General features: G+C 70.8%; 56 protein-coding genes (2 of these 56 cut by a window edge). 30 read left to right on the plus strand and 26 right to left on the minus strand.

Going from position 1 to position 55,405, the window contains the following annotated elements:
* From ASC77_RS15070 to ASC77_RS15080, 3 genes are all read left to right on the plus strand, one after another.
* Positions 1-294: the 3' end of an MDR family MFS transporter gene (locus ASC77_RS15070; protein WP_056154583.1), read on the plus strand. The gene continues 1,755 nt to the left of window position 1, outside the view; the window shows 294 of its 2,049 coding nt (coding positions 1,756-2,049); its start codon lies beyond the left edge, outside the window; its stop codon occupies positions 292-294.
* 245 nt (positions 295-539) lie between these two features.
* Entirely contained in the window at positions 540-740 is a 201-nt protein-coding gene (locus ASC77_RS15075; protein ID WP_056154587.1) for a hypothetical protein, read from the plus strand.
* The gene (locus tag ASC77_RS15080; RefSeq protein ID WP_056154590.1) at positions 737-1,765 is read left to right on the plus strand and encodes a hypothetical protein; all 1,029 of its coding nucleotides are present in this window, start codon (positions 737-739) and stop codon (positions 1,763-1,765) included. Before ASC77_RS15075 ends, ASC77_RS15080 begins: the two co-directional genes overlap by 4 nt.
* Positions 1,766-1,787: 22 nt before the next feature.
* On the opposite strand, the gene mftF is transcribed toward ASC77_RS15080, so the two are convergent.
* The 7 genes from mftF to mftA all read right to left on the minus strand — a co-directional run bounded on the left by mftF (position 1,788) and on the right by mftA (position 7,401).
* Complete coding sequence (gene mftF, locus ASC77_RS15085; protein ID WP_056154593.1) at positions 1,788-3,173, minus strand: mycofactocin biosynthesis glycosyltransferase MftF; 1,386 nt, start codon at positions 3,171-3,173, stop codon at positions 1,788-1,790.
* Entirely contained in the window at positions 3,170-3,904 is a 735-nt protein-coding gene (locus tag ASC77_RS15090) for a mycofactocin-coupled SDR family oxidoreductase (protein WP_056154597.1), read from the minus strand. Before ASC77_RS15090 ends, mftF begins: the two co-directional genes overlap by 4 nt.
* The gene (gene mftE, locus ASC77_RS15095; RefSeq protein ID WP_056154599.1) at positions 3,901-4,533 is read right to left on the minus strand and encodes a mycofactocin biosynthesis peptidyl-dipeptidase MftE; all 633 of its coding nucleotides are present in this window, start codon (positions 4,531-4,533) and stop codon (positions 3,901-3,903) included. Before mftE ends, ASC77_RS15090 begins: the two co-directional genes overlap by 4 nt.
* 100 nt (positions 4,534-4,633) lie before the next feature.
* Positions 4,634-5,842, minus strand: coding sequence for a pre-mycofactocin synthase MftD (gene mftD / locus ASC77_RS15100; protein WP_056154602.1), 1,209 nt, complete (start codon positions 5,840-5,842; stop codon positions 4,634-4,636).
* Positions 5,839-7,020, minus strand: a complete 1,182-nt coding sequence (gene mftC, locus ASC77_RS15105; RefSeq protein ID WP_056154605.1) for a mycofactocin radical SAM maturase — start codon at positions 7,018-7,020, stop codon at positions 5,839-5,841. The genes mftD and mftC overlap by 4 nt, the downstream gene beginning before the upstream one ends.
* Positions 7,017-7,292: a mycofactocin biosynthesis chaperone MftB gene (gene mftB, locus ASC77_RS15110; RefSeq protein WP_056154608.1), complete on the minus strand. Its 276-nt coding sequence runs from the start codon at positions 7,290-7,292 to the stop codon at positions 7,017-7,019. Before mftB ends, mftC begins: the two co-directional genes overlap by 4 nt.
* Before the next feature lies 1 nt (position 7,293).
* A complete protein-coding gene (mftA, locus tag ASC77_RS15115; protein ID WP_056154611.1) occupies positions 7,294-7,401 on the minus strand; it encodes a mycofactocin precursor MftA in 108 nt (35 codons plus the stop codon).
* A gap of 49 nt (positions 7,402-7,450) precedes the next feature.
* Between mftA and mftR the strand changes: the two genes are divergently transcribed.
* Entirely contained in the window at positions 7,451-8,044 is a 594-nt protein-coding gene (mftR, locus tag ASC77_RS15120) for a mycofactocin system transcriptional regulator (protein WP_056154614.1), read from the plus strand.
* Here mftR and ASC77_RS15125 read toward each other — a convergent pair.
* The 3 genes from ASC77_RS15125 to ASC77_RS15135 all read right to left on the minus strand — a co-directional run bounded on the left by ASC77_RS15125 (position 8,037) and on the right by ASC77_RS15135 (position 10,523).
* Positions 8,037-9,197 carry a flavin reductase gene (locus ASC77_RS15125; RefSeq protein ID WP_056154616.1) on the minus strand — a complete coding sequence of 387 codons (1,161 nt, stop codon included), beginning with the start codon at positions 9,195-9,197 and terminating at the stop codon, positions 8,037-8,039. The two genes, mftR and ASC77_RS15125, sit on opposite strands and share 8 nt — an antisense overlap.
* A gap of 82 nt (positions 9,198-9,279) precedes the next feature.
* The gene (locus ASC77_RS15130) at positions 9,280-9,885 is read right to left on the minus strand and encodes a TetR/AcrR family transcriptional regulator (RefSeq protein ID WP_056154621.1); all 606 of its coding nucleotides are present in this window, start codon (positions 9,883-9,885) and stop codon (positions 9,280-9,282) included.
* Entirely contained in the window at positions 9,882-10,523 is a 642-nt protein-coding gene (locus ASC77_RS15135) for a TetR/AcrR family transcriptional regulator (protein ID WP_056154624.1), read from the minus strand. Before ASC77_RS15135 ends, ASC77_RS15130 begins: the two co-directional genes overlap by 4 nt.
* 228 nt (positions 10,524-10,751) lie before the next feature.
* On the opposite strand from ASC77_RS15135, the gene ASC77_RS15140 reads away from it, so the two are divergent.
* From ASC77_RS15140 to ASC77_RS15155, 4 genes are read left to right on the plus strand one after another with little or no spacing between them, the layout of a single operon-like run.
* Complete coding sequence (locus ASC77_RS15140) at positions 10,752-12,065, plus strand: ABC transporter substrate-binding protein (RefSeq protein ID WP_056154627.1); 1,314 nt, start codon at positions 10,752-10,754, stop codon at positions 12,063-12,065.
* A 58-nt stretch (positions 12,066-12,123) separates the two neighbouring features.
* Positions 12,124-13,056, plus strand: a complete 933-nt coding sequence (locus tag ASC77_RS15145) for a branched-chain amino acid ABC transporter permease (RefSeq protein WP_056154630.1) — start codon at positions 12,124-12,126, stop codon at positions 13,054-13,056.
* 2 nt (positions 13,057-13,058) lie between these two features.
* Entirely contained in the window at positions 13,059-14,756 is a 1,698-nt protein-coding gene (locus ASC77_RS15150) for an ABC transporter permease subunit (protein WP_056154632.1), read from the plus strand.
* The gene (locus ASC77_RS15155) at positions 14,746-15,480 is read left to right on the plus strand and encodes an ABC transporter ATP-binding protein (protein WP_156391118.1); all 735 of its coding nucleotides are present in this window, start codon (positions 14,746-14,748) and stop codon (positions 15,478-15,480) included. The genes ASC77_RS15150 and ASC77_RS15155 overlap by 11 nt, the downstream gene beginning before the upstream one ends.
* A 75-nt stretch (positions 15,481-15,555) precedes the next feature.
* On the opposite strand, the gene ASC77_RS26710 is transcribed toward ASC77_RS15155, so the two are convergent.
* Positions 15,556-16,086, minus strand: coding sequence for a hypothetical protein (locus ASC77_RS26710; RefSeq protein ID WP_156391119.1), 531 nt, complete (start codon positions 16,084-16,086; stop codon positions 15,556-15,558).
* 218 nt (positions 16,087-16,304) lie between these two features.
* On the opposite strand from ASC77_RS26710, the gene ASC77_RS15160 reads away from it, so the two are divergent.
* Complete coding sequence (locus tag ASC77_RS15160; protein ID WP_156391120.1) at positions 16,305-17,177, plus strand: hypothetical protein; 873 nt, start codon at positions 16,305-16,307, stop codon at positions 17,175-17,177.
* Between the two features lie 106 nt (positions 17,178-17,283).
* Here ASC77_RS15160 and ASC77_RS27255 read toward each other — a convergent pair whose 3' ends face one another.
* Together ASC77_RS27255 and ASC77_RS15165 are read right to left on the minus strand one after the other, a co-directional pair.
* Entirely contained in the window at positions 17,284-18,114 is an 831-nt protein-coding gene (locus tag ASC77_RS27255) for a hypothetical protein (RefSeq protein WP_200945005.1), read from the minus strand.
* A gap of 159 nt (positions 18,115-18,273) precedes the next feature.
* The gene (locus ASC77_RS15165; protein ID WP_056154638.1) at positions 18,274-19,362 is read right to left on the minus strand and encodes a hypothetical protein; all 1,089 of its coding nucleotides are present in this window, start codon (positions 19,360-19,362) and stop codon (positions 18,274-18,276) included.
* 258 nt (positions 19,363-19,620) lie between these two features.
* Here ASC77_RS15165 and ASC77_RS15170 point away from each other — a divergent pair, with 258 nt between their 5' ends.
* Positions 19,621-21,174: a CBS domain-containing protein gene (locus tag ASC77_RS15170; protein WP_056154639.1), complete on the plus strand. Its 1,554-nt coding sequence runs from the start codon at positions 19,621-19,623 to the stop codon at positions 21,172-21,174.
* A 178-nt stretch (positions 21,175-21,352) separates the two neighbouring features.
* Here the strand turns inward: ASC77_RS15170 and ASC77_RS15175 are convergent, their stop codons facing one another.
* Together ASC77_RS15175 and ASC77_RS15180 are read right to left on the minus strand one after the other, a co-directional pair.
* Positions 21,353-22,501, minus strand: a complete 1,149-nt coding sequence (locus ASC77_RS15175; protein ID WP_056154643.1) for a hypothetical protein — start codon at positions 22,499-22,501, stop codon at positions 21,353-21,355.
* Between the two features lie 291 nt (positions 22,502-22,792).
* Positions 22,793-23,440: a hypothetical protein gene (locus tag ASC77_RS15180; protein WP_156391121.1), complete on the minus strand. Its 648-nt coding sequence runs from the start codon at positions 23,438-23,440 to the stop codon at positions 22,793-22,795.
* A 277-nt stretch (positions 23,441-23,717) separates the two neighbouring features.
* On the opposite strand from ASC77_RS15180, the gene ASC77_RS15185 reads away from it, so the two are divergent.
* Positions 23,718-24,098 (plus strand): RidA family protein, encoded by a 381-nt coding sequence (locus ASC77_RS15185; protein ID WP_056154648.1) that lies wholly within the window; start codon positions 23,718-23,720, stop codon positions 24,096-24,098.
* Between the two features lie 15 nt (positions 24,099-24,113).
* Here ASC77_RS15185 and ASC77_RS15190 read toward each other — a convergent pair whose 3' ends face one another.
* The 8 genes from ASC77_RS15190 to ASC77_RS15225 form a co-directional block, all read right to left on the minus strand.
* Positions 24,114-27,236: a M14 family metallopeptidase gene (locus ASC77_RS15190; RefSeq protein WP_056154652.1), complete on the minus strand. Its 3,123-nt coding sequence runs from the start codon at positions 27,234-27,236 to the stop codon at positions 24,114-24,116.
* 103 nt (positions 27,237-27,339) lie between these two features.
* The gene (locus tag ASC77_RS15195) at positions 27,340-29,022 is read right to left on the minus strand and encodes an alkaline phosphatase family protein (protein WP_056154656.1); all 1,683 of its coding nucleotides are present in this window, start codon (positions 29,020-29,022) and stop codon (positions 27,340-27,342) included.
* Between the two features lie 111 nt (positions 29,023-29,133).
* Entirely contained in the window at positions 29,134-29,979 is an 846-nt protein-coding gene (locus tag ASC77_RS15200) for a fumarylacetoacetate hydrolase family protein (RefSeq protein ID WP_056154659.1), read from the minus strand.
* Positions 29,980-29,987: 8 nt separating this feature from the next.
* On the minus strand, positions 29,988-30,827 hold the full coding sequence (locus ASC77_RS15205) for an alpha/beta fold hydrolase (protein WP_056154661.1): 840 nt from the start codon (positions 30,825-30,827) through the stop codon (positions 29,988-29,990).
* Positions 30,824-31,999: an acyl-CoA dehydrogenase family protein gene (locus ASC77_RS15210; RefSeq protein ID WP_056154664.1), complete on the minus strand. Its 1,176-nt coding sequence runs from the start codon at positions 31,997-31,999 to the stop codon at positions 30,824-30,826. The genes ASC77_RS15205 and ASC77_RS15210 overlap by 4 nt, the downstream gene beginning before the upstream one ends.
* A 49-nt stretch (positions 32,000-32,048) precedes the next feature.
* Positions 32,049-32,924: an alpha/beta fold hydrolase gene (locus ASC77_RS15215; protein ID WP_056154667.1), complete on the minus strand. Its 876-nt coding sequence runs from the start codon at positions 32,922-32,924 to the stop codon at positions 32,049-32,051.
* Positions 32,921-33,835: a VOC family protein gene (locus ASC77_RS15220; RefSeq protein ID WP_082574789.1), complete on the minus strand. Its 915-nt coding sequence runs from the start codon at positions 33,833-33,835 to the stop codon at positions 32,921-32,923. Before ASC77_RS15220 ends, ASC77_RS15215 begins: the two co-directional genes overlap by 4 nt.
* Positions 33,832-35,007, minus strand: coding sequence for an acyl-CoA dehydrogenase family protein (locus ASC77_RS15225; protein WP_056154670.1), 1,176 nt, complete (start codon positions 35,005-35,007; stop codon positions 33,832-33,834). The genes ASC77_RS15220 and ASC77_RS15225 overlap by 4 nt, the downstream gene beginning before the upstream one ends.
* Before the next feature lie 182 nt (positions 35,008-35,189).
* On the opposite strand from ASC77_RS15225, the gene ASC77_RS15230 reads away from it, so the two are divergent.
* From ASC77_RS15230 to aqpZ, 15 genes are all read left to right on the plus strand, one after another.
* Positions 35,190-36,155, plus strand: coding sequence for an isocitrate lyase/PEP mutase family protein (locus ASC77_RS15230; protein ID WP_082574791.1), 966 nt, complete (start codon positions 35,190-35,192; stop codon positions 36,153-36,155).
* Complete coding sequence (locus ASC77_RS15235; protein WP_056154674.1) at positions 36,152-37,561, plus strand: FAD-dependent oxidoreductase; 1,410 nt, start codon at positions 36,152-36,154, stop codon at positions 37,559-37,561. The genes ASC77_RS15230 and ASC77_RS15235 overlap by 4 nt, the downstream gene beginning before the upstream one ends.
* Positions 37,558-38,277: an SDR family NAD(P)-dependent oxidoreductase gene (locus ASC77_RS15240; RefSeq protein WP_235547703.1), complete on the plus strand. Its 720-nt coding sequence runs from the start codon at positions 37,558-37,560 to the stop codon at positions 38,275-38,277. Before ASC77_RS15235 ends, ASC77_RS15240 begins: the two co-directional genes overlap by 4 nt.
* Before the next feature lie 30 nt (positions 38,278-38,307).
* The gene (locus tag ASC77_RS15245) at positions 38,308-38,904 is read left to right on the plus strand and encodes a cysteine hydrolase family protein (protein ID WP_056154680.1); all 597 of its coding nucleotides are present in this window, start codon (positions 38,308-38,310) and stop codon (positions 38,902-38,904) included.
* Positions 38,901-40,343 carry an FAD-dependent oxidoreductase gene (locus ASC77_RS15250; protein WP_056154684.1) on the plus strand — a complete coding sequence of 481 codons (1,443 nt, stop codon included), beginning with the start codon at positions 38,901-38,903 and terminating at the stop codon, positions 40,341-40,343. Before ASC77_RS15245 ends, ASC77_RS15250 begins: the two co-directional genes overlap by 4 nt.
* Positions 40,340-41,122, plus strand: a complete 783-nt coding sequence (locus ASC77_RS15255; protein WP_056154686.1) for an aspartate/glutamate racemase family protein — start codon at positions 40,340-40,342, stop codon at positions 41,120-41,122. The genes ASC77_RS15250 and ASC77_RS15255 overlap by 4 nt, the downstream gene beginning before the upstream one ends.
* On the plus strand, positions 41,123-42,418 hold the full coding sequence (locus tag ASC77_RS15260) for an FAD-binding protein (RefSeq protein WP_056154689.1): 1,296 nt from the start codon (positions 41,123-41,125) through the stop codon (positions 42,416-42,418).
* On the plus strand, positions 42,415-43,161 hold the full coding sequence (locus tag ASC77_RS15265) for a 2-keto-4-pentenoate hydratase (protein WP_056154691.1): 747 nt from the start codon (positions 42,415-42,417) through the stop codon (positions 43,159-43,161). Before ASC77_RS15260 ends, ASC77_RS15265 begins: the two co-directional genes overlap by 4 nt.
* Positions 43,158-44,096 (plus strand): acetaldehyde dehydrogenase (acetylating), encoded by a 939-nt coding sequence (locus tag ASC77_RS15270; protein WP_056154694.1) that lies wholly within the window; start codon positions 43,158-43,160, stop codon positions 44,094-44,096. Before ASC77_RS15265 ends, ASC77_RS15270 begins: the two co-directional genes overlap by 4 nt.
* Positions 44,097-44,134: 38 nt before the next feature.
* Positions 44,135-45,094, plus strand: coding sequence for a 4-hydroxy-2-oxovalerate aldolase (gene dmpG / locus ASC77_RS15275; protein WP_056156497.1), 960 nt, complete (start codon positions 44,135-44,137; stop codon positions 45,092-45,094).
* Between the two features lie 30 nt (positions 45,095-45,124).
* The gene (locus tag ASC77_RS15280) at positions 45,125-46,300 is read left to right on the plus strand and encodes an acyl-CoA dehydrogenase family protein (protein WP_056154697.1); all 1,176 of its coding nucleotides are present in this window, start codon (positions 45,125-45,127) and stop codon (positions 46,298-46,300) included.
* Positions 46,301-46,547: 247 nt separating this feature from the next.
* Positions 46,548-49,328 (plus strand): alpha-amylase family glycosyl hydrolase, encoded by a 2,781-nt coding sequence (locus ASC77_RS15285; RefSeq protein WP_056156499.1) that lies wholly within the window; start codon positions 46,548-46,550, stop codon positions 49,326-49,328.
* Between the two features lie 89 nt (positions 49,329-49,417).
* Entirely contained in the window at positions 49,418-49,624 is a 207-nt protein-coding gene (locus tag ASC77_RS15290) for a hypothetical protein (protein ID WP_056154699.1), read from the plus strand.
* Positions 49,625-49,682: 58 nt separating this feature from the next.
* Positions 49,683-50,693 (plus strand): LacI family DNA-binding transcriptional regulator, encoded by a 1,011-nt coding sequence (locus tag ASC77_RS15295; RefSeq protein ID WP_056154705.1) that lies wholly within the window; start codon positions 49,683-49,685, stop codon positions 50,691-50,693.
* Positions 50,694-50,772: 79 nt separating this feature from the next.
* A complete protein-coding gene (gene aqpZ, locus ASC77_RS15300; RefSeq protein ID WP_056154709.1) occupies positions 50,773-51,519 on the plus strand; it encodes an aquaporin Z in 747 nt (248 codons plus the stop codon).
* A 6-nt stretch (positions 51,520-51,525) separates the two neighbouring features.
* On the opposite strand, the gene ASC77_RS26200 is transcribed toward aqpZ, so the two are convergent.
* Together ASC77_RS26200 and ASC77_RS15305 are read right to left on the minus strand one after the other, a co-directional pair.
* Entirely contained in the window at positions 51,526-51,672 is a 147-nt protein-coding gene (locus ASC77_RS26200) for a DUF1059 domain-containing protein (protein ID WP_082574795.1), read from the minus strand.
* 31 nt (positions 51,673-51,703) lie between these two features.
* Entirely contained in the window at positions 51,704-52,312 is a 609-nt protein-coding gene (locus ASC77_RS15305; protein WP_056154711.1) for a DUF5134 domain-containing protein, read from the minus strand.
* 100 nt (positions 52,313-52,412) lie between these two features.
* Between ASC77_RS15305 and ASC77_RS15310 the strand changes: the two genes are divergently transcribed.
* The 4 genes from ASC77_RS15310 to ASC77_RS15325 are packed head-to-tail and all read left to right on the plus strand — an operon-like array spanning position 52,413 to position 55,113.
* Positions 52,413-52,661, plus strand: coding sequence for a hypothetical protein (locus tag ASC77_RS15310; protein ID WP_056154714.1), 249 nt, complete (start codon positions 52,413-52,415; stop codon positions 52,659-52,661).
* Positions 52,662-52,671: 10 nt separating this feature from the next.
* A complete protein-coding gene (locus ASC77_RS15315; protein ID WP_056154717.1) occupies positions 52,672-53,544 on the plus strand; it encodes an AAA family ATPase in 873 nt (290 codons plus the stop codon).
* Positions 53,545-53,547: 3 nt separating this feature from the next.
* Complete coding sequence (locus tag ASC77_RS15320) at positions 53,548-54,663, plus strand: vWA domain-containing protein (RefSeq protein ID WP_056154722.1); 1,116 nt, start codon at positions 53,548-53,550, stop codon at positions 54,661-54,663.
* Positions 54,664-54,672: 9 nt separating this feature from the next.
* Entirely contained in the window at positions 54,673-55,113 is a 441-nt protein-coding gene (locus tag ASC77_RS15325; protein WP_056154724.1) for a hypothetical protein, read from the plus strand.
* On the opposite strand, the gene ASC77_RS15330 is transcribed toward ASC77_RS15325, so the two are convergent.
* Positions 55,095-55,405, minus strand: the 3' portion of a protein-coding gene (locus ASC77_RS15330) for a hypothetical protein (protein ID WP_056154726.1). It continues 49 nt past the right edge of the window; only the last 311 of its 360 coding nucleotides appear in the window; its start codon lies off the right edge, out of view — the gene reads right to left on this strand; the stop codon is at positions 55,095-55,097. The two genes, ASC77_RS15325 and ASC77_RS15330, sit on opposite strands and share 19 nt — an antisense overlap.

Genomic DNA, 55,405 nt, shown 5'->3' on the forward strand with positions numbered 1-55,405 from the left:
GCGCACGCCCGGGCGCTCCCGGCCGCGATCCTCGAGCCGGTCTTCGCCGACCTGATCGTGGACGGGTATGCCGAAGGCTCGCTGCACGACCTGGGCCTGACCCCGGCCGGGCACGCCGCGATCGCAGCACTCCGGGTGAAGCTGCGCGACTGGATCATCGAGCACCTCGACGGCGTCGAGCCCGACCCGGAGGCGGTGTCCGCGGCGATCACCCGCGTCGTACGCCGGCTCGTCATCGAGCAGGCGGACAGCAAGCCGAGGCTGCCGACGCTGCTGCCGGCGGGCGACGGCTGACCGACGCGTCTCGCTGTGCTGCTTCGAGAGTAGGTGCCGCGAACGGATCGCAGCATGTCCGGATGGCAGTCTCAGGACGTCATACGAATCGAGGTAGAGGACACACCATCCGTATGACGTCCCGGGCCGATCGCGCGCCGCCCGCCCATCAGCAGATCCGTGCCCTGATCGGCGCCATGGGAGTGCGCCTGACGCGTCTCCTGATTCGCAGGAAGCGCGCCCGAGATCGTGGGTAAGGTTCGCCCGTGAGTCGACTGCGTCGCGTCGCCATCTGTGTCGGCAGCGCCCATTGGGTGCGCGTCGCGACCAGCGTCATGGTGGAGGACGTCGCATCGACGACAGCGACCTCCTGGTACGACGACCCGCTCGCCGGCCCGCACCTGCGGATCCACGACTCAGTCGCCGATAGGCACTTCGGGCCCACGCTCTTCCGCGGAGTCGCATGACCTCGATCCGGGCGGTCCTGGTGCTGCTGCTCGTGGCGATCGCGGCTGGTGGGTGCGGGCACCTGCCGGACCTCGGAGTGCCGGCGGAGTCGGAGGCCGCGGCTCATCATCTGCAGCAGCAGCTGGCCGAGATCGACGGCGTCGCCGACGCAGAGGTGAAGGTCTGGCACGAGCAGGACGGCGTCGACCCGTCGACTGCCGTCCTGACCGTGAGCAGTGGCGCGAGCAGGGCCACGTTCGCGGCTGTGATCGAGGCCGTGCCCGGTCTCGTGGCGGACTCCGGGGTCACGGAGTTCTATGGGGCGAGCATCTTCCTCGAGGAGGGCGCCCGGGTCGAGCTGGGATTCACCGAGAAGGACGGGACCATGGTGCCCACCCGGCCCATCGCCCCTGCCGCCATGTCCCGTGTGCTGTTCCGCCTGGTCGGCGTCGTCGACGACCGTGCGTCGATCTCGCTCGAGCCGCCCCTCGAGTCCTCGGTCACCTTCGAGGGAGGAGCCGAGGACGAGCTGTCTCCGTTCCTCCACGAGGTACTCGATGATCCGGTGCTCTCCGATACGGACCTCACCTGGCACGTGAGCGTCCTCGCACGGGACGAGGCCGACGGGTTGGCGCATGCGACCCGGGAAGTAGGCGCCGAGCCGGGCCGACTGGCTGCCGCGCTGCGCGGCTACGACGGCATCGTCGCCTCCTACCAAGCAGCGCCGCCCGAGGTCGCCTCGTTCATCGTCCAGGCAAGTGCCGTGGGCCGTCGCGGAGTCAGCCTGCGCACCCAGATGGTCTTCGAGCCGGATGTCTCGGACGAGAACCTCACGCCCGCCGCCTGGGGTGAGCGTCTCGAGCCCGTGCTGACCGCACAGTCCGCCACGGCCGACGCGCTCGGCCACGGCAGCTCGCTCGAGGTGATCAGGCAGGAGGACACCCACTCGATGCGGCCGTTCTTCACCCACCCCCGCCGATACGGCTCACCTGGAGTGTTCACGGCGACGATGGACGACTGGGTGCGGTTCATGGCCCGCAGGTGAGCACACCCCGTGGGAGCTGCTCCTAGCGACTCCGGCGGCCGGTGATCCGGGGCACCAGCACCCGCGCGGACCGCGCGCGTACGGCGCCCCACCACAGCCCCGCGCCGTACGCCAGGTCGTCGAGGCGCCGCGCGGCGAACGCCTCGGGCGCCTGCCTCGGTGGGACCTCGCGGTGGTCGAGCAGGTCCCAGACCATCGCGGCCAGGACGGCCCGCCGAGCTCGTCGGGAGACCACCGCGGCAGCCGCTGCACCCGGCCACCAGTGCCGCAGCAGCAGGTGGGAGCCCTGCCGGAGGGTCGACACCGCCACCTCAGCGGTGAGCTCGGTCGCGAGCCGGCCGCGGTCCGGTGTGTCCGGAAGGGTGCGGCCGAGGCGGAGCCGGACCAGCGCCATGGCGCCGATCGCGCACGGGACCGACCACCGGCGCTGCCCCAGCAGCGCAAGTGCGCCGATCGCGGGCACCGGCGAGAGCACCGCCGGCGCCATCCAGTCCCCGTGCCGTTGCGCCAGCCAGGCGCCGCCGGTGCCGTAGAACGCCTTGCGCCCGAGCCAGGTCGACCAGGTGCCGCGGCTGTCGTGACCCGCGACGTACGCCGGGTCGTAGCGGACGTGCCGGCCCGCCTGGATCAGCCGCCACACCAGGTCGACGTCCTCGGCGACCCGTCGGCCCTCGTCGAACGCGCCAGCCTCCAGGTCCGCGACCCGAACGACGAGGCAGGCACTGGGCAGCCAGCCCACCTTCGACCACGGCCGCACCAGCGCGGGCACCTCACCGAGGTCGAGCGACAGGCCGTCGACGTCCCAGCGTTCGAAGCGTCGCGGGCGGTCACTGCGTGCGACCCCCTGCACCCGCGGACCGACCGCCGCGACCTGCGGGTCCGCGAAGTGGGCCGCCAGCCCGCGCAGCGCCGCAGCCCCGATCACGACGTCGGAGTCGACGAACGCGACGTACGGCGTCCGCACCTCGGCGAGCCCCGCGTTGCGGGCGCCTGCAGGCCCGACGTTGTCGGTCAGGGCGAGCAGTCGGGCGCCGTGCCGGGTCGCGACCTCCGCGACCGCTGCCGGGTCACGGGACGCGTCGTCGACCACGACGACCGGGAGCCCGACCAGTCCGGACAGCAGCCGGTCGAGCCGGTCGGCGCGGTCGCGGATCGGGACCACGACGGTCAGCTCCGCCTCGGTCGGCTCGTCGAGCACGGGGGCCGCGAGGTTGGCGGCGAGCAGCCGCTCCGCGACGACACCCGTCGTACGGTCGGCCACCTCGAGCACGTCACCGCGTCCCAGTGCGGGCGCGGGCTCGCGAAGCCGCAGCACGCGCAGCGGGGAGCCGCCGACCAGCGTCCGACCGCCGTCGTGGATCCGGACGTCCGCGCCGACCCGCACCCGGAAGCCCGAGGGCAGAGTCATGGCCGGAAGCCGCCGTCGGCGTGCACGACGCCGCCGTTCAGGACGGCCCCGTCCACCGAGCAGCAGAACGCGATGGTCGCGGCCACCTCGTCAGGGTCGAGGACACGGCGCAGCAGCTGGTTGTCGGCGAAGGCGACGGGGTCGGAGATGCCGTAGAGGTCCGCGGTCGCGTCCAGCATGGGGGTGTTGGTCGACCCCGGTGAGACGGCGACCGCGGTGACGCCGGTGGCGACCAGGTCGGCCGCGAGGCCCTTCACCAGGCCGACCACCGCGTGCTTGGCCGCGTTGTAGCCGGCCAGGTGGAAGAGCCCGTACGTCGCCGCCGCGGACGCGACCGCCACGAACCGGCAGCCGCGCGGATCCGGCCCGGCGAGCATGGCCGGGACGGCGACGGCAGCGGTGTGCCACACGCCGCGGACGTCCACGTCCCACAGCTCGTCGAGCTCCGACTCGGGCGTCTCCCAGAGCGGCAGGCCACCCCGGATGACGGCAGCGGCCGCAACCGCCACGTCGAGCCGGCCCCACCGGGCGATGGCGAAGTCCACCGCGCCCTTGAGCACCGAGCGGTCCCGGACGTCGCCCACGACGTGGGCGACGACGTCGGACTCGGTCGCCTCCTCGAGGTCGACGCCGACGACGGCGTACCCCTGCGCCACCAGCCGGCTCACCGTCGCGGACCCGATGCCGCCGGCCGCTCCGGTCACGAGGGCGACCCTGCTCACCTCGGTCACGACAGCCGCCTCACGACGTCCTCGACCATTGCCTTCAGCACCCGGGCGCCCTCCTCGGCGGACGCGCCGGCGGGGTCGCCCAGCACCCCGTTGGCCGACACCGCGGCGATGCCGCCGGACATCATGGCGGGGAGGATCTCCCTCAACGGCTGGGTGTTCCCGGCCTCGGCGAGGTCGAGGCGCACCGACTCGGGCCGCAGGTGCAGCATCAGCGAGGTCTCGGTGAAGCCGGCGTGGAGATCAACGTCTTCGGTCGCGCAGGGCACCCACTCGATCTCGTCCGAGGCGTTCAGGGCGGTGACGTTGCCGCCGTGCGCGTTGACGAGCACGACCCGATCCGCCCAGGTGCGCAGCGAGCGCACCAGCTCGACGACCACGTGCGTCAGCGCCTCGGTGCCGACCGACGCGGTGCCGGCGAACGACTGGTGCTCGCCGCTGGACCCGTAGGAGATCGGCGGCGCCACCCACGTCCCCGGCAAGGCCGCCGCCACACCCTCCGCGACGGCGATGGCGATCGTGGTGTCGGTGTCGAGCGGCAGGTGCGGCCCGTGCTGCTCGATGGAGCCGACGGGCACCAGCACCAGAGCGGCACCGACGGTCTCCGGCGACGTGGCGTCGGCGAGCTTCATGACCGGTGGCTCCCGGGCAGCGGTGAGTGAGCAACCGAAACGAGTCTCGGAGCAGGCTGGAACGGTTGCCTGCTCACCGCTCCCGTGCCGCTCGCGCCGTTCATGACCGGTGGAAGCCGTCCGGGATGAGCAGCAGGCCGGGCTCGAGCTCGTCGATGGAGGAGACGCCCAGTCCGAGCAGGGCGGAGTCGATGCCGCCGTGCAGGATGTCGAGCACGTTCTCCACGCCCGCCTGGCCGTTGGCGGCGAGACCCCAGAGGTACGCGCGGCCGATGAGCACCGCTCGGGCTCCCAGGGCGAGCGCCTTCACGACGTCCGACCCACGGCGTACGCCGCCGTCCATCAGCACCTCGACCTGGCCGCCGACGGCGGTCGAGATCGGGTAGAGCAGCCGGATCGCGGCGGGAGTGCCGTCGAGGTTGTTGCCGCCGTGGTTGGAGACCGAGATCGCGGAGACGCCGGCGTCCACCGCGCGCTTCGCATCGTCGACGCGCCCGACGCCCTTGAGCACGAACGGCGTGCCGCTGAGCTCGGCCCACGTCGACCGCATCCACGCCACGTCGGCCCACGACGGCGGCGGGGTGGTCATCCACTCGTAGTAGGCACCGAAGAACGTCGGCGCACTGCCACCCGGAGGCGCCAGGTTGGGTGCCGTCAGGTCGGGGATCTGTCCGGTCCGCCCGAACTGGTAGAGCCAGCGCGGCTTCGTGGCGACCTTGGGCGCCATCCGCACCATCGTCTTGAGGTCGACCTTCTCAGGGATCTCGGGCGAGCCCCAGTCACGGCCCATCGAGAACGACCAGTCCAGCGTGGCGATCAGACCGATCGCGCCTGCCGCGTGGGCGCGCTGCATGCGCTGCACCATCACGTCGCGGTCGCCGGTCCAGTACATCTGAAAGAACGTGCGCGGGCAGGCCTCGACGACCTCCTCGACCGACTTCGACGCGAAGTTCGAGAGTCCCATCAGGGTGCCGCGGGCGTTGGCCGCGCGAGCCACCGCGACCTCACCCTCCGGGTGCACCGCCTGTACGCCGGTCGGGCTGATCAGCACCGGCAGCGAGACCTCCTGGCCCAGCACCGTCCGGGTCATCGACCGCTCGGCCTGCTGCCCCGCGACGTGCGGGAGCACGCCGAGCTCCATGAACGCGGCCTGGTTGTCCGACACGGTCTGGCCGCGCTCCGAGCCCGCGACCAGCGCGGCGTACACCGGCTCCGGCAGCCGCTTCTGCGCACGCCGCTGGGCAACCGCGACCGACTCGAACCACGGGTTCTGCTTCCAGGGGTTCTGCGCCCACTCCGGCTTGCTCACGGGACGAACCCCGCGAGCGGGCTCTCCGCACAGTCCGACACGGGCGGTCGGGTCATCAGCTTGAGCATCACCGGCTGGTTGCGGGTCGGGTTGGCCTTGGAGTGGTCCTGGCTGGCGGCGGGCACGGACCGTGCACCTGCCAGCGCCATCTCGCCGTACCCCTGCACGCACTCGGGGTCCGGCCCGTCGAGCGGCAGGCCGGTGAAGAACTTCGCGGCCATGCAGCCACCGCGGCACGAGTCGTAGAAGTCGCACTTCGCGCACGCGCCCCCGGTCTGCGGCGAGCGCAGGTCCTGGAAGAGCGGCGAGGTCTGCCAGACCTCCTGGAAGCCGCCGTCGCGCAGCAGGTTGCCGGCCAGGAAGTTGTCGTGGATCGCGAACGGGCAGGCGTAGACGTCGCCGATCGGGTCGATCAGGCAGACCACGCGACCGGCGCCGCAGAGGTTGAGCCCCGGCAGCGCCTCGCCGAACGCCGCGAGGTGGAAGAACGAGTCGCCCGTGAGGACGTTGTCCCCCGACGCCATCAGCCAGTCGTAGAGCACCTTCTGCTGCTCGGGCAGCGGGTGCAGCTCGTCCCAGACATCCGCGCCGCGGCCCGACGGACGCAGCCGGGTGAGCCGCAGCGTCGCGCCGTACTCGTCGGCGAGCGCCTTGAACTCGTCGAGCTGCCCGATGTTCTGCCGGGTGCACACGACGCTGATCTTGGCGTCGGTGAAGCCGGCGTCCTTGAGGTTCTGCAGCGCGGTGATCGCAGTGTCGAAGGACCCGGGGCCGCGCACGTAGTCGTTGACCTCGGCGGTCGCGCCGTCCAGCGAGATCTGCACGTCGACGTACCCACCACAGGCCGGCGAGGCCAGGTACGCCGCGCGCTCCGGCGTTAGGCGGACGCCGTTGGTGGAGAACTTCACGCCGACCTGGTGGTTGACGGCGTACTCCAGCAGGTGCCAGAAGTCGGGACGGATCGTGGGCTCGCCGCCGCCGATGTTCACGTAGAACACCTGCATCCGCTGGAGCTCGTCGATGACCGCCTCGGCCTGCGCGGTGGTGAGCTCGCGCGGGTCGCGGCGTCCCGACGACGACAGGCAGTGCGCACACTCCAGGTTGCAGGCGTAGGTGAGCTCCCACGTCAGGCAGATCGGTGCGTCCAGACCGAGCTCGAAGTGCTCGATGAGCTTCATGCGGCGACCTCCTGGCGGGCGCGGATCATGTCGGAGGCCGCGAGGCCCTCGAGGGCGGCGAGGTACGACGGCCAGCCGGCCTCGGGTACGCCGGCCGCCACCAGCGCCGCCCGTACGTCGTCCGCCTCACCGAGGGCGCGGACGACGGCGACGAGCTCGGGACGCTTGAGGAAGATCAGCTTCCGGTTGCCGAAGTGGTAGGCCAGCGCCCCGAACGGCTCCGGGCGCAGCGCCACCGACGGCGCGAGCGCCCACTGCTCGTCGAGGTGCATGTCAGTAGACGCCGCACATGCCGTCGATCGACACCTCTTCGATCAGGTCCTCGCTGGTCAGCGGGGCAGTCACCTCGGTGTCGACGGTGGTCTCGGGCTCGGTGTTCATGGCGGGCTCCTTCCGGAAACGAGTGATGCCCGCCACAATAAGTGCACTCATGGCAGAAATGGAACAGGTTCCACGTCCGGGACGTCCCGAGGCGACCTCGCACGCCGCGATCGAGGCCGCGGCCTTCCGCCTGTTCGCCGAGCGCGGCTTCGACGCGACCACCCTCGACGCGATCGCCGGCGCGGTCGGGGTCAGCCGGCGCACGCTCTTCCGCTACTTCGAGTCGAAGAACGACATCCCGTGGGGCCAGTTCGACCGCACGCTCGACGGCTTCCGCGCGATCCTCGCCGCGATCCCGGAGACCGTCGCGCTCGCCGACGCAGTGCAGCAGGGCGTGCTGACCTTCAACGAGTTCGACGACGACGCCGACCCGCCGCACCGCGAGCGGATGCGCCTCATCCTCGAGACGCCGACCCTCCAGGCGCACTCCGTGCTGCGGTACGCCGAGTGGCGGGAGGTGATCGCCGAGTACGTCGCGTCCCGCACCGGCCTGCAGCCAGCCGACACCCTGCCCCGCACCATCGGCAGCGTCTCGCTCGCGCTCGCCATCTCGGCGTACGAGGGCTGGCTGGCCGACCCCGGCAGCGACCTCGCCACCCTGCTCGACGCCACGATGACGAGCCTGCGCGACTACCTCAGCTGACGGCGAGCTCCAGGGCGTCCGCCCGGGGCGGCACGCCGCCGATGCCGGCGGTCGCGGCGGCCGCGGCGGCGAGGAGCGCGTCGACGCGGAGGGCGACCTGGTCCGGCCCGACCTCGCCGGGCGGGCCCCACAGCGTGAGGGTGAACGCGACCCGGCCGTCGGCGTCGAAGACCGGCGCGCTGAGGAAGCGCAGCTCGACCGGCCCGTCGTGCGAGGCGGGGTTGTAGTCGCTGACGGAGCTCGCGATCGCCTCCAGGAGCTCCTCGCGCGAGACGCCGGCGTCGCCCTGGTGGAAGCGGGTGGAGAGCTCCTCGAGCTGGGCGCCCGTGCCGTGGCCGAGCGCGACCGAGTAGCCGCGCTGCCGCACCAGTGCCGGCACGTGCTGCACGCCCTCCTGCAGCCACGCGTTGCGCACCCGGTCGTCACCCCAGGCGGCGAAGCAGCTGCCCAGGGGCGGGATGAACGGCAGCCGCTGGCCGACCCGGGTCGGCGCCACCGCCAGCCGCGTACGGCCGGCCGCGGCAGCGAGCACGAGCTCGTCGCGGACCAGCGCGATCGCGGTGACCTCGGTGTCGAAGCGGGCCGCGAGCGCCTCCATCTGCGGGCGCGCGAGGTCGACGAGCCGCAGGTGCTCGAGGAGGTCGGCCGTCCCGGCGGAGGCCAGCGACAGCGGCGCGAACGAGCCGTACCCACCGCGGAAGAAGAGCAGCGGCTCCTCGGCCCCGACGAGGTCCAGGTGCTGCACCCGCCCGACGACGATGTGGTGGTCGCCGGCCCCGTGGATCTGCTCGGTCGTGCAGTCGATGTAGGCGACCGCGCCGTCGATGATCGGGTTGCCCTGGGGCGACGTACGCCAGCCGATGCCGTCGAACTTGTCGGTCTTGCGGACGGCGATCGCGCGGCAGACGTCCTCCTGGTGGGCGCCGAGCACGTTCACGCAGAAGCGGTCGCCCGACTCGCGCAGCGCCCGCCACGAGCTCGAGGACTGGTCGGGCAGGAAGGCCACGAGCGGCGGGTCCAGCGACACCGAGGTGAACGACCCGACGGTCATCCCGAGCGGGCGACCCTCCGCGTCGAGCGCCGTCACCACCACGACACCGGTGGGGTACTGCCCCAGCACCTGACGGAAGTGGGCGGGCTCGGGGATGCTCATGGTCGACTGCCTCTCTGTAACGATCACTACAGAGAGGACTGTGACACAGCACACCGCGACCCGCAAGGGGGTACGGCGCGGCTCAGGCGGCGGCGATCGCCGACTCGACGATGGACGCGAGGATGTCGACGAACTCGTCAGGGCTCTCGACGTCGTGGATCTGGTGGGCGAGGAAGAGGCCGTCGGTGCCGGCGATGACGATGCGGGCAAGCTGGCGCGGCAGCTCGGGGGCGCGCTTCACCTTGCGCGCGCCGATCGCCTTGGTGAACCACCCGGCGATGTCGTCCTCGACCGCGATGCGCATCTCCAGGAAGATCGCCCGCGCCGCGGGCTCGACCTCCCGGCCCTCGAGGGTCAGCATCATCCCGATCCGGATGAAGTCAGGCGCGGCCGCGAGGCTCAGCACCGACCGACCCAGGACGGCACGCAGGCCCTCGCCGACCGAGACGCCCTTCGGCAGCGGGTCCCAGGTCGGCTGCTCCGCGAGCCAGGTCTCGAAGCTCGCCCGGACGACCTCGGCCAGCAGGTCGTCCTTGTCCTTGAAGAACCAGTAGACCGAGCTGACCGGCAGGCCGGAGCGCTTCACGACCTTGGAGATCGTGGTGCCTTCGTACCCGCTCTCGGCAGCGATCTGGGCCGCCGCCTCCAGGATCCGCCGTTTCGAGTCGGCGACCTCGGCCTCGGTCATCGGCTCGTCACCGCACCCTCGACGTACGCCGCCATGCCGTCGGCCATCAGCTCCACCATCGTCTCGACGTCCCAGCGCTCGTCGGCCCGACGGCCGATGAAGAAGCCGTCCATGAGGGCCAGGTGCACCCGCGCCAGGCGGTCGGGCAAGGTCTCGTCGCTCTCGCGCAGCGCGACCGGGAGCACCGACGCCCACCAGTGCGCGATCGCCGACGCCGTCTCGCCGCGCACCTCGACGTAGCGCCGGCGCGCGGCCGGCTCCTTGGTACGCCGCTCGAGCGCGAGCATCAGGCCGAGCCGCCAGAACTCGGGGGAGGTCAGCAGCGCCCGGCTCGCCGCGCGCAGCCGACGACGCACCTCGGCGCGCAGGTCGTCGACCCCGGCCTCGTCGACGTCCTCCCAGGTCGGCGACGACGCGCGCCACTGGCGGTAGGAGAACTCGAGCGTCTCGGCGAGCAGCTCGTCCTTGTTCTTGAAGTGCCAGTAGACCGAGCTCGCCGGCAGCCCGGTGCGCTCGGTGACCAGACCCATCGTGGTGCCCTCGTAGCCGCGCTCGGAGGCGATCTCCAGGGTGGTCGCGAGGATCTTGTGTCGCGACTCGTCTCCCTGGCGGTGGCGCCGGTCGGTCTTGCGGGGCATGGGCTCAGCCTCTCCCACCGGGCGCGGACCCGGGTATCGGACACATCGGGCGGACAAGAAAATCCCGAACCTCTTGTGGCGGCCGACACATCGGGGTTACGGTGCGCGTCAACCCTATCTGTAGTGATCACTACAGGAAAGTCCTATTCCCCGTAGTGATCGATACGGGCCTCGGGACTGGGTTCCGGTTGTCGAGCACCGCACCGCGGTGAGATGGAGTCAGTGCAGATGAAGGTCCAACCCCGCACCCGGCGCACCCGCCGGTACGCCGCTCTCGCGGCCGCCCTCGCCCTGACGCTGAGCGTCGCGGCCTGCGGTGACGACGAGCCGAAGGTCAGCGCTGCGGACACGCAGGCCCAGGCCGACGACCTGGTCAGCCTCCTGAAGATCAAGGACGGCACCGACCTCGGTGGCGACCTGACCTGGAAGATGGGCGCCGCGCTCACGCTCTCCGGACCCTCGGCGGTCAACGGCGAGTCGATGCAGAACGCGATCGACCTCGCGGTCGACCAGGTCAAGGCCGCGGGCGGCCCGACCATCGAGGTCGACACCAAGGACATCAAGGGACCCGACCCGGTCGCGTCCAAGCAGGCCGCGGAGGAGCTCGCCGCCGCCGGCGCACCCGCCAAGATCACCTCGATGGGCGACGGCCTCGGCGCCATGCTCGAGAACACCGACAAGGACAAGATCCTCAGCCTCGACGGCGTCGGCGGCGCCCAGGTCTTCACCCAGGGCGTGCAGTACTTCTACGGCACCCGCGAGGTGGCGCCGTCCGACGCCATGCCGGGCGCGCTTGAGTGGCTGAAGCAGAGTGACCCCGACGCGAAGACGGTCGGGCTCGTCGGCGTCGACCTGGGTCCCTTCAACGACCCGATCAAGGCCGACATCACCTCCAAGATCGCCGCGGCCGGCCTGGAGTTCAACGGCCTGTGGGAGACCGTCGCGCCGACCTCGCAGGACTACGCCAGCGTGATCAGCAAGATCAAGGACAACCAGCCCGACATGCTGATCGTCGCGTTCGGCGGGGCCGCGCCCGGTGCGTTCGTCGCGCAGGCGAAGGCGGCCGGTCTCGACTCGCAGCTGATGGGCATCGAGTTCACCGACGAGGCGGTCAAGGCCTCGAAGGGCGTGCTCGACACCGAGGGCTTCCACTTCGCGATGGACTACTTCGACGCGGAGCACCCCTCCAACGCACTGGCCGACCTCTTCGTGAACTCCTACGAGAAGGCGTACGGCGAGAAGCCCGACTTCTACGCGGCCAACGCCTACGAGGAGGTCCTGATGTTCTGGGACCTGATCCGGCGCGTGATCGCCGACGGCGGTGACCCCGACGACAGCTCGGCGCTGAAGGCCGCGCTGGACGCCAACCCGGTCTTCGCCTCCGTCTACGGCGGCGACAGCTCCGGGCCCGGCACGCTCGAGATCGACCCGAAGACCCACGGCGTCGCCAGCCGCAACATGGGCGTCTACGAGTACAAGGGCGGGTCCGTCTCGACCCTGGCCACGTTCAACATCGGCGCCGCCGACTTCCAGATGCAGTGACCGTCCGGGGGAGCGCGCCGCTGGTGCGCTCCCCCGGGCCTCCTATCCCGAGGAACAGATGGACTCCCTGATCAGCGCCGACTTCTGGCAGCTCACCGTCAACGGGCTGGTGCGCGGCTCGTTCTACGCCGCCCTCGGCGCCGGGCTCGCCCTCGTCCTCGGCGTCACCCACCGCTTCCACTTCGCCTACGCGCTGACCTACACGTTCGCGCCGTACGCCGCCTTCCTGGCCATGGACCGGCAGGGCATCCCCTTCTGGCCGGCCGCCCTGGTCGGCCTCGCGGGCGCCGTCGTCCTCAGCGTCCTCATCGAGCTGCTCGTCTACCGGCCGGTCGCCGCGCGCGCCGGCGACCGCGCGATGCTCGCCGTACTCGTCACCTCGATCGGCGTCAGCACCGCCGGCATCGCCGCGCTGCAGCTGATCGCCGGCAGCACCGGTCTCCCCTTCTACGGGCCGACCATGACCATCCACGAGTGGGGCCCGGTCCAGCTCTCGAACTTCGAGCTCTACGAGGTGCTCACCTGCGTCGGCCTGGTCGTGGCGATCGCGGCGTTCCTCGCCTTCACGCCGCTCGGCCGCCAGGTCAAGGCGGTGCGCAGCAACCCAGGCCTGGCAGGCCTCCTGGGCATCGGCGTCACCCGGGTCAGCGTCACCGTCTTCGCCATCGCCGGGCTGGTGTCCGGCGCCTGCGCGCTCTGGTACGGGCTGCTCTACACGGTCGAGCCGGTGATGGGCGACAAGGTCGTCATCTACGGCTTCGTGGTCGCGTTCCTCGCGGGCACCCGCACCAGCCCGCTGCGGGCGCTGCCGGTCGGCCTCGGCGTCGGCCTGCTCGAGCAGTGGTCGTCGATGTGGGTCTCCGTGCAGTGGACCCAGACCGCGGTCTTCACCGTGCTCGTCGTCTACCTGGTGGTGCTGTCCGGCCGCGGCCGCTGGCGCCGATCCGTCGTCCCCCGCCCGGCGCCCCGCGCGCGACTCAAGAAGGCCTGACCATGTGGATCAACTACCTCGTCCAGGCGCTGCTGCTCGCCTCGCTCGCCCTGTCGGTCAACCTGCTGGTCGGGTACGCCGGGCAGGTCTCGGTCGCCCACGCCGCCTTCGCCGGCATCGGCGGCTACACCGTGGGCTACCTGACGACGGCGCGTGACTGGCCGTTCGTCGCGACCCTGGTCGCGGCCGCCGTGATCGCCGCGCTGGTCGGCGTCGTCATCGGCCTGATCGCGCTCGGCCTCGCCGAGGAGTTCCTGATCCTGATGACGCTGGCGTTCTCGCTGGCGGTGATCGGGATCTTCGCGACCTTCGACGCCCTGGGCGGCGTCATGGGCATCACGAACATCTCGGGCCTCTCGATCCTCGGCCTGTCCCTCGAGACGCCGCGCGACTGGCTCGCGCCGGCCGCCGTCACCCTGGTGCTGGTCTTCGCGGTCTGCTGGCGGATCGGCGAGTCGCCGTACGGCCGCGTCCTGAAGGGGATCCGCGAGGACACCGAGGCGACCCGGTCGCTCGGCAAGAACACGTTCGCCTACAAGATCGCCATCTTCGCGATCACCGCCGGGATGGCCGGCTGGGTGGGCGCGCTCTACTCCGGCTGGCTGGGGCTCGCGACGCCGACGGCGTTCGGCTTCCAGCTCGCGATGGCCGTCTTCGCGATGGTGATCGTCGGCGGCTCGGCCAACCTGGTCGGCTCCGTCGTCGCCGCGATCGCGCTGACGATGATCGAGCCGGTGCTGCGCCAGGTCGTCGGCCTGCAGAGCTCGGAGGCCGCACTGTGGCAGCTGGTCATCTACGGCGGCCTGCTCGTGCTCATGATGATCGTCCGCCCGCAGGGGCTCTTCGCCGAGCGCTTCCGCCACGTCGCCCCGCCGACCGGCGAGCGCGTGCAGGTGCTCGGCGAGCGGACCGCCCCGGTGGTCCGCGACCTCGACGCCCACCCGGTGGTGCTGAAGGCGGAGGGGCTGGGCAAGCGGTTCGGCGGCATCGTGGCCGCCAAGGACCTCGGCCTCGAGCTGCGCCGCGGCACCATCACCGCGCTGGTCGGTCCGAACGGCGCCGGCAAGACGACCGCGTTCAACCTGCTCACCGGCGCGGTCGTGCCCGACAGCGGCAGCGTGCTGCTCGACGGCGAGGAGCTGGTCGGTCGCCGACCCGACGAGATCGTCCGGGCCGGGCTGGTGCGGACCTACCAGGACGTCCGGCTGCTCAGCCGGCTCAGCTGCCTGGAGAACGTGATGCTGGCGGTCCCCGACCAGCACGGCGAGCACCTCGGCCGCCTGTTCGTGCCGGGCCGGGCGGTGTCGCGCGCCGACCACGCCGTCGCCGAGCAGGCGATGGAGTGGCTGGGCTTCGTCGGCATGGCCGACCACGCCGGCGTACCGGCCGACGCGCTGTCCTACGGCCAGAGCAAGCTGGTCTCGCTGTCCCGCGCGCTCGCCACCCGGGCGCCGGTGTTGCTGCTCGACGAGCCGGCCTCGGGCGTCGACAGCACCTGGGTCGAGACGATGCTGACGATGGTCGACGCGGTGCGCGCCGAGGGCCGCACGGTCTGCCTGGTGGAGCACAACCTCGACGTGGTGCGCGAGCTCGCCGACCACACCTACTTCATGGAGCTCGGCGAGATCACCGCGTCGGGCACGATCGCCGAGCTGACCAGCTCGGCCCGGCTGACGGAGGCGTACTTCGGTGCCCAGTGACGTTGCTGCTCTCCCCACCGCTCCCCTGCTCCGGGTGCGCGACCTGCACGCGGCGTACGGCCCCAAGCAGGTCCTGCACGGCGTCGACCTCGAGGTCGGCGCGGGCGAGATCGTCGCCCTGATGGGCCACAACGGGGCCGGCAAGACCACCACCATCCGCACCGTCCTCGGCGCGCTGCGCGCCCGGTCCGGGTCGGTCGAGCTAGACGGCCGGGCGGTCACCACCGATCCCGTACGCCGCATCGTCCGCTCCGGCGTCGCACTGATCCCCTCGGAGCGCTTCGTCTTCCCCGACCTCTCGATCCGCGACAACCTCCTCCTCGGCGCCGCCAACGCCCCCCGCGGCGCCGACTCCGCGGCCCGCCTCCAGGAGGTCGAGACCCTCTTCCCCCTCCTGGGCGAGCGCGCCACCCAGCACGCCGGCCTGCTCTCCGGCGGCCAGCAGCGGATGGTCAGCCTCGGCATCGCCCTGATGGCCCAACCCCGCCTGCTCCTGCTCGACGAGCCCTCCCTCGGCCTCGCGCCCTCCATCGTCGAGACGATCTTCGGCCGACTGCGCTCCCTCGCGGACACCGAGGGTCTCGGCATCCTGCTGCTCGAGCAGAACGTCAAGCAGGCCCTCCAGGTCGCCGACCGCGCCTACGTCATGCGGTCCGGCCGGGTCATCCTCGAGGAGTCGGCCGAGAAGATGCGGCTCCGCCCGGACTACTGGGACCTCTTCTAGGCGGCTGGCTCGCGGCCTTCCGCCGCGACTAGCTCCAATCCGAGTGCCGGGGTTGCTGTGAACGCCCACAAACCGTCATGAACGACCAGGTCTGGCGATGCGACCTCCCTGGGTATAGAGCGCGCGCCGCAGTCCGCTCGTTGCGACGAACCACGAGCGTCCCGCAGAAATGCTCCATCGGGCAGAGATGTGCTGGCTGTACTGCCCTGTCCCAGAACGGAAGATCCCGTGACAATCGGAGCCCCGGTGGTCTCCGCGCGCCATGCAGGTCGATAGCCACTCGTGGCCGGCCAAGTGCTCGCGATGGGGTGCGGCGCCGGCTCGAATAGCCTCGTGCCATACCTCCCATGTTCGCCATGAGATTGATCCCAGGCGCATGACCTCGAACTCGTCCTCGCAAAGCCGCAGGTACCGCTGCCGCTCCACCGGTCCCGCATGCGTCCCTGGCTGCTGAAGTGCGTCATCGCCGATCGCCCAATACCGCTTGATGAACTCGTGCTCGAAGGTTGCCCTCGCCTGCCTGCGGGAGAGGAGAAGTTGGACAACGGCCGCCAGAACACCAACCGCCGTGGCCGCTGCTGCGATCTCCGAGAGCACGTTGAGCATCGTCGCACGCTCAATGTGCTCAACTTCGGCGCTTTCAGCATCTTGCGCCCTCGGCGAGGCGGTGCGACGCGACGGACCGAAGATCGTCGCACCGGAATCGCAGCATGATCGGCGTCTTACCGCCGCCTTGCGGGAACGCAGCTCTTGGAGCCGGAACTCTAAGGACTGCGAACGTCGACGAGCCATCCGTTCCTGCCGACACTTGGCATGCTTCTTCTGTGGCCGACGACTACCGACCGGGCTATCCCCATGATCTTCGCGATCCGAGGTTGATGGCGCGCGAAGCGACCGGGCCCTACGGCGACTTTGAGGGCCGGGCTGCCCGAGTCGTCGCGCGGGCAACCGGGCTCATCACGACCATTCAGGATGACAACCGCTCGGCGCGTACACCCGACCTGAGGATTGAGGATGCCGATTCCATTGTGGGGATTGGCGAGATTGTCACGACAACCGACGGCTTACGGGCGGACCAGCTGCGGGCGTTTGCAGCTGGCAAGCTTCAGTTCGACTCGGAGGAACTTCGCGCCACTTGGTGGGTTACAGTCACGCCCCGCGCGAGGCGTGAAGATCTGGAGACGGTTCTCGTCCGAGCACTCAGGCGCCTCGAGGAGCGCGGCGACCACGTCCACGTGAATCGCGGAGTGGTCAACCCTCCGTCGTTTCCGGAGACCATCGCGCTCGAGTCGATCGGACTGACCGAGCTCCATTGCGATCCAACCCCTCGCGACGGACCAGGAAGGATCTACGGCCTGCCAGAAGGTATCGGAGGCCCCGCAGCAATCGACTGGGACGGATGCGCGGCGTGGATTGACGAGTTCCTTCACTCGGATCTCTGTCTCAGGAAACTCGAGAAGTTGACGGGCGCTCATGCCCCTCAAGGTCACCTCTACGTCGGAGTCACCGGGAACGACCCATGGCCGGTGCACCAAGCGCTCGACGACCGAGTAATCCAAGTCCCCCTGCCGCCACCCGACCTCCCTACCGGGTTGACTCACCTCTGGCTCGACAACGCCGAGTTCCCGAGCCGAGTCATCGCCTGGTGGCCGGACCGAGGTTGGTTCGACGTTCGCACTCGCTGGATGACCGAATAGGGCGACAGCAGCACCCAGGCGAACCAGATTTCGCGAGGGGGCACACTTCCGGATCGGTTGGGGTCTGCGCGTTTCGGAAGGCGCGTCTTAGCGCCGCCTGTCGCTGTCAAGGGCGGTGCAGTTCGCCTGTCTGATCGACCCACCACAGCTCGATGCCTGCTGCCGCAAGCGACCCGAGAGTCTCGGAGTGCAGGTCCCGGTAGCGCGGGAAGTTCGGAAGGGCGATCACGCTGCGCCAGGCTGGCTCCTTTCCGCGTAGTCGCATCGCAGCAAGAACGGCCTGTGAGTACCAATGGGCCGCTTGCGTGCTCGGACTGGTGCGCTTCTGCTCTCCGGCGCGGGCAGGGTCCGCGTATGTCCGGCTCGGAAAGCCTTTGACCTCGACACCAGCCGTCTCTCCATCCTTGGAGGCAATCACGTCGATGCCATGCTCTTTGGTCGCTGTATTGGCCACGGACAAGATGTGCCAGCCGTCGGCCGCCAGAGCGGTCACCAACAAGGCTTGCACGTTGGCTTCTGTGTGCCACTCAACTGTCGAGAGCGCCGGCGTCAGCGACGCGTCGTCGATAGGGGCCTCGTTGGATGCGACGCCGACCTCGTCCGCGTCAGAACCGCGAACGACCCGAGGAGGCAGTTGGCTTACCGCTTCCTGGCCAGTCGGACCTGAGCGCCAACTCTTAAGTTCGTCGGCAGTGGCTACCCGGAAGAGTCCGCGATCGATCCGTGTGAGAAACGGCTGCTTCTTCGAGAACTGTGACCGGTCACCAACGTTCCAACATGCTCCACGGATATGTGTTCGCACGGTTCGATCGTTGGCTTGCGAGGGCGCATGCCGTCGGAACCACGACAACACCTCTTGAGACGTGAAGGGGCCCGACTGCGTGGCGGCATACTCCCTCAGTCGGTCCCAAACCGTCAGCGACTCATCACTGCTCATGCGCCGAGACTTCCACAGGTCGGCGACGTCGAGGAGCCCGTTCCGACGGCCCGGCTCTTTCGGGCCCAATCGATCTCTGCTTCGATCTTCCTGGTCGCCCGACGCCGGATCGTGCGCCACAACAGACGTTCCAGTGCCAGACACGTGCCTGGCACTGCACTAGATCTGCGGCCTCGTCCGCACCTCGTCGATCACGCGCAGGAATGCCTCTCGCACTGGCTCCTGATCGAGCACGTCTGTGACCGGGATGCTTGGGTATTTGTTCAGGGCGTCGTTGGTGACATGAGCGACGTACGGCGCGATCGCGGGAATATCACGCAGCCCGTCGAGCATCTGCGAAGCGGTGGAGGGACCGAGGCCTGTCGCTCCGAACAGACCACCAACGCTGGCAGCGACGGTCGCGCCGTTTGGTCGAAGGTAGATCTGGAAGAGGCTGACCTTTGCCGGGCCGACCTGGTAGTACCAGGACATGCCCGGCGTTTGCCCTACGCCCCACCAGGGGTAGAGGCCACTCTCCTCGCCATGAGCCATCAGATCGGTCACGGCCGCCTTCGCGGGCACATCGAGTTCCGCGATGGCCGCGGCAAAAGACTCGGCGCTCCATTTGTGCCCATTTGTCGAGCTAGGCGAGCGTTTGGCGCTCGCGAGCGCTTCCCCGTAAAGCCTGGGCACCAGGATCTCCGTGCTGCCCTCCTTTAGATATTGCAGTTCCAGCGCAAGCACCGACACCTCCTGTCGGGTCATGACATTGAGCCACTCAATGATTCGCTTCAACTCACCAGTGATCTCGTCAACAACGATCACGAGAGTGAACTCCCCAGTGCGCAAGCTGGTCTCGATGCCGGTGCGAACCTGATCCGACTCAGTGGCACCAGTCTTCTCGGCGACATGGTCGAGCAAGGGACGGCCGGCACGAGCAGACCATGTAGCCGCAAATGCCTCGTAGTCCATCTGCCAGAGCCCACCTGCGTAGGCCAGAACCTGACCGACCACTTCCCTCCTGATCTCAGGATTGGCCCGCAGCTTGCATTCAACGACTGTCACGCCACCGTCAGCACCCACCCCGACGATGTCGACGGATCCAACCTCCGGAATCCAGAACTCGTCGACAGTCGCGAGATCCTTCCCGGTCAGCAGGTCCGGCGAGTCGGCGACGAGCTGTTGCAGTGCGGCTTCGTTTTCGTACGACGTCACCTCGGGCTCCCGCCACTTCGAGTCGTCACCGCGAACCAAGATCGGCGTGCCCATCCGGTATCCCCCACTAGTGAGTAGCCAATGCGACGACAGATGCGCCGCAGCCCCGATACTCGCCCTAGTACCACCCGCCTCGCAACGGTGGTCGCGTACCGCTCCGGCCACCGATCACGTCATCTGAACTGAGCGCTTGAACCAGGGCCCGATGACGCGTCACTCCGCCGCGTAACGGCAGCCGCGCCGTGTCGCGGCGCTACCGGCGCGTAGATCCTGGACCCGACTCGGCCTGATGCGGCTACCGTTTGTCGCCGGATGCTGCGAATCAAGGGAGACTCCGTGCCGCGTGCCTGGATGGTCCGAGCCGGACGGAATGGTGAGCGAGAGGTCACCGCCATCGTCGAGTCGCGCGCGATCGCCGGGTGGAGCGAGTTGCCCGACATCACGGATTGTCGCTCCCGCGGGCAGGTGAAGGAGGCGATTCGCGCTGCTTACGGGAGCCAGATTTCGGGAGCCGTACTAGGCAACTGGTCGGGGCAGCTGTGGCGATTTCGTGACGTGATGCAGGTTGGCGATCTCGTCGTCATGCCACTTAAGAAGACTGCCGATTCGATCGCAATCGGTATCGTCGACGGTCCCTACTTCTTCGCCGCCGACCAACCGGAGGGCATGAGGCACTCGCGTCCCGTTCGTTGGGTACGCCCCGAGGTGAGCAAGAGCGAACTCGGGTCAGATCTTCTTGCTTCTCTTGGGTCGCTTCTCACGATCTGTGAACTATCGCGCCGCAACGCGGCTGCGAGGTTGGCTGAAGTTTCAGAGGGTCGCGCCGACCCGGGGTGGATCACACAGGAGTCTGACCCGCTGCCCACGAGCCTGAACGATCTGGTGGAAGCCGTCCCACGCGTGATGACGATCCGGGAGCTCCTCAACTATTGGAACTTTCGCCGGCGGACGGCGCGCATCGTGGAGGAGGTTACGGACGACCTCGCTGAACTAGGTCTGCTCGCAGTGCCCTCCATCGCGGAGGGATGGATCGACGGGCACGTGGAGATTGTCGCGATGCCCGGTCAGTCCGATGAAGCCTCCGAGTCTTCGACCGTCCCAAGTGCAGCTGTGAACGCGGCAGAGGCCAGCGCCGAGGCAGTCAAGAGCGGGTCCGTCAGCTACTCCGTTAGCACCATGGACACCGCGCGCTGCGATGTTATGACCGTAAGGCTGGACGACTCTCTGTCGGTGACAGTCACCAAGATGGCTCTGCAGGACTTCTCCCAAGTCGCAGTCGTCGATGCTCAAGGTCGGCTCATTGGCGCAGCTACGTGGGAGTCGATAGCGCTCGCTTGGATGTCGGGCGAACCCGCCTTGGTACGCGACGCAATGCGGTCGGCGCCGTCGGCATCTCCCGAAGACGAACTGCTGCGCCAGGCTGAGGTGATCTATCAGCATGGCTTCGTCTTCGTGCGCGACCCGGGCGGCGTCGTTCAGGGCATCATCACAAGTGCGGATCTGAGCCGTCGCTTCGGGGACGATCATCGCCCAATCGTTCTGCTGGACGAGATCGAGCGTCGATTGGGCAACAGGATTAATAGTCGCTGCAGCGTCGACGAGATGAAGGCGGCAGGCGTCGCGATAAAGAGTTACGGTGCGACGTTCGGTAACTACGTGACAGCGCTGGGGAAGAGGCCTCTTTGGGACAAACTCGAATGGGGTGGACTCGGCCAAGTTGAGGTTCACGCGCAAATGGAGCGGGTCCGACTTATCCGCAATCAACTCATGCACTTCTCGCCCGACCCGATCACCAGCGAAGAGATCGATCTCCTGGAGAAGACGGCCCGGGTCCTTCGGTTGGTGACGTCCGACGCGGAGCTCTGAATACTCGGGGACGACAGCGGGTCTGCGTCATGCCGCCGCTGATGGACGTCGCCAAAGCGCACCCCTCATGCCGATCGGTACGAGTCGCGAACTGGGGCGCGCCAGCGCGAGGCTCCGACGGCTGTCTCCGGACGTCGCATCCTAGACCTCAAGAGTCTTCGGCCGCCTTTGTCGGACCCTATTCGTGCGGCTCTTCCAGAGTGTGGCCAAACGGTCCCGCCCACGCCGCGAACGTCCCCAACAACGCGACGATCTGCTCTTCGAGCATTTGGTCAGCGACGAGCCAGTTCGTTCCGTCCAGGAGGAGTTCCGGAATGCCGAGAATCGGATCGCGCCAGTCCAAAGCGGTTGGATCGACTGAGCCGAGCCCGTAGTGCACCAGGACGTTTCTTAGTGCGCGCGCTCCGTTTGTCCTAATCGGCTCAAACACTTCGCTGGAGAGAAGAGCCTCGAGCTCCTCGCGCATGGGGTCCGTCAGCGTGACGTCGCCGCTTGGTGCCAAAATTGCTCTTAGCGTCTCCACCATCTGCCAGACCCCGGCGAACCTGAACTTGAACGTTGCCGGGGCGAGTGAGTCCGAAACAGGGACCATCTCGCGAATCAACTTCAATGCAACTACATCACTCTGGAGGATCGCCAGCGCGATCGCTTCCCCCAACGGGACCGTCGGGAACATTGCGGCGTAGAGGTTCTCGTACCGTGCGTCCATGGAGACGACGACCTGAGAACACCAACCTCGGAAATAGTCGTCATCACTCCAATCCCCGCCTTCGGCGGCGGCGAGTCCGCTGAGGTAAGCCGCGAGTTCGCCGGCGCGCTCCGCTGTCTGCGCCTGATCAGATCGTGGATCGAGGCCAGCGTGAAAACTGATCGAGTGCGATGTACACAGGACCTGCTCGCCGTAGAACACCACAGAGGTGTCGTTGACCAGAAAGCCAAGCTCAGAGTGCCCACGGAAGAGCCATGGAACACGGTTGTTCTCCAGATACCAGGTCCGGTCGTGGGCCGCGCCATCGACGAACTCGGCAAGAAGTTTGAGTTGCGACTTCTTTGTGTCATTGAAGAGCTTGGTGCTGTGCCGCGACGCAGCGAGCGCTAGGTCGTGCGCCCAAGGTTCTGCAGTTTCCGTTGCTGTCACGACGCGCCGCGAGAAGTTGCGCACCTCGTAGGCGACGAGGGACAGATATTGAAGATGGGATAGCGCTAGCCAGGAGATCGTGTCATCCCGGTGCTGGTTCGCTACGACCGCATTCAGCACGGCCATTGAGAACCTGAGGTCCGACTCGATCAGACGGCGCGACCCTTCATCGCTCAGCGATGACGACACAACCGATTCTCCTCTCGCAGCCCCCCGTCGGATTCTTCGACTCAGGCACGATGGCGGCATCCCGGAGGTGGCTCGTTGGCGCATGAACACTCATAACCCCGCAGGGTCGACGATGCGATCGGCGCAGTCCCTACCCAGTGTGCATTGTGATCGGTGCCTCAATTCGCCGCGCGCGAGATGATGTGCGGTCTTTGCTCCGGATAGTCCGCGTCCGTTCCGCACGAGCTCGCTTCGGGCGGTCTGGCAGGGCGAACAGACGGTCAGACGCAACGGTGCGTTGGTGCATCTCGATCAACCTGTTGGCTGGCCAGGGCCCCAATCGTCGAACTCGGCGAGGAACTCCTCCGACATGCCCAGCTCCCTCCGAACAGCGATCGTGAAGATGCGAAGCTCCGCGCGCAGCTCCTTTACAACCGACTGCTGACCAAAACGACGCTGTCGCTTACGGTCTCGGCCCAATGCGACCTCGCGCTCGTTCCAAGCCGCCCGCATTACCCAACGTGCCGCTTCCTGAACCTCCACCGAGTTGCTCGTCAATAGGAGGCGCTCGTATTGGATTCGCAGGATTGCGTGGGACTCGACGAGCTTGTCGCGGAGCTCCGCGGACGCTTGATCTGGCTTGAGCAATCCAGAGGCGTATTCGCCCTGCTGAAGGACGAGGCCGGCAAGACTGGCTGATTCATCCCGCAGTCTGGCAAGTCGCTCATCATCGACCTTGGAACCGGCTAGGGCAAGGTCGTGGTATGCCTTGACTTTCGCCAGTTCGACGTCCTGGTTCGACTTCAGTTCCGCGAGTACGACTTCATGTTTCCGGCGGCTGCGCGCCTGCCACGTCGTCAACACAGCCGCGTTGATCAGGCTGACGATGGCCGCGATACAAGCGCTGACGACGATCCAAGGGAAAGGGTCAGGAACATTGGGTGCAGCTGCGAAGGTCACCGGCGCATTCTTCGGCTCGACGCCACCCTGTGCAAACCGTCTCGTGGCCGACACCTGTAATGGTGTCAGCCGACATGGCGACGCAACACGTGGCCACTTGATGCACTCGACACCCGTTCCCAACGGTTGAACCGAGCGCGATGGGTCGTGGCCTCTGGCTCACAGCGCTCGGTCGCGCCATTCCGCCGCGTGGCGGCGCCTCGAGCACGAATACGACGGCCTGCCGACGCCTTCCCGGCCGCCTCGAACGGTGCGACGATCAGCCAGGAGGTCCGAGATGCCGCGCCAGATCATCACGACACCGAACGCACCGAGTTCGCCGCTGTTCAGCCAGGCGGTCCGGGCCGGCTCCCAGGTCTTCGTCTCGGGCACGACCGGCATCGATCCGAGCACGGGTCGGATGGCCGGTGACAGCATCCAGGCGCAGACCCGCCAGGCGTTGGCGAACTGCGAGGCGATCCTGCGGGAGGCCGGTGGCACGCTCGACGATGTCGTCGAGGTGGGGGTGCTGCTCACCGACCCGGACGACTTCGCGGGGATGAACGAGGAGTACGCGCGGTGGTTCCCGTCCGACCCACCGGCCCGCTACGCGGCCAAGCTGGGGGCGAACGTCCCGGGACTGCTCGTGTCGATCCGCATGACGGCGTGGGTCGACTGAAGGGCGGTCGGACTCCTAGCTCAGCAGGTGGTCGAGGGCGCGACCCATGACGGCGTCGCGCTCGGCGTCGGTGGACACCCCCTCCAGCCCGAAGCCGACGAGCAGCGAGCGCGGGGTGGCGATCGTGTTGCCGACCGGGAAGCCGGAGGCGTCGGTCTGGATGAAGTTGTTGGCGTTGGCGCCGCTGCCGGCGGGCGGGCCGGTGACCTGCCAGCCGCCGAGGTCGGTCTCGAACGACGTGGTGGTGCCGTCAGGGAGCGTGATGTCGTCGAGGAAGACGCCGATGCCCTGGGTGGACCAGTCGCTGGCGTACCCGATCGACACCTCGACGCTCTGCCCGGCGTACGCCGAGAGGTCGACGCTCCATTGCTGCCAGCCGCTCGAGTTGCCGCTCGCCGCGTTCCAGGCGCCGGTGGTGCCGGTCGGGTCGCACGCCGAGGGACCGTTCTGGGTCTGGTAGTGGTCCATCTGCGGGTGCAGGGTGCGCCAACCGCCGGAGTTCTCCCCCTTGCAGCTCTCGCCGGTCGCCTGCGTGGTGTGGCCGTTGGCGTCCGGCAGGGTCGTCCAGTCGTCACCGCCCGGGGTGCGCGCCTCGACGAACAGGTGGTCCCAGTCCGCCTCGGTGTCGTACGACGTCCAGAACGTCATCGACCCGCCACCGGCCGGGACGGCGATCTCCCGGGTGACCCGCTTGTAGGAGGCGTCGGCGATCTGCGAGTAGAGGTACTTGTCGCCGGTGTGCGGCACGAACGGCCCGCCGGGCTTGTCGTAGCGCGACGCCGGCCAGCTGTCGAACTGCGGGAACGTGTCGGTCGGCAGGATGCCGCTCGTCGAGATGAACGACGACCTGCGCAGCGTGTTGCCGGCGAAGACCGGGTCGTCGAGGCCCCATGACAGACCGGCGAAGGGGTCGGCGACCCCGACGGAGTCGAACGCCGTCCCGTCGTCAGCGAGCCCGTCGTTGGCCACGGCCAGGTAGCCGCCGAGGTAGTACTGCAGCACGTCGTTGGTCGTGTCGCCGCCGAAGAACGAGCCGTACGTCGGCAGGCAGCGCCGCGGGTCGATGTCGGCCGGCGCCGGGTTGCAGACGATCGTGCCCTGGGGGTCGTAGAGCTGGGCCCCCACGTTGGTCGTGTACTGCTGCCCGGCCGCGTCGCCGGCGAGCATCGCCTTGCCGCCCTCGTTGAGGTAGGAGCGGAGCTCGAGCAGCTCGTCGATCGCGAGTCGGTCGGCGTTGCCGCCGCCACGACCGGCGGTGCGGGTGACGAGGTCGTCGCCGGTCTCCCAGACCACGGCGTCGTAGTGGCTGAGCACGCCGAGGGCGTCGGGCGCGACCCGGCCGGCCGCGTCGATGTCGTAGAGGTCCGAGCCCTCGCCGTTGGCAGCGAGCGCATCGGTGTACGCCGCGGCGTGGTGCGGGCCGTCCGTCGGCTGCACCGGGGAGGCGCCCGTGTAGTCCTCGGCGGCGACCACCAGCACGTCGTTGCGGGACTCGGACACGGCGTCGTAGGTGAACGACTCGCTGCGCTTGCCGCGCGCCTCGAACCAGACCTTGACCTTGTCGCCCGGGTCGGTGCCGCGGACGACGCCGCGGACCTGGTGGTAGTAGACCGCCGCCGGGTCGTACGTCGACCCGCCGCGCCACTCGTGGGTGGAGGCCTGGCGGACCCGACCGTGGTTGATGCGGTACTTCAGCGTCACCTTGCCCAGGCTCCGCTTGGCGAGCACGGCGACCGGCTGCGGGTCGCCGTACGACTGGGTGAAGCTGAGCTGGACGCCCGGGTTGCCGCTCTTGTAGGGGTCCTCGCTGTCCAGGTAGAACGGCTTGGTCTCGATGCCGGTCACGGTCTTCGGGTCGTCGGGGTCGTCCGCCGACCGCGCGACCGAGTCGGCGAAGGGCAGGTTGCGCTCGAACTCCGCCTGCACCAGTGCGTCGTCGTCGGGGAAGACGAACCCGCAGCCGTCGCAGCCCTCGGACAGCTCCGGCGTCCACGCCAAGGTGCCCGTGCTCGCGTGCGCGTAGTCGGTGGTCTCGCCGTTGGTGACGTAGAGGACGTCGGAGCTCAGGCCCGGGTGGAAGTCGGCGATCGCCGGAGCGTCGAGGTTGCCGGACATCGCGTAGTAGATCGGGTCGTCCGCGGTCGGGGTGCCGGTCTGCCAACCCTCGGCGTAGAGCAGCCACTGCCCGGCCGAGTGGTAGTTGACCTGGAACGCGAACCGGATCCGGTCGAGCAGGCCGACCATCGCCCGGGTCTCCGGCTCCGACAGCGCCGCCGGGCCGCGGTAGGTCTCGCTGGACTGGATGGACGACGAGCCCTCCTCGTCGTAGCCCCAGTGGTTGGGGAAGTTGCGGTTGGGGTCGACGCCGTCGCCGACCTGGGTCTGCCCGTCGCCGTTGTTGTCGCGCAGGTTCTTCCGCCACAGCCGCTCGTGGTCGAACGTGTACTGGTAGCCGTCCGGGTTGGCGACCAGCACGAACCACAGCTCGGTGCTCTTCAGCAGCTTCCTGATCTGCTTGTCGTGCGCCCGCCACCCGTCGATGTAGTGGTTCATGAGGCGGCGGTTGACCTCGGTCGAGATCCACTCGCGCGCGTGCTGGGTCGAGCTGTAGAGGACGGCCGGGCGCTTGCCGTCCTTGGTCTTCTGGGCGTCCTCGGTCACCTTGACGGCCAGGATCTCGCGGCCCTGGCCGGTGTGGCCGATCACCTTCAGCTTCACGAGGCCGGGGTTCTTGCGCGCCGCGGCGTACAGCTGGTCGCGGATGCCGCCCGGCTCGTCGTACGAGCGCCAGACGTTGTAGCCACCGACCGCCTGCTTGGCGGCGAACTGGCGGACGGTCAGGCCGCCCTTGACCCGGGTCAGCCTGACGTCGAGGCCCTGCGCCTCGAGCTTGTCGGCCTGCGCCCCGTCGAGCACCACGCCCAGCTGCAGCCCGCCGGCGACCGGCTTCTGGTCGGTCACCTCCACGCCCAGGTCGGAGACGGCGGAGAGCTCGGCCGGCGTGGCCGTCACCGTGTAGGCGTCCAGCCGGTCGGGATCACGCCCCGGAGCCGCGGGTGCTGCGGTGGCGGCCGTGAGACCGACGCACAGGGCGGTGACGACCGCGAGGACCAGGGACCCGACGAACCAGCTGCGCATGTGCCGTACCTCCGAGGAAGGCCCCCCGGTTGTCTCGGAGTCTTGCAGCGGCTCCGCCCTCAGGCGTCCCCAATTTGGGGGGTGCCTCGGTCCCGGCCCGGTGTCAGGGCAGCCGGTAGGCGCGCCCGTCGGTCCAGTGGGTCTCGGGGATCCCGAGCGCGCGGAGCACGGTCGGCATGATGTCGACCGACCGCATCGCGTCCCGGGGCCGGGCGCCGGCCTTCACGCCCGGTCCGGAGAACACGATCGGGATCCGCTGCACGCTCTCCTGCGCGCCCCCGTGGTCGCCGGCCACCCCGTAGCTCGTGTTGTCGCGCAGCAGCCCGATCACGTCGGCGCCGTAGTCGGCCGCGGCGGTGTCCACGATCTCCTGCCCGTGCTGTCGCCACCAGCGCCACTCCGACGACGTCCACCGCGAGCGTGGCGCGTGGGAGACCAGCCGGTAGTGGTCGCCCGCCAGGACGTACGTCGCGCGCACCCCGGCGAGGGTCGACATCACCGCGGCGGCATCCTGCTTCGCCGACCAGGACCGGTCGACCAGCCAGGTGCGGATCGCCGAGTCCTGCATGCTCATCTCGACGTTGCCGGTCTCGTCGACGAGCCGCTGGATCTCGGGCTGTGGAGTCAGGTAGGTCTCGTCCGCGTCGGAGCCGTAGTACCAGTTCAGGTTGCCGCGACCGAGGCCGTCGACGCCGTAGAAGTGCTTGCTGGTCAGCTGGGCGTGGTCGGTGGTCAGCACGATCAGCGTGTCGTCGAGCAGCCCGTCGTCCTTCAGGCGCTGGACGACCCGGCCGACCTGCTCGTCCGCCGTCCGCGCCATCGCCGCCATGTGCACGCCCGGGTCGCCGCCGGCGTACGGCGGCCGGTCGTTCAGCCCACCCCACATGTGCCCGGCCTTGTCGATGCCGCCGTACGTCAGCAGCAGGCCGCTCCAGTCCTCGTGGTCCATCACCTGGAAGGCGGCGTCGGTCACCCAGACGTCACCGCCCTGGTGGGCCGGGTCCGTCCCGGGCACGTCGCGGTTGCCCTCGAGGGGATACATCCAGGCCGGCGAGGTGGTGCGGGTGCCGTAGTCGAGGTTGCGGTCGGCGTCGACGTAGAAGCGACCGCAGACGGGGCTGGAGATGTACGACGGCACCCCGACGCCGGCGGGGCCGCGCCAGGTGAGGTCGGTCGGCTCGTTGGGCACGTCGTCACAGTCGGCGTTGCGGCTGCCGAACGTGATCCGCATGTCGGCGCCCGGGCCGCCCATCGTGTTGACGGCGTAGTTCTTCTCGCCGATCGCCGCGACGACCTTCCCGGGATAGGCCGCGTGGAGGTAGTCGGCGAGCTTCGGGTAGCCGCCGGCGTTGATCAGCGTGTCGAACTGGGTGGCCGACATCGACCCGGTGACGTAGCGGCCGCCGACGGGCCCGAGCAGGCCCTGCGTGTCGCGGAACCACTCGTCCGACCAGCCCATGTGCTGGGGCAGCATCCCGCTGGTCATCACGTTGTGCGAGACCACGGTCTCCGACCCCATGTGCCCGAGGTAGGCGTCGGGGTACGACGCCCCGCTGCGCATCAGTCGCTTGACGTTCTTCATGTCGAAGGCGTCGATGAACTCCGGCCGGAGCTGGTCGAGCACGATCTGCACGACACGCGTCGGCCGGTCGGGACCGTGCCCGTGGCCGGGATGACCCGACCTCGAGGCATCCGCCGAACCTGCGCCCACCACCGGGAGCACGGCAGCCGCCAGCACCCCGATCGTGGCCGCGGCGAAGGTGGAGTACCGGATCCGACGGCTCATGACGCGCTCCCAGGGACTGGCGGCTCAGCCCCCACCCGCCTCGTCATCATCGAGGTGGGCGCGCTCCGCCCGCGTCCCCGAAGTTGGGGATGCGTCCCCGCCGTCCGCAGGTCAGCGGAAGGTGTGCACCATCTCGCCGATGCCGGCGACCCAGGTGCGCAGCGTCTCGCCGGGCTGCAGGAAGCGCTGCGGCGAGCGGCCGAGGCCGACGCCGTCGGGGGTGCCGGTGAAGACGACGTCGCCGGGCAACAGCGTGACGACCTCGGAGAGGGCCGCGATGCTGCGCGGGATCGAGTAGATCAGTTTGCTGGTGCGCCCGTCCTGGACGGTCTCGCCGTCGATCGAACAGCCGAGGGCGAGGTCGTCGCGGTCGTCGAGCTCGTCGGTGGTCACGAGCCAGGGCCCCATCGGGCTGAACTTCGGGTACGACTTGGCGAGGCCGAACTGCGGGGCCGGGCCGGCCATCTGCGAGATCCGCTCGGAGAGGTCCTGGCCGATCGTCACGCCGGCGACGTGGTCCCACGCCTCCTCGAGCGAGATGCGGTGCGCCGCGCGCCCGATGACGGCGACGACCTCGACCTCCCAGTCGGTATGGCCGCCGGGCGGCAGGTCGACCACCCCGCGGGGGCCGGTGATGCTGCTGGCGAACTTCGCGAAGACCGGCGGCAGCGTCGAGGGCACCTCGTAGCCGGTCTCGTGGGCGTGCTCCTCGTAGTTGAGGCCGATCGCGATCGCCTGGGCCGGGCGCGGCGAGGGAGCACCGAGCAGCTCGGGATCCAGTACGACGTCCGGCGCACCGCCGGCGGCGGTCGACGCCCAGGCGAGGAACTCGTCCCACCGCGGGTAGAGCGACTCGACCGCCGGGCCGAAGGCCCCGGCGCTGGCCCGCTCGACGTCGATCCCCTTGTCGTCGGCGACGACGATGACGGCACGGCCGTCGTGGTTGGCGATGCGCATCCGGGCTCCTAGACCACGCCGTCGACCAGGCCGGTGAGCAGCGTGGTGAAGGTCGTGGGGTGCTCGATCTGGGTCCAGTGGCCGCAGCGGCCGATCACGAAGAGGTTCGCGTTCGGCAGGTGGTCGGCGAAGTAGCGGCTGGCGGCCACCGGGATGATCCGGTCGTCGCGCCCGTGCACGACGAGGACGTCGTGGGAGATGCCGGCCAGCTCCTCGGGCGAGAAGAAGCGCCGGGCGCCGGCCGGGTCGAAGCTGGCGGCGTGCGAGCGCTGCACGTCGGCGCGCTCGACGTACGCCATCCGCTCCTTGACCACCCGGTCGATGACCGGACGCATCGGCTCGAGGTCGAAGACGAACTCGCCGAGCAGCGACTCCAGGCTCTCCGCCGACGGCGCGTCGTAGAACGTGCGCAGGTGCGCCAGACCGGGCGAGACCGGCATGTCCGGCGCTCCCCCGCTGCCCATGAGCAGGATCTTGCCGACCCGCTCCGGCGCCGCGAGGGCCATCAGCAGGGCGAGCTGGCCGCCCATCGAGTTGCCGACGAGGTGCACCCGGTCGAGGCCGAGCTCGTCGAGCAGGCCGAGCAGCGCCTCGGCGCGCAGCTCGTTGAAGGGGCCCATGCCGCGCGGCGGGTCGAGCGGGTGCGTCGAGTCGCCGAACCCGATCATGTCCGGCGCCAGGCAGTGGAAGCGCTGCCCGAGGTCCTCGATGATCCGCTCCCAGTTGGAGAGGCCGGTGGCGCCCGGGCCGGACCCGTGCAGGAAGAGCACGGTCTCGGCGGCCGGGTCGCCGCTCTCGTACAGACGGAACGCGAGGTCGCCGACAGCCACGTCGCTGGTGCGGATCACAGGTGCACCTCCACCGGGTTGTCGCTCCCGAGGTGCCGGCCGGCCCAGGCGCGGGCCAGCGGGTCGGCGTAGAGGAACGCGTGGCTGCTGGCGGAGACGACGTCCTGGTACTTCGCCTGCAGCGGGTGGTCGAGGAAGGCCGACCGGCCGCTCGACACCCGCATCAGCTCCTGCGCCGCATCGGTCGCGGCGTTCGCGGCCTTGGCGACGTCCCAGCGGTAGTAGGCGCGCTGCTCGCGCGAGGGCACCTGACGGGCCTCGGCGTACTCCATCAGCTCGACGGCGGTGCGGCGCACCTTGAGCCGCGCGGCGTCGAGCAGCCACTCGGCGTCGGCGAGGTGGCGCTGCACGACCCCCTCCTCGCGCAGCATCTGCCCGTAGTTCGTACGGCGGGTGCGGGTCTCGGCGACCCAGCAGTCCATGAAGCCCTGGGCGGCGCCGATCGCGCCGGCCGCGATGATCAGGTTGAACAGCCCCGCCCACGGCACCCGGTAGAGCGCACCGTCGTTGAGCTCCTGCCCGGGCAGCGGCGTGCCGAGACCGTGCGTGTAGAAGAGGTGGGACTGCCCGCGCCGCTCCGGCACGAACACCTCGTCGACGACGACGTCGTTGCTGCCCGTGCCGCGCAGCCCGGCGACGTCCCAGGTGCGCTCGACCCGGTAGTCGGCACGGTCCAGGATCACCGCCGTGAAGTCGGGGTGCTCGGTGCCGTTGATCTCGCGGGTGCCGGCGATGCCGCCGAGGAGCACGCCGTCGCACCACTCGATGCCGGACGAGAAGGACCAGCGGCCCGAGACCCGGTAGCCGCCGTCGACCTTCTCGATCCGGCCGGTCGGGGTGTACGACGACGCGATCGCCCGGTCCGGGGTGTCACCCCAGAGCTCGGCCTGCGTCTCCTCGGGGAAGAGCGCGATCTGCCACGGGTGCACGCCGACGACCGACGCCACCCACCCGGCCGAGGCGGAGTGCCGGCCGATCTCGATGATCGCGTCGGCGTACTCGACGACGCTCGTCTCCCCGCCGCCCCAGCGGGCCGGCTGGAGCGCGCGCAGCACGCCGGTGGACTGGAGGGCCTGCCAGGCCTCCTCGGTCAGGCGGCCGCGGGCGCCGCTCTCGGCGTCGCTGGCGGCGAGCACGGGCGCGGCGGCGCGCGCCTTCTCGGCAAGGGTCATCAGAGGAGCTCCCGTTCGGGATCGTTCGAGTGGGTCAGAGGTACGGCGGTCAGAGCCGGCCGTCGAGGAAGTCGCGCAGGATCGCCTGGAACCGCTCGGCCTGCTCGACCTGGGTCCAGTGCCCGCACCGGTTCATGACGTAGAGGTCGGCGGCGGGCAGGTGCTCGGCCAGGTAGTAGCTGGAGTCGATCGGCACGATCACGTCCTGGCGGCCGTGCACGACGAGGGTCGGTACGTCGATCCGCGCGAGGTCGTCGGGGGCGAAGGTGAGCATCTCCCCCTCGCCGAACATGCCGCGGTGCGCGGCCTCGATCTCGGGCCGGCCGACCAGCTCCATCCGACCGGCCGCGAAGTCCTCGATCCGGTCGCCGAAGGCCGCCTTGTCGTGGACGAACTGGGTGAGCAGCGCGGTCATCGCCTCGACGCTCGGGTCGTCGAAGAACGTCACCAGCTTGATCAGCTGCGGCGTCGGCGCGAGCCCGGGCATGCCACCCGAGCCCATCAGCACCATCCGCTCCACCAGGTCGGGCCGGAGCTGGCAGATGCGCAGCGAGTACATGCCGCCCATCGAGTTGCCCACGAGCGTCACCCGGGAGACGCCCATCGCGTCGAGCATCTGCAGCAGCGCGTCGATGCGCACCTCGGCGTTGGCCTTGAAGCCCTGCGGCTGGGGGTCCGGGTGGCTGGACTCCCCGAAGCCGAGGATGTCCGGCGCGATGCAGTGGAACCGGTCGCCCAGCCCGGCCATCACGCTCTCCCAGTTGGCTCGGGCGGTGACGCCCGGGCCGGAGCCGTGCAGGAAGAGCAGTGCCGGCTGGCCGGGCGCGCCCGACTCGAGCACCCGGAGGTGTCGGCCGCTCTCGATCGCGACGTCGGACTCGCGTACGGCGGCCCGCTGGTCGACCGAGTGCGCGACGGCGGTCACGCGGACGCCTCGTCGACCATGCGGAAGATTCCGGGAGGACCGTCCAGGTAGGCCTGGGAGCGGTGGTGGCCCCAGATGCTCGGCAGGTCGTGGGTGCCGGCGACCCAGGTGAGGTCGTCGACGGCGATGCCGCCGAAGCCGTACTCGATCTGCATGCTCGACGGCGTCTGCACGTAGATCGAGGTCATCAGGTCGTTGGTGTGCCGACCGAGCGACAGCAGGATCTCGCGCTCCGTGTCCTCGGTGAAGAGGTCGACGGCCGCGCCGAGGTCGTCCATGTTCTCGACCTCGATCATCAGGTGGTTGATGCCGGTCATGCCCGGGATCTCCGCGACCGCGAGCGAGTGGTGCCGGCCGTTGCAGTGGTAGAAGCGCAGGTTGAAGATGTCGCTGACCACGCGGTCAGAGAGCCGGAAGCCCAGCGTGTGCGCGTAGAACTCGTCGGCGGCCGCGAGGTCCGGGACGATCATCACGATGTGGCCCAGGCCGAGGTCACCGGTCACGAAGCCGCTCATCTTGCGGGCAGGCCAGAAGGAGTTGGGCAGGGAGTACTGGCCCCACACCAGCTCGTGCCGGTTGCCCCACGGGTCCTCGATCCAGTAGAGCTCGGCGACCTGGCGCTCCTTGAGCTCCTCCGGCGTGCCCTCGTGGACCTCCAGACCCTTGCCGCGCAGCTCGGCGACGTACGCGCGCAGCTCGGTCTCGTTGTGGCAGGCCCAGCCGGCGTAGCGGAACTCGTCCTGCTCGGCCGGGTGCACGGCGATCCGGTAGCCCTTGTCGTCGACGCGCAGGCGTACGGCGCCGTCGGGGCCGTCCTCGGCGAGCTGGGTGCCGAGCAGCCGAGTCCCGTAGTCGCGCCACTGCTGGTAGTTCGGGGACGCGATCCCCAGGTAGGCGAGTTGAGTGATCACAGCATGACCTCCGGTGCGGACGAGTCGAGAAGGGCGGCGCCGTAGTACTGGCCCACGGCGTCGGAGACGAGGAACGCGTGGCCGAGCTCGGCCGTGACGTCCTGGTAGGTGCGGTGCAGCGGGTGACTGGTGAAGACCGTGCGACCGCTGGCCACCCGCATCAGGTCGTTGATCGCGAAGCCCACCTGCTGGCAGCCGCGGGTGATGCCCCACCGGAGCCGGGCGCGCTCGCGCTTGTCGAGGCGTACGCCGGCCTCGGCCGCCTCGCTGATTGTGTCGATCGCGTCGTACATCTTGGCGACGGCGGCGTCGTGCACCCACTCGGCCTCGGCCAGGTGCATCTGCATCAGGGCGTCGTCCTTGACCATGCCGCCCCAGTTGGCGCGGCGGGTGCTGGTCTCGGCGGTCCAGTCGTCGAGGAACTTGCGGCCCAGCCCGAGCATCGGCGCGACCAGCACCAGGTTGAACATCACCGCCCAGGGGAGCTGGTAGAGCGGGTTCGGGTTCAGCGCGACGCCGGGCGCCGGGCGCTCCGCGTTGTACTCGTAGAGCGGGCTGGACAGGAAGCGGCGGGCGGGGAGGAAGGCGTCGTCGACGACGATGTCCTTGCTGCCCGTGCCCCGGCTGCCCGCGACGTGCCAGGTGTCGTCGATGACGTACTGGTCGCGCAGCAGCAGCGCGGAGCCGAAGTTGGGCACCTCAACGCCCGGGGCGACCTCGACGGTGCCCGCGAAGCCACCCAGGATCACGCCCTGGCAGTGGTCGCTGCCCGACGAGAAGGACCAGCGACCGCTGACCCGGTAGCCGCCGTCGACCGGCACGATCTTGCCGGTCGGCGCGTACGACGAGGAGGGCAGGAAGGTCGGGTCCTCGCCCCACACCTCCTGCTGGGTCTCCTCGTCGTAGAGGGCGACCTGCCAGGGGTGCGAGCCGACGACGCCGGCGACCCAACCGGCGGACGGGGCGATCCGGCCGAGCTCGTAGACCGAGGTCAGGTGCTCGCGCAGACCGAGCTCGCCACCGCCGAAGCGCTTCGGCTGCAGGCCGCGCAGCAGCCCGCTCTCGAGCATGTGCTTCCAGGTCTGGTCGGACAGCCGGCGCAGCTCGGCCGACTCCTCCTCGCCGGCCCGGAGCTCGGGCTCCAGACGCCGGATCTCGTCGAGGACTGTCATGCGGAACGCCTCTCCATCGAAGACACGAGGTGACCGTCGTCTCTGTAACGATCACTACAGGTAACGGCACCGTAACTCTGTAGCGATCGTTCTGGCAAGGGGTTGCGGCAGCGACTTTCGGATGTCATGGTTCGTCTGTAGTGATCACTACACGGAATCCCGGAGACCAGGACGGAGCAGGCATGACGAGCACCTCCCGCGGCCCGATCCCGCACCTCGCCGACCTGGTCGGCGTCGGGCCGGCGCCGAGCGTCCACGAGCGGCGACTGGCACTGCGCGCCGCGCTCGCGGCGAGCACCGCCGGCGGCTCGCCCCTGGTGCTGCCGGGCGTGACCGACGCGCTCGGCGCGCGGCTCGTGGAGACCACCGGGTTCGCCGCGGCGTACGCCACCGGTGCAGGCCTCGCCAACGCGCAGTACGGCGTCCCCGACCTCGGCCTGGTCTCGCTCGGCGAGGTCGTCGACCACGTCGGCCGACTCTCCGAGGCCACCCGGCTGCCGCTCGTCGTCGACGCCGACACCGGGTACGGCGGCCCGCTCACCGCCATGCGCGCCACCCGCCAGCTCGAGCGCGCCGGCGCCGCCGCGCTGCAGCTCGAGGACCAGGAGATGCCCAAGCGCTGCGGGCACTTCGACGCGCACACCCTGATCCCGGTCGGCCACATGCAGGCCAAGATCGCCGCGGTGCTCGACGCCCGCGACGACGACGCCACCGTGCTCGTCGCGCGCACCGACGCCCGCAGCGCCGAGGGCCTCGACCGCGCCATCGAGCGCGCCCACGCCTACGTGGCCGCCGGCGCCGACGCGATCTTCGTCGAGGCACCCCGCACGGTCGACGAGCTGGCCCGCGTGGGACAGGAGCTCGCCGGTGTGCCGCTCGTCGTCAACGTCGTCGAGGGCGGCAAGACGCCCCAGCTGTCGCTGCAGGAGTACGCCGACCTCGGCTTCGGCGTCGTGCTCTACGCCAACTACCTGATGCGCTCGATGATGGCCGCCGGCCGCGACGCCCTGCGGCACCTGGCCGACACCGGCGAGACCGCGACCCGCGCCGACCGGATGGCCACCTGGGAGGACCGGCAGGCGCTCTTCGGGCTGCCGGCCTTCAGCGCCGCCGAGGCCCACCTCGACCAGCCCTGGGGCGAGCGGTGACGGCCGGCCTGCCGGTCGAGCACGAGCTGCCCGACCGCGTCGGTGTCCTCGTGCTCGGCAGCGGCCTGGCTGGCTGCGCCGCGCTGCTCGCGGCCGCCGAGGCGGGGCAGTACGCCGTCATGCTCGAGAAGACCGGCGACATCGGGGGCAGCACGGTCCGCTCCGCCGGGCTCTCCGCCTTCGCCGGCACGCGGGAGCAGCTCGCGCAGGGCATCGGCGACTCGGTCGAGCTGCTCAAGAAGGACCTGATGGAGACCGGGCGGCACGTCTGCGACGAGGCCCTGGTCGACCTCTACTGCGCCCACCAGCTCGAGACCTACGAGTGGCTCACCGGCCACGGGGTCGAGTACGGCGAGGTGCACGCCGCCTCCGGCCAGTCGGTCCCGCGGTCCCACCCGACCGACACCACCGGCATGCTCGTGCGACTGCTCCAGGCGGCCGGGAGGCTCGGCGCCCGGCTCCTGCTCGACACCGCGGCCGAGCGGCTGGTCCGCGACGACGGCCGGGTCGTCGGGGTCGACGTACGCACCGCGGGTGGCACCCACCGGATCCTCGCCGACGCGGTCGTCCTCGCGACCGGCGGCTTCGCCCGCAGCCCCGAGCTGCTCGACCGCTTCGCCCCGCAGATGCGGCACGCGCTCATCGCCGGCGGCGACGGCTGCACCGGCGACGGGCTGCTCATGGGCTGGCAGCTCGGCGCCGGTGTCGTGGACACGCCGTACGTGAAGGGGACCTACGGGATCTTCCACGAGCCGCACCCGGACGAGGACGGCACCGGCATCCTCGCCGTCTACAAGGGCGCGATCGCGGTCAACCGCGACGGGCGCCGCTTCGTCGACGAGTCCCTGCCTTACAAGGAGATCGGCGACGCGGCGCTCGCCCAGCCCGGTGTCACGACCTGGCAGGTCTTCGACGCGCAGGTGATGGCGCAGAGCAACGACGAGGTGCCGATCTACGAGTTCGCCGGTCGCTCTCGCGCCGGGATGCTGCTGGAGGCCGACTCCGTCGACGAGCTCGAGCAGCGGATCGGCCTGCCGGCCGGCGCCCTGGTCGCCACGGTCCACGACTACAACGGCCGCATCGCTGCAGGCGAGCCCGACGACCTCGGTCGCGCGCACCTCTCCGGTGGCGTCGGCCGGCCGTTCCCCCTCGAGCAGCCGCCGTTCTACGCCCACCCGTCCGGCACGGTCGTGCTCGCGACGTACTGCGGCCTCACCGTCGACACCCGGCTCCGCGTGCTCGACGTGTACGGCGAGCCGATCGAGCGGCTCTACGCCGCCGGCGAGGTGATCGGCGGCTTCCACGGCGGCGGCTACATGACCGGCACCTCGATCGGGAAGTCCGGCATCTTCGGCCGCCTGGCCGGCACCCACGCGGCCGCGGAGGAGAGTGAGCTCGAGTGGTGAGTCCCTTCGACCTGGACGGCCAGGTCGCGCTGGTGATCGGCGCGGCTCCCGGCGGCCTCGGTGCGCGCGCCGCGTCGGCGCTCGCGGACCACGGCGCGACGGTCGTGACGGCCGACCTCGCCGACGCCGAGCGCACCGTCGACGTCACGGACGAGTCGTCCGTCGCGGACCTGGTCGCCGGCGTGGTCGCCGAGCACGGCCGGCTCGACGTCGTCGTGAACGCCGCCGGCGTGATGCTGCGCAAGGCGTACGACGAGACCTCGGTCGAGGAGTTCGAGCACGTCGTCCGGGTCAACCTCACCGGCACCTGGATCGTCGCGCGCGAGGCGGGTCGCGTGATGGCGGCCCAGGGCCACGGACGCATCGTCAACCTGACCACGGTGTACGCCGAGCGCGTCGGGCCGGTGCCGGAGTCGGCGTACTACGCCTCCAAGGCCGGCGTCGTGAACGTGACCCGGGCGCTCGCCGCCGAGCTCGGTCCGCGCGGCGTCACCGTCAACTGCCTGGCGCCGGGCGTCTTCTACCCGACCAAGATGACCGCCGCGCTCGGCGCGGCACCCGAGCGGCTCGAGTGGTTCGCGAACCGGACCATGCTCGGCCGCCTCGGCGACCCCGACCGCGACTTCGCCGGTCCCCTGCTCCTGCTGGCCTCGCCGGCCTCGTCGTACGTCACCGGTCAGGTGCTGTACGTCGACGGCGGCTGGTCGGCCTGGTGACACCCGACCTCCCACAGACGAAGGAATCCCATGACTGACCCCCGCAAGGCCCTGCTGCTCCTCGACTACCAGGTCGCGCTGTGCGAGGAGGGCCCGCACCTGCGGATGCCCCCGCTCGCGGCCCAGGTCGCCGAGCGCGACGTGATCGCGACCGCCGAGCGCGTGCTCGGCGCGGCCCGGGGCGCCGGCTGGCTCGTCGTGCACGTCCGCCTCGCGTTCGACCCGACGTACGTCCTGCGCACCAACCGCCTGGCGCGCTTCGACGCCTATCCCGACCAGCGGGCGATGCTCGCCGACTCGCCCGAGGCGCAGATCGTCAAGGCGCTCGCGCCGATCGACGGCGAGCCGGTCGTCGACAAGGGCTGCGTCGACCCGTTCGTCGGCACGCCGCTCCTGCAGGTGCTCGCCGCGGAGGGCATCGGCGAGGTCGTCCTGGGCGGCGTCGCGACCAACCTCGTCGTCGAGTCGGCGGCGCGGCACGCGAGCGACGCCGGCCTCCAGGTCACGGTCGTCGAGGACATGTGCGCGTCGTTCCGGCCCGACTTCCACGACTTCTCGGTGCAGAGCATGCTGCCGCTCTTCGGCACCGTCACGACGGCCGACGAGCTGCTCGGGTCCCTGGCGTGAGCGCCCTCGTGGAGCAGTACGACGTCGTCGTGGTCGGCGGTGGCGTCGCCGGCCTGTCCGCGGCCTGCGCGGCGGCCGAGGCCGGCGCACGGGTGGTGCTGCTGGAGCGCTCGGTCGAGGCCGAGACCGGCGGCAACACCCGCTACACCGAGGCGTTCCTGCGGATGGCCTCCCTCGACGAGACCGCCGACGGCCTCGAGGACGCCCTCGTCGACGACTTCATGGGACACCCCGACCCGAGCGTCGTGCGCGACGCCGCGCTCCCGCCCGAGCGTCGCTCCGCGCTCTACCGAGCCCACCACCAGGTCGACCCCGACTACGTCGCGACGTTCGCGACGGAGGCTCCGGGCACGCTCGCCTGGATGGGCACCCACGGGCTGCGCTTCGAGTTCCTGCCCACGCCGTTCCTGACCACCTCGACGACCCGGATGGCGCCGGTCGGCGGCGGCCTGGCGATCGTGGAGACGATGGGCAAGGCGGCCCGCGGCCTCGGCGTCGAGATCCGCTTCGAGACCACCGCCCGGCGGCTGGTCGCCGACGCCGAGGCGGTGCGCGGCGTGCTCGCGCACACCCCGAGCGGACCGGTCGAGCTGCGCGGCCGGGTGGTCCTCGCCTCCGGTGGCTACCAGGGCAACGCCGAGATGATGGCCCGCTACCACGGGGACCGCGCGATGACCGCGCGTCCGGTGGCTCGCGGCGGCAACTTCAACAAGGGCGAGGGCATCGAGATGGCGCTCGCCCTCGGCGCTGCGACCGCCGGCAACTTCTCGCTCTTCCACGCCGAGCCCGTCGACCCCCGGTCGGGCGAGCCGGAGGCGGCGATCTTCTGCTTCCCGTACGGCGTCCTGGTCAACAGCGAGGGCCGCCGGTTCGTCGACGAGGCGCGCGGCCCGGTCGACGCCTGGTACGAGCGGACCACCCGCGACATCCAGGCCCAGACCGAGGGCGTCGCCTGGGTCGTGCTCGACCAGCAGTCGCTGGCGGTGCCCAACATCCGCTCCGGCGTCCGCACCGACCAGCCCCCGGTCACCGCCGCCACGATCGGCGCCCTCGCCGACCGCCTGGGCATCCCGGCCGACGCGCTCGAGGACACGGTCGCGACGTACAACGCGGCCTGCCCCGCCGGGGACTTCGACCACACCGCGCCCGACGGCCTCGCGACCACCGCGCTCACCCCGCCCAAGTCGAACTGGTCGCGCCCGCTCGTCGAGGGCCCGTTCGAGGCCTACCCGATCATGGCGGCCAACGTCTTCACCTTCGGCGGCCTCAAGACCACGGCCGACGCCGAGGTCGTCGACCGCGACGGCCGGGCGATCCCGGGCCTGTACGCCGCCGGCGAGATGACCGGCCTCTACTACTCGAACTACACCGGCTCGACGTCCGTCCTCCGCGGGGCGACGTTCGGCCGGATCGCGGGGACCCTGGCGGCGCGGGCATGAGGATCTGGCACCAGAGCTTCACGGTCCTCGACGACGTCCCGCACTACCGCGACGCGCTGGCCCGGCACCTCACCTCGCAGGCCGCGCCCGGCACCACGATCGACCTGCACGGGATGCGGCCGGGCACCTATCCGTCCGCCTACCCCGGCACCCACATCGGCCACGTCTACCTGGCCGGGCTGCACAAGGAGCAGTTCGTCGGTGCCGCCCTGCGCGCCCAGGACGAGGGCTACGACGCGTTCCTGATCGCGACGATCCCGGACACGGCGTACGAGGAGGTCCGCTCGCTGGTCGACATCCCCGTCGTCGCGTTCGGCCAGACCTCGGTGCTGATGGCCTCGATGCTCGGCGACCGCGTCGGCATCGTGAACTTCATCGAGGCGCTCGAGCCCCAGCTGCGCCGCAACCTGCGCAACTACCGGCTCGACGAGCTGGTCGGCCCGATCGTGCAGGTCGAGGCCGGCTTCACCGACGTGATGGCGGCGTACGCCGACCCGGCGCCACTGCTCGCGGCCTTCGAGGCCGCCGCACGCCGCGCGATCGCCGACGGCGCCAACGTCATCGTGCCGGGCGAGGGACCGCTCAACGTCTTCCTCGCCGACCAGGGCCTCACCCGCGTCGACGACGTGCCGGTGCTCGACTCCCTCGGCACCTGCGTCCGCGTCGCCGAGCTCCGCGCCGCGGCGGGCCAGCGCCCGTCGCGGCGCGGCTTCCACCACTCCCAGCCGGAGCGCGGCCTCGTCGACGCGGCCCGCGCCTTCTACGGGCTGGTGGACTGAGTGGAGACCCTCGAGGTGGACGTCGCCGTCGTCGGCGCCGGCGCGTGCGGCGTGATGACCGCGCTGCGCGCCTCCCGCGACCCCGACCTCGTGGTCGGCGTCTTCGAGAAGAGCCTGCGCGAGGGCTGCAACGCCGAGATCTCCAGCGGCAGCCTGGCCGCGGGCGGCACCCGCTTCCAGCGCGCGGCCGGCATCGACGACTCCCCGGAGCGCCACGCAGCCGACATCCTGGCGGCCAGCGGCGACCTCGCCCAGGCCGACGTCGTGCAGGCGCTCTGCGCCGCCGCCCCGGCGTACGTCGAGTGGATCGCCGACGAGCTCGGCTACCCCGTCGAGATCGGCACCGACCTGCCGCGGGCCGGCATGTCCGTGCCCCGCCTGCACAGCGACGCCGGGCGCCTCGGCGGCCGCCGCCTGATGCGCCACCTGCGCGAGGCGCTCGGCACCCGGTCCAACGTCGCGCTCGTCGACGAGGCGCCCGCGATCGGGCTGGTCGACGGCGGCGTGGTCGTGGAGCAGAACGGCGCACCGCTGGAGGTCCGGGCCGCGACGGTCGTGCTCGCCCTCGACGGCTTCGCCGCCAACCCCGCCCTGATGAAGGAGCACTGCTCGGACCTCGGCGACCCGTTCTACGGCGGTGTCACCACGAGCACCGGCGACGCGCTCCCGTGGCTGGTCGACCTCGGCGCCGAGCTGCGCAACCTGGGCTCGTGCCTGCGCTCCGGGCTCGTCGTGGTCGGCCACGGCACGCGGGTCAGCCCGTCGCTGCCGTTCCTCGGGACGGTCCTGCTCGACCTCGACGGCCGCCGGTTCGTCGACGAGCAGGCGCACGGCTACTCCGGCCTGGCCGCCGTCCTCCAGCAGCTGCCCGGCCAGCGCGCCGCGATGGTGTGGGACGCCGAGGCCCACGAGGCCGTGCGCGAGACCGAGATCATGCGGGAGACCGTCCGCGGCGGCGGCTTCCAGACGTACGCCGACCGCACCGCCCTCGCGGCGGCCCTCGGCGCCGACCCCGACCTCGAGCCGCTGCCCGGCAGACGCCGGCTCGCCGCGCCGTACCACCTCGCGTGGGTGACGCACGGCGTGCTCGCCACCCAGGGCGGCGTCGTCGTCGACCCCCTCGGCCGCGTCCTGCGCACCGACGGGTCCGTGATCCCCGGCCTGCGGGCGGGCGGCGGCACGGCCGTCGGGCTCGCCGGGCCCGACTCGAAGGGCTACGTCTCCGGCAACGGGCTGCTCTCGGCGTTCGGCATGGGCTGGATCATCGGCAACGACCTGGCGGGGGCGAGCGCGTGAGCGCCGTCGACCGGGCGGTCGCCCGGCTCCAGGAGGCGGAGGCGACCGGCGTGCCGTGCGCGCCGGTGCGCGACCTGGTCGGCGTCGACGTCGACCTCGCGTACGCCGTCCAGCAGCGGCTCATCGCCGACCGCGTTGCCGCCGGGTCGCGGGTGATCGGCCGCAAGATCGGGCTGACTTCGGCGGCGGTGCAGCGCCAGCTCGGCGTCGACCGACCCGACTTCGGCGTGCTCCTCGACGACATGGACGTCAGCGCCCTCGCCGAGGTCCCGAGCGCCCGGCTGCTGCAGCCGAAGGCCGAGGCGGAGCTGGCGTTCGTGCTCGGCGACGACCTCGCTCCGACCCACGTGGCCGCGGCCCTGGAGATCGTCGACAGCCGCATCCGCGGCTGGGACATCACGCTGGCGGACACCGTCGCCGACAACGCGTCGAGCGGCCTCTTCGTCGTCGGCGAGCTGGTCCCGATCGGCGCCGTCGTGCCGCGCGAGGTGACGATGCGGCTCTACGCGGACGGGGAGCTCGTCTCGCAGGGCAGCGGCGCGGACTGCCTCGGCGACCCGCTGGTCGCGCTCGACTGGCTCGCCCGCACCGCGGCCGCGTTCGGCAACCCGCTGCGGCCCGGTCAGGTCGTGCTGTCCGGCGCCCTCGGCCCGATGGTGCCGACACCGCCGGGCACCCGCATCCACGCCGAGATCGACGGGGTCGGCAGCGTCGACGCCCACTTCAGCAAGGAGACGAGATGAAGACCAAGGTCGCGATCATCGGGTCCGGCAACATCGGGACCGACCTGATGATCAAGGTGCTGCGCACCTCGAAGCACCTGGAGATGGGCGCGATGGTCGGGATCGACCCGGCCTCGGACGGCCTGGCCCGGGCGGCCCGGCTCGGGGTGCCGACCACGGCCGAGGGAGTCGACGGCCTGGTCGCGCTCCCCGGCTTCGACGAGATCGACATCGTCTTCGACGCCACGAGTGCGAAGGCCCACGAGCACCACGCGGCCCGGCTCACGCCGTACGGCAAGCGGCTGGTCGACCTGACCCCGGCGGCGCTCGGCCCGTACGTCGTGCCCGCGGTCAACCTCGACGACCACCTCGACGCGGTCGACGTCAACATGGTGACCTGCGGGGGGCAGGCCACCATCCCGGTCGTCGCCGCGATCGCCCGGGTGGTGCCGGTGCCCTACGCCGAGATCGTCACCTCGATCGCGTCGAAGTCGGCCGGACCGGGCACCCGCGCCAACATCGACGAGTTCACCGAGACCACCTCCGCCGCGATCGTCAGCGTCGGTGGAGCCGCCGCCGGCAAGGCGATCATCGTGCTCAACCCGGCCGAGCCGCCGCTGATCATGCGGGACACCGTGCTGTGCCTCGTCGACGCACCGGACGCGTCGATGCACGACGAGGTCCGGGCGAGCATCGAGAAGATGGTCGCCGACGTGGCGGCGTACGTGCCGGGCTACCGGCTCAAGCAGCAGGTGCAGATCACCGCGATCCCGCCGGACCAGCCGGTGCACACGCTCGCCGGCCCGACCGCGCGGCCGACCCACCAGGTCTCGGTCTTCCTCGAGGTCGAGGGCGCCGCGCACTACCTCCCGGCGTACGCCGGCAACCTCGACATCATGACCTCCGCCGCCCTCCAGGTGGCCGAACGCATCGCTGCCAGGAGCGCCGACTCGTGACCAAGATCTTCGTCCAGGACGTCACCCTCCGCGACGGCATGCACGCCGTGCGCCACCGCATCCAGCCCGACGACGTACGTCGCATCGTGGCCGCGCTCGACGCGGCCGGCGTCGACGCCATCGAGGTCGCCCACGGCGACGGGCTCGCCGGCTCCTCGCTGAACTACGGTCCCGGGTCGCACACGGACTGGGAGTGGATCGAGGCGGCGGCGTCCGTGATCGACCGGGCCCGGCTCACCACCCTGCTGCTCCCGGGCGTCGGCACCATCCACGAGCTGAGGACGGCGTGGGACCTCGGCGTCCGCTCGGTCCGGGTCGCGACCCACTGCACCGAGGCCGACATCTCCGCCCAGCACATCGCGGCCGCGCGCGAGATCGGCATGGACGTCTCGGGCTTCCTGATGCTCTCCCACATGGCCCCGCCCGAGGAGCTCGCCCGCCAGGCGGCCCTGATGGCGTCGTACGGCGCGCACTGCGTCTACGTCACCGACTCGGGCGGCCGGCTGACCATGAACGACGTGCGCGACCGGGTGCTCGCCTACCGCGACGTGCTCGGGCCGGACACCGAGATCGGCATCCACGCCCACGAGAACCTCTCGCTGTCGGTCGCCAACTCCGTGGTCGGCGTCGAGCACGGCGTCACTCGCGTCGACGCGTCCCTAGCCGGTCACGGGGCCGGCGCGGGCAACTGCCCGCTCGAGGCGTTCGTGGCCGTGGCCGACCTGTCCGGCTTCGAGCACGGGTGCGACCTCTTCGCCCTGCAGGACGCCGCCGACGACCTCGTCCGCCCGCTCCAGGACCGACCGGTCCGCGTCGACCGCGAGACCCTGACCCTGGGCTACGCCGGCGTCTACTCGTCGTTCCTGCGGCACGCCGAGATCGCCGCGGCCCGCTACGACGTCGACGTCCGCGACATCCTGATGGAGTGCGGCAGCCGCCGCCTGGTCGGCGGCCAGGAGGACATGATCGTCGACATCGCGCTCGACCTGGCGGGCTGAGCCGCCGCGGGTCGTCGTACCGTCAGCGGTATGCCTGCGTCCCGCCTGCTGCCCTCCGACGAAGCCGTCGACCTGATCGCGCTGGTCCGCGACCTCGCGACCCGTGAGCTCGCGCCGCTGGTCGCCCGCGCCGAGCGCGAGGAGGAGTTCCCGCGCGAGGTGTTCCGGATGCTCGGCCGGGCCGGTCTCCTGGGCCTGCCCTACGCCGAGGAGTACGGCGGCGGCGGGCTTCCCTACGAGGTCTACCTGCAGGTGCTCGAGGAGATCGGCTCGGTCTGGTCGAGCGTCGGGGTCGGCGTCTCGGTGCACGCGCTGAGCTGCTTCGGCCTGGTCACGGCGGGCACCGAGGAGCAGAAGCAGCGGTGGCTGCCGGACATGCTCTCCGGCGAGCTGCTCGGCGCCTACTGCCTCTCCGAGCCGCATGCCGGCTCCGACCCGGCCGCGATGACGACCCGCGCCCGTCTCGACGGCGACGAGTACGTCATCACCGGCGCGAAGGCGTGGACCACGCACGGCGGGCACGCCGACTACTACAAGGTGATGGCCCGCACCGGCGACGGCCGCAACGACATCTCCAGCTTCCTGGTGCCGGCCGACGTCGACGGCCTGGTCGCCGACCCGCCCGAGCAGAAGATGGGCCTGACCGGCTCCGCGACCGCGACGATGCGCTTCGACGGCGTACGCATCCCGGTCGAGCGTCGGCTCGGCGAGGAGGGCCAGGGCCTCAAGATCGCCCTCGCCGGCCTGGACGCCGGCCGCCTCGGGATCGCCGCCGTCGCCACCGGGCTCGCCCAGGGCGCCCTCGACCAGGCGGTCGCCTACGCGAAGAGCCGCGAGACCTTCGGGCAGCCGATCATCGACCACCAGGGGCTGGCCTTCGTGCTGGCCGACATGGAGGCCGCGATCCAGAGCGCGCGGGCGACGATGCTGCACGCGGCCCGGCTCAAGGACCAGGGCCTGCCGTACGGCCGCGAGGCCTCGGTCGCCAAGTTGGTCGCCACCGACAACGCGATGAAGGTGACCACGGACGCCGTCCAGGTGCTCGGTGGCTACGGCTACACCCGCGACTTCCCGGTCGAGCGCTACATGCGCGAGGCCAAGGTGATGCAGATCTTCGAGGGCACCAACCAGATCCAGCGGCTCGTGATCGGGCGCTCCCTGGACCGCGGCAACGCGGGCCGGCTGGCCCGCGTCTCCGACAGCTGAGCGGCCGGACTGCGGGTTTCACCGGCTGACCGGTGAAACCCGCATGACACGCCGCGAGTGCCCCGCGTGTCGTGCAGGTCTTGGCTGACAGGCCTGCGGGTTTTGGCGGCTGACCGGTGAAACCCGCACGCGCCGACACGCCCGGCTCGGACGGACACCCGGAGCTCTCCTTGTCGGTTGTCGGTCGCGGCGTCTAGGTTGCAGATCTCGTCACAATGATGTGACCTGGCTCACTCGGGAGTTCCAGATGCGTCTGCTGCTGCGTGCCGTACCCGTCCTGCTCGTCCTCGCGCTGGCGCCGGTCGCCCCGGCCGCGACCGCGGCCCAGCCGTCGCACCACCGCCACCATCCTTCGGGCGGCGGCGACTACGCCCGGCACGCGCTGCGCGCGGGGCTGACCGACCAGGACTTCTACTTCGTCATGGGCGACCGCTTCGAGAACGGCGACCCGGCCAACGACGAGGGCGGCCTCGGCGACGACCGGCTCGTCAGCGGGTTCGACCCGACCAGCAAGGGCTTCTACAACGGCGGCGACCTGGCCGGGCTGCGCTCGCGGCTCGACTACATCAAGGGCCTGGGCACCGACGCGATCTGGCTGACGCCGATCTTCAAGAACAAGGCGGTGCAGCTCGAGGACGGGCCGTCCGCCGGCTACCACGGCTACTGGATCACCGACTTCACCCAGGTCGACCCGCACCTCGGCACCAACGCGGAGCTCGGCGAGCTCGTCGACGCCGCGCACGCCAAGGGGATGAAGGTCTTCTTCGACATCATCACCAACCACACCGCCGACGTGATCGGCTACGAGCAGGGCGCGCGGACGGCGTACGTCTCGAAGGACGTCTCGCCCTACCGCACCGCCTCGGGCCGGGTCTTCGACGACCGCGACTACGCGGGCACCTCGCGCTTCCCGGAGCTCGACCCGGCGACGTCGTTCCCCTACACGCCGGTGCTCGACCCGGCCGAGGAGGACCTCAAGGTCCCGGCCTGGCTCAACGACCCGACGATGTACCACAACCGCGGCAACACGACCTTCACCGGCGAGGACAGCCAGTACGGCGACTTCTTCGGCCTCGACGACCTCTTCACCGAGCGGCCCGAGGTCGTCGACGGGATGACGGACATCTACCGCACCTGGATCGGCGACTTCGGCATCGACGGCTTCCGGATCGACACCATGAAGCACGTCAACGACGAGTTCTGGCAGCAGTTCGGGCCGGGGATCCTGAGCTACGCCGACCGGCACGGGAAGCCCGACTTCTTCATGTTCGGCGAGGTCGCGCTCGACGGCAGCGACGCCGCCGCGAAGAGCTTCACCTCGCACTACACGACCCACGACGGCATGCAGGCGATCCTCGACTTCCCGTTCCAGGACGCCGCCCGGGGCTTCGCGTCCAAGCGGCTGCCGACGCAGCGGGTCGCGGACTTCTTCGAGAACGACGACTGGTACACCGACGCCGACTCCAACGCGTACTCGCTCCCGACGTTCCTGGGCAACCACGACATGGGGCGCTTCGGCTACTTCGTCACCGCCGACAACACCACCGGCGGCGAGACGGCGGACGCCGCCGAGCTGCTCGCCCGCGACCGGCTCGGGCACGAGCTCATGTACCTCTCCCGGGGCAACCCGGTCGTCTACTACGGCGACGAGCAGGGCTTCACCGGCACCGGCGGCGACCAGCTGGCCCGGCAGACGATGTTCGCCAGCCAGGTGCCGGAGTACCAGGACGACACCCAGATCGGCACCACCCGCACGGGCGCCGACGACAACTTCGTGACCAGCCACCCGCTCTACCGCGCCATCGCGGACCTCGCGGCCCTCACCGACCGGCACCCCGCGCTGCGCGACGGCGCCCAGCAGGTGCGGCTCGCGTCCGCATCGACCGGCCTCCTCGCGTTCTCGCGCACCGACCGGAGCCGCCAGCGCGAGTACGTCGTGGTCCTCAACAACAGCGAGCAGTCGGCCGCGGGCGCGGTGCCGACGTACGTCCGCAAGGGCGGCTTCTCCCGGGTCTACGGGACCGGCCCCGCCCGCCTGACGAGCGGCGGCGACCGGACGCTCCCGGTGACGGTGCCCGGGCTGTCCACGGTCGTCTACGAGTCCGACGCCCGGATCCCGCGCTCCGATCGCGCGCCGGGCATCAGCCTGCGCACACCCCGGCCGAGCGACGTCTCACGCGGACGGATGCACGTGTCGGCCGCGGTCGACGGGTCCTCGTTCTACGAGGTCACCTTCCAGCGCCGCGTCGGCCACGGCGGCTGGCGGACGATCGGCACGGACGACTCCGCGCCCTACCAGGTCTTCGACGACGTGAGCACGCTGCGACCGGGCACATCGGTCGACTACCGCGCCGCAGTCCTCGACAACGCCGGCCACAGCCGCGGCACGTCCGCGCGGTCGGCGCGCGTGCCGTCGCCCACGGTGCGGATCTCGTCGCCGTCGGGCTCGACGGTGACCGCGATCGAGCCGGTGCACCTCGAGGCGGCGGTCGACCCCGAGCGCGCCACCCAGTCGGTGACCTTCCAGCGGCGCGTGGGCACCGGGGCGTGGACGACGCTGGGCACCGACACCTCGTCCCCGGCGTACACGTTCACCGACGACGTCTCGGACCTGCCGATCGGTACGTCGGTGACCTACCGCGCCGTGCTGCACGAGGGATCGCTGCCGACGATGACGAGCGATCCGGTCACGGTGACGACCGCCGACCCGACCCCCGCGCGCACCAGCGTCACCGTGGCCGGGAGCCTGCAGTCGGAGCTCGGCTGCCCCGACGACTGGCAGCCCGGGTGCGCGGCGACCCACCTCGCCTTCGACACCTCCGACGGGCTGTGGCACGCGACCTTCACGCTGCCGGCCGGCAGCTACGAGTGGAAGGTCGCCGTCAACGACTCGTGGGACGAGAACTACGGGGCCGGCGGCGCGTCCGGCGGCGGCAACCTGACGCTGACGGTCCCCGACGGCGGCGGCAGCTACGTCTTCACCTGGGACCAGGTGACGCACGTGCCGAGCGTCGCGTCGGCGGGCTGAGCAGGAATCTTTACCGGTCACTTGACCGGTAAAGGCAACGGGGTTTACTGTACCGGTACAGCGTCATTCCCAGAGCACGAGGAGGAGCCATGACGTTCGACCCCATCGCCGCCGACCTGGCCGTCCGGGCCGCCCGCGCCACCGCCGGCAGTGCCCGCCCCCACGCCCCGGTCGTCCCCGACCGCCCGGCCCGCACGCCCCGCACCGTCGCCGTCCGCGCCCGGATGGCCGCCCGCCTGCACGGCCTGGCCCGCTGGGTCGAGCCGGCACCGCGCCGCACCTGCCAGCCGGGGTGAGACCCGCACTGTGAGAGCGGACGCCGCCGCTGGTGCGGTCCGCGATACTGGGTCTCCCATGGCCAAGGTGACCCTCCAGTCGATCGCGGACCGCGTCGGCGTCAGCCGGATGACGGTGTCCAACGCGTTCTCGCGTCCCGACCAGCTCTCCGCCGACCTGCGCTCGCGGATCCTGGCCGCCGCCGACGAGCTCGGCTACGTCGGCCCCGACCCGGCCGCCCGCGCCCTCGCGCGCGGCCGCACCGGGTCCATCGGCCTGCTGATCAACGGCAGCCTGAGCGAGGCGTTCGAGGACGCCGTGTCGGCGGAGTTCCTCGCGTCGGTCGCCGACGCGCTGGCCGCGCAGGGCCGGGCCCTGACCCTGCTGCCGTCGTCGCACGACGAGACCTTCGTCCCGGCGCGCGACGTCGCGGTCGACGGCGCCCTCGTCTACATCTGCGACCCGACCTCGCCGGACATCGGCTGGCTGGAGCGGCGCAACATCCCCGTCGTCGTCGTCGACCACAACGTGCGCGACGGCATCGCCTCGGTCAACGTCGACGACCGGGGGGGTGCCCGTCTCGCGGCGCAGCACCTCCTCGACCTCGGCCACCGACGGATCGGCATCGTCACCCTCGAGGTGCCGACCGAGCAGCCCAACTACCCCGCCCGGGAGCGCAGCCTCGGCTGGCACGACGCCCTCGACCCGGCGGGCATCGCACCGGCCGTCGTCACCACGCCCTACTCCCCGCCCGACGCGGCGTACGACGCCGCCCGGGAGCTGCTCGACCGGCCGGAGCGGCCGACCGGTGTCGCCTGCTTCTCCGACGCCTTCGCCGTAGCGACCATCCGCGCCGCGGAGTCGCTCGGCCTGCGCGTGCCGCAGGACGTGTCGGTCGTCGGCTTCGACGACAGCGTCCTCGCCCGGGCCAGTCGGCCGCCGCTCACGACGATCCACCAGGAGGTCTCGGCCAAGGGCCGGGCCGCCGTCGCCGCGATCGCCGAGGTGATGGGCGGTCGCACCCCTGACCCGGTCGAGCTGCCGACCACGCTCGCGGTCCGGGAGAGCACGGCGCCACCCGGAGACTGACGTCCCCCACCTGGAGCTCGCGCCTCGCCATACTCGTGTGAGGTCGGTCACTCGGGACCGCTGACTCCAGGAGGTTGGCATGCCTGCAACACCCACCACCGGCAAGAAGCTCACCGCCGAGTTCCTCGGCACCTTCGTCCTCGTCTTCGGCGGCTGTGGCACCGCCGTGCTCGCCACCAGCGGTGAACCCGGCGTCGGGGTCGGCTGGCTCGGCGTCGCCCTGGCCTTCGGCCTCACGGTCGTGGTGATGGCGTACGCCGTCGGCCACATCTCTGGCGGCCACTTCAACCCCGCCGTCACCATCGGCGCGGCCGCCGGCGGGCGGATCGCGTGGAAGGAGACGCCGGGCTACATCATCACGCAGGTCGTCGCCGGCATCGCCGCCGGCGCGGTCCTGCTCCTGATCGCCAACGGCCTCGACGGCTTCTCGGCGAAGGAGAGCGGCTTCGCCTCCAACGGGTACGGCGACCGCTCACCGATGGGCTACAACCTGCTCGCCTGCCTGGTGATCGAGGTGCTGCTCACCGCGATCTTCCTGTGGGTGATCCTCGGCGCCACGGACTCCCGCGCACCCAAGGGCATGGCGCCCCTGGCGATCGGCCTCTCGCTGACGCTGATCCACCTGATCAGCATCCCGGTCACCAACACCTCGGTGAACCCGGCGCGGTCGATCGGCGTCGGGCTCTTCGCCGGCAGCGACGCGATCTCCCAGCTCTGGCTCTTCATCCTCGCGCCGGTCGTCGGCGGCCTGATCGCCGGCTTCACGTACGTCACACTCCTCGGCGACGAGGGCGCGGTCAGCCTGCCCGAGGCGATGGAGACCTGAGCCGCCTCAGGTGGCGATGAAGAGGATCTCGTCGCGGCCGTACTCCATGCCGGGGTGGGCCGCGGCGAGGTGCTCCTGGGTGAGCTCGACGAGCTCGTCCTCGTCCTGGGCCTTGATCACTTCGCCGCACGGGCAGGTCAGCCGGGTCTTCATGGCGCCAGCCTAGGGCGTGCCCTAGAACGCGTTACAGCGCCAGGGCCGCCATGTAGCCCATCGAGCCCGCCATCACGACCTCGCACGCGAGCGAGAGCCGGGCCGTCGTACGCCGCTCGGAGGACGTGAGCGCGGCGCGGGCCGCGGCGAGGGCGATCGCGGCCACGGCGACCAGGGTCAGCACCGCGAGCCAGCCCGGCAGCATCGCCATGCCGGAGTGACCGCCGGTGCCGGGCACCGTCATGTCCATCCCGGACATGTCCATGCCGGGCACGTGGTGGTGCTCGGGCGGCGCCGGGGCGGCGGACGCCGGAGCGGCGATCACGGCCGGCATCAGCATCACGGCCATCACCGCCGACGCCGCGCCGAGCCGGGCGTGCGCCCCGGACCGGTTGCGGGCGAGCAGGTGGCAGGCGCACCACAGGGCGGCGAGCGCGAAGGCCGCGGCCTGGAGCGCTGCCGAGTCTCGGCCCACCGGCGCGACCAGCATCGCCACCATCGCCGTCCCCATCGCGACGTGCCAGGCGTCGACCGCGACGCCGTGGGAGCCGTGCCAGCGGGGCACGACGCAGCGCGCCAGGCAGTACGCCGCGGCGACGCCGACGAGCAGGGCGAGCACGACCGCCGCGGGGTGACCCATGGGCACACCCTCGGGCCGGTGGGCGGAGCGGTCAACGCGCAGTCAAGGGTTCCCTTAACCGACCCTCCCGGAGGGCGCCGCACCGACCTACAGTGGAGTCATGGACGAGCCGACCAAGGTGCTGCGCGAGGTCTGGGCCGCCGACGAGGCGACCGACGTCGCCACCGAGCTCGAGCAGGCCGCTCCGGCCAAGGTCTGCAAGCGGATGAAGGACGTCACCTTCGACGGCATGGCCGAGCCCGGCTCCGACCTGGGCTCCGCGTGGCGGGAGCTGCTGCGGCGCGAGGGCAAGTACGACGACTCCGGCGGCACCATCCGCGACCTGGTGCTGGGCTCTCCCCGAGAATGACGCAGCGGGGATGACGCCGCCGGGCAGTGTCGCAGCGCTCACCGAGTCGTTGAGAGCGGGCGGCTACCTCGCCGACCGCGGGCTCTCCACCGCGGCGTACGTCGCCCTCACCCTGGACCGGCCGCTGCTCCTCGAGGGCGAGGTGGGCGTCGGCAAGACCGAGATCGCGAAGACACTGGCGACCGTGCTCGGTCGGCGCCTGATCCGGCTCCAGTGCTACGAGGGCATCGACACCAACCAGGCCCTCTACGAGTGGGACTACGCACGCCAGCTGCTGCAGATCCGCGCCCTGTCCGAGCGGTCGCTGCAGGACGAGGCGGCCGTGGACGCGCTGTTCGGGCCGAAGTTCCTGCTGGAGCGGCCGCTGCTCGACGCCGTACGCACCGGGGCCGGGGCCGTCCTGCTCGTCGACGAGGTCGACCGGGCCGACGACGAGTTCGAGGCGTTCCTGCTCGAGCTGCTCTCGGAGTTCCAGATCACGATCCCCGAGATCGGCACCATCAGGGCCGAGCAGCCGCCGCTGGTCGTGCTGACCTCCAACCGCACCCGCGAGCTGCACGACGCGCTCAAGCGCCGCTGCCTCTACCACTGGGTCGACTACCCGAGCGCCGAGCGCGAGCTCGAGATCGTTCTGGTCCGGGAGCCGGGCGTCTCCGAGACGCTGGCGCGCAAGGTCGTCGCCGCCGTCAACCGGCTGCGTGAGCTCGACCTCGCGAAGGCGCCGGGCGTCGCCGAGACGATCGACTGGGTGCGCACCATCGGCGCGGTCGGAGCCGACGACCTGGACGCCGAGACCGTCGAGGACACCATCGGCGCCGTCGTGAAGGACCGCGACGACCTCGACGTCGTGCGTGCCCACGTCGCCGAGCTGACCCGGGGCTGACCCGTGGCCGGCGACGCCTTCCTGGAGACGTTGGTCGGCTTCGGGCGCGAGCTGCGGGCGGCGGGCCTGCCGGTCGGCACCGGCGACGTCCTCACCTACTGCGCGGCGATGGAGCCGTTGGACCCGACCGACCTGCTCGACCTCTACTGGGCCGGACGCACGACGCTGGTCACGCGGCGCGAGCAGATCCCGACGTACCACCGGGTCTTCCGCGAGTGGTTCCTCGGCGTGCCCGGCGAGCCCGACGAGGCGCGACCCTTCAACCGGCCCGCCGGCGGGCGCTCGGCGAACCTGCAGCTGCCCGAGCCCGAGCAGACCGGCGACGAGCGCGAGCAGCTCGAGGCCCGGATGGGCCTGGTCGGCTCGGACGTCGCGACCCTGCGCGCCAAGGCGTTCGCCGACTGCACGCCCGAGGAGCTGGCCGCGCTGCGCCGGATCATGCGGACCGTGCGGCTCACCCCACCACGTCGCCGCTCCCGTCGTACGACGCCCGCGGCCGCGGGCCGGCGTCCCGACCTCCGCCGGATCGTGCGCGAGGCGATGCGCACGCACGGCGACCCGGCGACGCTGCACTGGCGCGAGCGCCGCCTGCGCCAGCGTCCGGTCGTGCTCGTGCTGGACGTCTCGGGCTCGATGGCGGACTACTCCCGGGCGCTGCTCCAGTTCGCCCACGTCACCTCGCGGTCGACGAAGCGGGTCGAGGTCTTCTGCTTCGGCACCCGGCTGACCCGGATCACCCGCGAGCTCGAGCACCGCCGACCCGACGACGCGCTGGCGCGGGCCGCCGACGCGGTCGTCGACTGGGAGGGCGGCACCCGCATCGGCGCCTCCCTCGACACGTTCGTCCGTGACTGGGGACGTCGCGGGATCGGACGCGGCGGCATCGTGGTGGTCTGCTCCGACGGCCTCGACCGCGGCGACCCGGCGCTCCTCGAGTCCGCGATGCAGCGGCTCGCGCGGCTCTGCCACCGGGTCGTCTGGCTCGACCCGCACGCCGGCACCGGCGCCCCCTCGTCGCTCGGCATGACGGTCGCGACGCCGTACGTCGACGAGGTGCTGCCGGCCCGCGACCTGGCCGACCTCGAGAGCTTCGCCCGCACGATGGCGACGCTGGGCTAGGTTCCGGGGATGATCCGGCTGGGCTCGCTCGCGGGCTACCCGTTCGAGGGCCCACGGGTGCTCGCCGGGTGGACGCCGCCGGCCGTGCCGGGGGTGTACGTCGTGATGTACCGCCCCGACCCCGAGCGCGACCGGTTCGCCGTCATCTACGTCGGCCACGCCGAGGACCTGTCGACCGTGGGCCTCCCGTTCCGGCACCCGGCCGCGCCCTGCTGGATCAAGCGCGCCGGCAGCAGGTACGCCGTGCACGTCGCGACGTACGAGATCCCCGGCGGGCTCGAGGGCCACCGCACCCAGGTCGTCGACGAGCTGGTCGCCGTCTACCGGCCGCAGTGCAACGACCGGCAGTACGAGTCGTCGTGGGAGGAGCACTGGATCGGCTCGTACGACGCCCCCACCACCGGCCCGCTCACGACGGGCCGCCAGCCCGATCAGCCGACGGGCTCGTAGCCGACCGTGTCGTGCAGCCGCGAGCGGCGACGCCCGGAGGCGGGTGCCGCAGGCGGCCGCTCGCTCGTGTCGGGCACGTAGGTCGCCCCGGCCACGATGCCCTCGGCCATGCCGTAGAGCAGCGGCAGCGCGCCGGCCACGACACCACCGGTCCGGTTGATGTGCTGGAGCCCCGGCATGATCGGCTCGGCGTTGGCGACGATGCGGCGCACGATCTCGCTGCACTCCTCGAGGTTGCCGGCGATCCGGGTCAGCTGGGAGCCGACCACGAAGAGGTAGAACGCCAGCCCCG

The sequence above is a fragment of the Nocardioides sp. Root1257 genome (assembly GCF_001425175.1).
Lineage (GTDB): Bacteria > Actinomycetota > Actinomycetes > Propionibacteriales > Nocardioidaceae > Nocardioides.

Excerpts from the sequence above, each read along its gene's own strand:
- ASC77_RS15080 (WP_056154590.1), top strand. The coding sequence starts at position 737 with ATGACCTCGATCCGGGCGGTCCTGGTGCTGCTGCTCGTGGCGATCGCG.
- mftF (WP_056154593.1), bottom strand. The coding sequence starts at position 3,173 with ATGACTCTGCCCTCGGGCTTCCGGGTGCGGGTCGGCGCGGACGTCCGG.
- mftE (WP_056154599.1), bottom strand. The coding sequence starts at position 4,533 with ATGAAGCTCGCCGACGCCACGTCGCCGGAGACCGTCGGTGCCGCTCTG.
- mftC (WP_056154605.1), bottom strand. The coding sequence starts at position 7,020 with ATGAAGCTCATCGAGCACTTCGAGCTCGGTCTGGACGCACCGATCTGC.
- mftB (WP_056154608.1), bottom strand. The coding sequence starts at position 7,292 with ATGCACCTCGACGAGCAGTGGGCGCTCGCGCCGTCGGTGGCGCTGCGC.
- mftA (WP_056154611.1), bottom strand. The coding sequence starts at position 7,401 with ATGAACACCGAGCCCGAGACCACCGTCGACACCGAGGTGACTGCCCCG.
- mftR (WP_056154614.1), top strand. The coding sequence starts at position 7,451 with ATGGCAGAAATGGAACAGGTTCCACGTCCGGGACGTCCCGAGGCGACC.
- ASC77_RS15125 (WP_056154616.1), bottom strand. The coding sequence starts at position 9,197 with ATGAGCATCCCCGAGCCCGCCCACTTCCGTCAGGTGCTGGGGCAGTAC.
- ASC77_RS15130 (WP_056154621.1), bottom strand. The coding sequence starts at position 9,885 with ATGACCGAGGCCGAGGTCGCCGACTCGAAACGGCGGATCCTGGAGGCG.
- ASC77_RS15135 (WP_056154624.1), bottom strand. The coding sequence starts at position 10,523 with ATGCCCCGCAAGACCGACCGGCGCCACCGCCAGGGAGACGAGTCGCGA.
- ASC77_RS15140 (WP_056154627.1), top strand. The coding sequence starts at position 10,752 with ATGAAGGTCCAACCCCGCACCCGGCGCACCCGCCGGTACGCCGCTCTC.
- ASC77_RS15145 (WP_056154630.1), top strand. The coding sequence starts at position 12,124 with ATGGACTCCCTGATCAGCGCCGACTTCTGGCAGCTCACCGTCAACGGG.
- ASC77_RS15150 (WP_056154632.1), top strand. The coding sequence starts at position 13,059 with ATGTGGATCAACTACCTCGTCCAGGCGCTGCTGCTCGCCTCGCTCGCC.
- ASC77_RS26710 (WP_156391119.1), bottom strand. The coding sequence starts at position 16,086 with ATGCTCAACGTGCTCTCGGAGATCGCAGCAGCGGCCACGGCGGTTGGT.
- ASC77_RS27255 (WP_200945005.1), bottom strand. The coding sequence starts at position 18,114 with ATGAGCAGTGATGAGTCGCTGACGGTTTGGGACCGACTGAGGGAGTAT.
- ASC77_RS15165 (WP_056154638.1), bottom strand. The coding sequence starts at position 19,362 with ATGGGCACGCCGATCTTGGTTCGCGGTGACGACTCGAAGTGGCGGGAG.
- ASC77_RS15170 (WP_056154639.1), top strand. The coding sequence starts at position 19,621 with ATGCTGCGAATCAAGGGAGACTCCGTGCCGCGTGCCTGGATGGTCCGA.
- ASC77_RS15185 (WP_056154648.1), top strand. The coding sequence starts at position 23,718 with ATGCCGCGCCAGATCATCACGACACCGAACGCACCGAGTTCGCCGCTG.
- ASC77_RS15190 (WP_056154652.1), bottom strand. The coding sequence starts at position 27,236 with ATGCGCAGCTGGTTCGTCGGGTCCCTGGTCCTCGCGGTCGTCACCGCC.
- ASC77_RS15195 (WP_056154656.1), bottom strand. The coding sequence starts at position 29,022 with ATGAGCCGTCGGATCCGGTACTCCACCTTCGCCGCGGCCACGATCGGG.
- ASC77_RS15200 (WP_056154659.1), bottom strand. The coding sequence starts at position 29,979 with ATGCGCATCGCCAACCACGACGGCCGTGCCGTCATCGTCGTCGCCGAC.
- ASC77_RS15210 (WP_056154664.1), bottom strand. The coding sequence starts at position 31,999 with ATGACCCTTGCCGAGAAGGCGCGCGCCGCCGCGCCCGTGCTCGCCGCC.
- ASC77_RS15225 (WP_056154670.1), bottom strand. The coding sequence starts at position 35,007 with ATGACAGTCCTCGACGAGATCCGGCGTCTGGAGCCCGAGCTCCGGGCC.
- ASC77_RS15230 (WP_082574791.1), top strand. The coding sequence starts at position 35,190 with ATGACGAGCACCTCCCGCGGCCCGATCCCGCACCTCGCCGACCTGGTC.
- ASC77_RS15245 (WP_056154680.1), top strand. The coding sequence starts at position 38,308 with ATGACTGACCCCCGCAAGGCCCTGCTGCTCCTCGACTACCAGGTCGCG.
- ASC77_RS15255 (WP_056154686.1), top strand. The coding sequence starts at position 40,340 with ATGAGGATCTGGCACCAGAGCTTCACGGTCCTCGACGACGTCCCGCAC.
- ASC77_RS15270 (WP_056154694.1), top strand. The coding sequence starts at position 43,158 with ATGAAGACCAAGGTCGCGATCATCGGGTCCGGCAACATCGGGACCGAC.
- dmpG (WP_056156497.1), top strand. The coding sequence starts at position 44,135 with ATGCACGCCGTGCGCCACCGCATCCAGCCCGACGACGTACGTCGCATC.
- ASC77_RS15280 (WP_056154697.1), top strand. The coding sequence starts at position 45,125 with ATGCCTGCGTCCCGCCTGCTGCCCTCCGACGAAGCCGTCGACCTGATC.
- ASC77_RS15285 (WP_056156499.1), top strand. The coding sequence starts at position 46,548 with ATGCGTCTGCTGCTGCGTGCCGTACCCGTCCTGCTCGTCCTCGCGCTG.
- ASC77_RS15290 (WP_056154699.1), top strand. The coding sequence starts at position 49,418 with ATGACGTTCGACCCCATCGCCGCCGACCTGGCCGTCCGGGCCGCCCGC.
- ASC77_RS15295 (WP_056154705.1), top strand. The coding sequence starts at position 49,683 with ATGGCCAAGGTGACCCTCCAGTCGATCGCGGACCGCGTCGGCGTCAGC.
- aqpZ (WP_056154709.1), top strand. The coding sequence starts at position 50,773 with ATGCCTGCAACACCCACCACCGGCAAGAAGCTCACCGCCGAGTTCCTC.
- ASC77_RS26200 (WP_082574795.1), bottom strand. The coding sequence starts at position 51,672 with ATGAAGACCCGGCTGACCTGCCCGTGCGGCGAAGTGATCAAGGCCCAG.
- ASC77_RS15305 (WP_056154711.1), bottom strand. The coding sequence starts at position 52,312 with ATGGGTCACCCCGCGGCGGTCGTGCTCGCCCTGCTCGTCGGCGTCGCC.
- ASC77_RS15310 (WP_056154714.1), top strand. The coding sequence starts at position 52,413 with ATGGACGAGCCGACCAAGGTGCTGCGCGAGGTCTGGGCCGCCGACGAG.
- ASC77_RS15315 (WP_056154717.1), top strand. The coding sequence starts at position 52,672 with ATGACGCCGCCGGGCAGTGTCGCAGCGCTCACCGAGTCGTTGAGAGCG.
- ASC77_RS15325 (WP_056154724.1), top strand. The coding sequence starts at position 54,673 with ATGATCCGGCTGGGCTCGCTCGCGGGCTACCCGTTCGAGGGCCCACGG.